Origin of the sequence: Cryobacterium sp. TMT2-18-2 (assembly GCF_004402245.1) — a bacterium.
Lineage (GTDB): Bacteria > Actinomycetota > Actinomycetes > Actinomycetales > Microbacteriaceae > Cryobacterium > Cryobacterium sandaracinum.
Map to the genome: position 1 here is coordinate 115,343 of NZ_SOFU01000010.1, position 56,106 is coordinate 171,448.

A 56,106-nucleotide genomic window follows, 5' to 3' on the forward strand; every position below is an offset into this window, starting at 1 on the left:
TGACCAGGCGGGCCGGGTCGGCCTCGCGCGATTCGGGTGTGAAATCGTAGCCGTTGACGATATCGCCGCGGTAGGCCGGCAGGGTGACGCCACCCCGGGTCTCGAAATCGCTGGAGCGTGGCTTGGCGAACTGGCCGGCCATCCGGCCCATCTTGATCACGGGCATCGACGCGCCGTACGTCAACACGACGGCCATCTGCAGCACGGTCTTGACCCGGTTGCGGATCTGCTCCGCGGTGGCGCCGCTGAACGTCTCGGCGCAGTCGCCGCCCTGCAGCAGGAAGGCATGGCCGCTGGCGGCCTCGGCGAGCCGGTTCCGTAGAATGTCGACCTCGCCGGCGAAGACCAGCGGCGGCTGCGTGGATAGTTCGGCAGATGCCGCGGCAACCGCATCCGCGTCGGGCCAGGTCGGCTGCTGCTTGATCGGGAGGGTGCGCCAATAGTCCAGGCCGGCAACCACAGATCGGTCTGCGAGCACGACTGGTTCGGTGGGGTCTACCACGGGACTATTCCTTTTTTGTCTGGTCCGGCGAAAAAAAAAATTGTGGGCCGGGCTATCGGGTCGGGGTCTCTCGGCCCCTGGGCAACCGTCTGATTCTATCGGGTCAGGCTGGCCCGCTTTTCTTTCACGCTGGTCGCGTAGACGTCCACATACTCCTGCCGGCTGAGGGCCTGCAGCTCGTACATCAGCTCGTCAGTCACGGACCGGAGCACGAACCGGTCGCTTTCCATGCCGTCGAAGCGGCTGAAGTCGAGGGGTTCGCCGATCACGATGCCGATCCGGCGCACCTTCGGGATGCGGGTGCCCGTCGGCATGGCTTTCTCAGTGTCGATCATGGCCACGGGGATGACCGGGACCTCGGCCTCGAGCACCATCCGTGCCACGCCGGTGCGGCCCCGGTACATCTTCGCGTCCGGACTGCGGGTGCCCTCAGGGTAGATGCCGAGTACGCCGCCGGCACCCAGGACGCGCAGGCCGGTGTTGAGGGAATCCTCGGATGCCTTGCCACCCGACCGGTCGATCGGCAGCTGGCCGGTGGCCTTGAAGAACTGTCGTGTCGCCCAGCCCTTGAGCCCCTTACCCGTGAAGTACTCGCTCTTGGCGAGGAAGACGACCCGCCGCGGCACGACCAGCGGCAGAAACACCGAGTCGATGAACGACAGGTGATTGCTCGCGAGGATGACACCGCCCTCCTTGGGGATGTTCTCGAGCCCGACCACCCAGGGCCGGAAGATAGCCAGCAGCAGAGGGCCGATGACAATGTTTTTCATGAGCCAGTAGAACATCGTTGCTCCCTCAGTAACCCGGAAAGCCTACTGCGCGAAAACGTGTTTCCGCGCCAGGTCGGCGGCACCGACGACACCGGCGTCGTTGACGAGCTGCGCGATGGCGAATTCGGCCTCCGGGTGGAAGCCCCTGGCCGGCAGATTTTCGAGGTACGCGGCCCGGATGGGCTCGAGCAACAGTTCACCGGCAGCGGCGACGCCCCCGCCGAAGACGAAGATCTGCGGGTCGAGCACGGCCGCCAGACTTGCGCAGGCCTGCCCGAGCGAGCCGCCCACCTGCCGCAGGGCGGCCAGAGCGCCGTTGTCACCGTCCTGGATCAGCCGGCCGACCTCTTTGCCGGTCAGCTTGCCCTTGCGCTCACGGGCGGCCGCGAGGCCGAGGCCGATTCCGCCGGCATCCGCCAGCTCGGTGGCAATTCGAAGCAGGGCGCGACCCGAACCGTACTGTTCGATGCAGCCGTGGGCGCCGCAGCCGCAGAGGCGACCGCCGGGCACCACGCGCAGATGCCCGAGCTCGGCGGCACAGCCGAAGCCACCGCGGAAGAGACGGTTGTCGGCGACGATAGCTCCGCCCACGCCGGTGCCGATGGTGAGGGTGACCATGTCGGTGTAGCCCCGGCCGGCGCCGAAGGTGAATTCCGCCCAGCCCGCGGCGTTCGCGTCGTTCTCGATCAGGATGGGCAGGTCGAGCCGCGCCTCGAGAGTGGCCCGAAGCGGCTCGTGGCGCCAGTTGACGTTGGGCCCGTAGTAAACGGTGGACTGGGCGGCGTCGATGAAGCCGGCCGCGGCGATCCCGGCGGCGACGACCACCTCGCCCTTCGAGAGCTCCGTGATCATGTCGACGACGGCGTCTTCGATCCCGCGAGGATCGCTCGCGGTGGTCGGGCGTCGATCCGAGCGGATGATCGTTCCGGATTCGTCGACCAGGGCCGCGGCGATTTTGGTGCCGCCGATGTCGATACCAATGGCGTGCACAGCGGACTTCTTTCGTCGATGGATAAAATGGGGCGCTCTGCGAGGCGAGACAACGAAGCCGGTGCGTCCCCCTAGAGTGTAGTGAATCAAGACACGGCCAGGCGAAACGGCTGCTTCCACGAAGTGACGTGGATAGAGTGGGGCAAATCGCCCGCCCGGTACCAGAGGAGTTACCGTGAAACAGTACGATCTGCCCGCCATCGTTCCCGCAGACCCACAAGCCAATGTCACCGATCTCCTGGTCGAACGCCTCACGGCGACGCCCGGCTCCGTGTTGTTCTCACTGCCGAGAAACGGAGCCTGGTCCCCCGTCACCACCACGGAGTTTCATGCCCAGGTCGTCGCCCTGGCCAAGGGGCTCGTCGCGGCAGGAATCCAGCCCGGAGACAAAATCGGCTTGATGTGCAAGACCCGGTATGAGTGGACGCTGATCGACTTCGCCACCTGGTTCGCCGGTGCCGTGCTGGTCCCCGTTTACGAGACCAGCTCCCCGATCCAGATCCAGTGGATCCTGGGCGACTCCGACGCCGCGGCGGTGATCGTCGAGACCGCCGAGCACTTTTCCCGCTTTGACGAGGTGCACCCCGAGCTCGGCAGCGTGCAGAAGGTCTGGCAGATCGACCTCGGTGACCTCGACAAGCTCGCGGCCTCCGGGGTCGACGTGCCGGATGCCGAAATCGAGCGGCGTCGCTCGCTCGCCGTGGGTTCGGACATCGCCACCCTGATCTACACCTCGGGTTCCACCGGCCGTCCCAAGGGCTGCGTGCTCACCCACTCCAACTTCGTCGAGACGTCGCGCAACTCGGCGGTGGCGCTGAAAGAGGTGCTCACCGACGCGAACGGCGCTTCCACGCTGCTGTTCATCACCACCGCGCACGTTTTCGCCCGGTTCATCTCGGTTCTCTGCGTGCACGCCGGTGTGCGCGTCGGACACCAGCCCGATACCCGGAAGCTGCTCGAATCGCTCGGCACCTTCAAACCCACTTTCCTGCTCGCCGTGCCGCGGGTGTTCGAGAAGGTCTACAACTCCGCCGAGCAGAAGGCGCTGACCGCGGGCCGAGGCAAGATCTTCGAGACGGCCGCCCAGGTTGCCGTCGACCACTCGGTGCTGGTCGATCAGGGCAAGAGCGTTCCGCTGATGCTCAAGCTCAAGTTCACGCTCTTCGACCGTCTGGTGTACAGCAAGCTGCGCGCGGCCATGGGTGGCAACGTGAAGTACGCCGTCTCCGGTTCGGCTCCACTCGGCATGCACCTGGGTCACTTCTACCACAGCCTCGGCATCAAGATCCTGGAGGGCTACGGCCTCACCGAGACGACCGCGCCGACCACCGTGGGTCTGGCCACCAAGTTCAAGATCGGCACCGTAGGCCCGCCGCTTCCCGGCGTCTCGGTGCGCGTCCTGGACGACGGCGAAATCGAGGTCAAAGGCGTCAACGTCTTTAAGGAGTACTGGAAGAATCCCGTGGCCACCGCGGCCGCCTTCCACGACGGATGGCTCCGCACCGGTGACATCGGCGCCATGGACGGCGACGGCTTCCTCACCATCACCGGGCGCAAGAAGGAGATCATCGTCACGGCCGGCGGCAAGAACGTCGCTCCGGCTGCGCTGGAAGACCCGATCCGGTCCAACCCGCTGATCGGCCAGGTGGTCGTCGTCGGCGATCGCAAGCCGTTCATCGCCGCCCTGGTCACGCTCGACCCCGACATGCTCGCGGTCTGGTTGAACAACAACGGCGAGGACGCGGGGATGACGCTGGCCGAGGCATCCGTCAACGCGAAGGTTCTCGCCGAGGTGCAGCGCGCCATCGACCACGCCAACGACCACGTGTCGCGGGCGGAGTCGATCCGCAAATTCACGGTGCTGACGACCGAGCTTACCGAAGCCGCCGGGTACCTGACCCCGAAGCTGAGCATCAAACGGGACATCATCCTGCGCGACTACGCGGATCAGATCGAGGCTATGTACCTGGGCGCCCCGGTGACCGGGACGAACCCGATCAGCAGCTAGCAGTCCCCGCGACAATCGAAACAGGTCCCGTCGTCAAAGTGGCGACGGGACCTGTTTCGCGTCGTCCGGCCGCCTGGGTCGGGACCAGCAGCTCAGGGATCCCCGGCACCGTGCCCGGCGTCGAACCAATTCGACGGAGATTCTGCCGCAGAACTGCCTTTTCTGCACGTTGGGGGGCGTTTCCAGCAAAACTTCGTCAAATTCGTGTGGGGCGGAGACCTTTGAAAGCCTCGTACCCGAACGACTGGGGTCAGAACCAGCTCGACTCGCGGACCTCTTTCATGGCGGCCCGCCGGTTCTCCTTATCGAGGCGGTCCAGGTAGAGCAAACCGTCGAGGTGGTCGGTCTCGTGCTGCAGGGCCTGGGCCATGATCCCGGTTCCGGAGAGTTCGACCGCCGTGCCGTCGAGGTCCATGCCGGTCACCCGGGCGAACGGGTACCGCTTCGTGGGATACCAGAGGCCCGGCACCGACAGGCAGCCCTCGTCGACGAGCTCGGGCTCCCCCGAGACCTCCACGAGGACCGGGTTCAGGATGTACCCGATCTCGCCATCGACGTTGAAGCTGAATGCGCGCAGATTCACGCCGATCTGGGAGGCCGCGACGCCGGCCCGGCCGGGCAGTCGCACGCTGTCGACCAGGTCCTCGATCAGGCTCCGCACCCGGGCGTCGATCGTGCCGATCGGGTCGGAGACGGTTTTGAGGACGGGATCTCCGAAGAGACGGATCTGGCGCTCGGGCAAAGGTGACTCCAAGTCATGGATGCGGGGGTACGGGGTACCGGATCGGTTTAGACGCCGCGGTCGGCCGGCAGACCCTCCACGACGACGGCCGCGAGGGTGCGGGCCGCGAGCCGGGTGATGGGCTTCAGATCGTCGAAGGATATGACGCTGCCCGCGGCGAGCTGCGGGTCCCAGGGGATGCGCACGATCTCCCGCACCCGGGAGCGGAAATGCGATTCGATCTCTTCCAGCTTCACCAGATTCGTGCCCTGTGTCGCCGTGTTGAGAGCGACGACCGCGTTGCGAACCAGGTCGCCGTAGCCGTTGGCTTCCAACCAGGTCAACGTTTCGGACGCCAGACGGGCCTCGTCGATGCTGCCCCCGGAGACGATGACGATCGAATCGGCCCGCTGCAGCGTGGCACGCATGACGGAGTGCACGATTCCGGTGCCGCAGTCCGTGAGCATGATCGAGTAGTACCGCGCCGCCAGGTCGGCGACGACGTTGTAGTCGTTCTCGTCGAAGGCCTCGGAGAGGAGCGGGTCGGTATCGGATGCGAGGATGTCGAGCCGGGTCGCGTCGCGGGAGACCAGCGACGAGAAATCGGTATAGCCGCCGATCGACGCGGCCTTCGTGACCACGTCACGCACGGTGGACCGGGTCTGTTTCGTGACCCGCTCAGAGAGGGTGCCCCGGTCGGGGTTCGCGTCGACGGCGATGATGCGGTCTTCGCGGGCATCGGCCAGGGCCATGCCGATCAGTGCGGTGACGGTCGTCTTGCCGACCCCGCCCTTGCGGGTGAGGATCGGCACGAAGCGGGTGCCGCCCTCGAAATCCTTGCGGATGCGCTCGTCGAGTTGTTTGGAAGCGCGCACCGTGGCCGAGTCGCCGAGGTTTACCAGATGCAGGGTCGCCGAGTAGACGAAACTGTTCCAGGCTCCTCGGGGCGGCGGTTTGGTGCGACGGTTGACGGCAAGCAGCCGGTCGGGCGTGAGCATGGCGGCGGACTCGGGCGCCGATCCGCCGGCGGGGCGCAGACTCTCCCGGCGGGTGTGCGGAACGGCGTCGCTCGCGGCCGGGCCGGAGAGGGCGCGGACCGCCCCCGTGACGGCTGTGGACAACCGATCGGCGCGCGCCACGGCCGGGGTGCTGACCTCGATCGTGTGCGTAGCCGGGCGTTTCAGGTTCTCCGGCAGGGCCGCCGCCAGGTTCACGATCGTGTGCGGCAGTAGTTCGCTGTGGTACTCGTCTCCCGGCTCGGCGAGAGGCTCGATGGAGGCGTCCGGACCGGACGCCTCGGCGCCTGTGCGCTTATCTGACAAAAAGATCAGTCCCTTCGTCGATAGATCGCACCAAGCCTAGCGTGGACGCACCACCACCAGCAGATCGCCCGCGTCGACCTGCTGGGTTCGCGGCACGGCCACCCGTTCGATGTTTCCCGCGATGGGCGAGGTGATCGCGGCCTCCATCTTCATGGCCTCGATCGAGGCGACGGCCTGCCCGGCCTCGACGGTGTCGCCCTCCTCGACCTGGAGGGTGACCACCCCGGAGAACGGCGCGGCGATCTGGCCCGGCCGGTTGGCATCCGCTTTTTCGGCGACCTTGGTGCTGACCGTGATGTTGCGGTCCCGCACGAACACGGGTCGGAGCTGACCGTTCAGCGTGGTCATGACGGTGCGCATGCCCTTGTCATCGGCCTCGCCGATGGCCTCGAGCCCGACGTAGAGGCGCACGCCCTTGTCGATCTCCACCGCGTGCTCGATGCCCTGCTGGAGACCGTTGAGATAGTCCACCGTGTCGAGCACGGACAGGTCCCCGAAGAGTTCCCGGATCTGCTCGAATTGGCGCGTGGGCGCCGGGAAGAGCAGCTGGTTCAGCATCATTCGGCAGGTGAGGCCGTCGCTGCTCAAGGCCGCGCGTTCCTCCTGGGTGAGCTCGGTGATTCCGACGCGGACGTTGCGCCCGGCGAGAACCTTGCTGCGGAAGGGCTCGGGCCAGCCGCCGGGCAGGTCGCCCAGCTCCCCCGCCATGAATCCGATCACGGAGTCGGGCACGTCGTAATTGCCCGGGTTCTCGGCGAAGTCGGCCGGGTCGGCACGCACGGCGGCGAGGTAGAGGGCGAGGTCGCCGACCACCTTGGAGGACGGCGTCACCTTCGGCACCCGGCCGAGGATGTCGTTGGCCGCGGCGTACATGTCCTCGATCAGTTCGAAGTCGTCGGCGAGGCCGAGCGCGACCGCTTGCGTGCGCAGGTTGGACAGCTGGCCGCCGGGGATCTCGTGCTTGTAGACCCGGCCGGTGGGCGCGCGCAGACCGGATTCGAAGGGATGGTAGACCCGGCGTACATCTTCCCAATACGGCTCGAGGTCGCAGACGGCCTGTAGGGAAATGCCGGTGTCGCGTTCGGTGTGGGCGAGCGCGGCGACGAGGGACGACGCCGACGGCTGGCTGGTGGTGCCGGCCATCGGAGCGCTGGCCACGTCGACCGCGTCGGCGCCGGCGCGGCTGGCCGCGAGCAGCGTGGCGAGCTGGCCGCCCGGAGTGTCGTGCGTGTGCACGTGCACCGGGAGGTCGAAGCGTGACCGGAGGGCGGAGACGAGCTTCTCGGCCGCGGCGGGGCGCAGCAGGCCGGCCATGTCCTTGATCGCGAGGATGTGCGCGCCGGACTCCACGATCTGTTCCGCGAGCCGGAGGTAATAGTCCAGGGTGTAAAGCTTCTCGGCCGGGTCGAGTAAATCGCCCGTGTAACAGAGTGCGACCTCGGCGATGGAGGAGCCCGTCGCCAGCACGGCGTCGATGGCTGGGCGCATCTGCGAGACGTCGTTGAGTGCGTCGAAGATGCGGAAGATGTCGACGCCTGTCTTGGCGGCCTCGCGCACGAACGCATCGGTCACCTCGGTCGGGTACGGGGTGTAGCCGACCGTGTTGCGGCCGCGAAGCAGCATCTGCACGTTGATGTTCGGCAGGGCCTCTCGCAGCGACGCCAGTCGTTCCCAAGGGTCTTCGCCGAGGAAGCGCAGCGCCACGTCATAGGTGGCGCCGCCCCAGGCCTCGATCGACAGCAACTCCGGGGTCATCCGGGCCACATACGGGGCCACGGCGACGAGGTCGCGGGTGCGCACCCGGGTTGCCAACAGTGATTGGTGGGCGTCGCGGAAGGTGGTGTCCGTCACGGCCAGGGCGGTCTGGGCGCGCAGGTCCGCGGCGAAGCCGGCCGGGCCGAGCAGCTGGAGCCGTTGGCGAGAGCCGGCCGGAGCAGGTTCGGACAGGTCGAGCTTCGGCAGCTTCTCGGCCGGGTTCAGCAGGGTCAGCGGCACCCCGTTGGGCTTGTTGACGGTCACGTCGGCGAGCCAATTCAGGATCTTCGTGCCGCGGTCCTTGGAGGCGCGGCCGCGCAGCAGCTCGGGGCGCTCGTCGATGAAGGAGGTGCTCAGGTTGCCGGACGCGAAGTCGGGGTCGTCGAGCACGGCCTGCAGGAACGAGATGTTCGTGGACACGCCACGGATACGGAACTCGGCCAGGGCGCGCTTGGACCGGGTCACGGCGGACGGGAAGTCCCGGCCCCGGCAGGTGAGCTTGGCGAGCATCGAGTCGAAGTGCGGGCTGATCTGGGCACCGGGGTTGATCGTGCCGCCGTCGAGCCGGATGCCGGCGCCGCCGGGCGAGCGATAAGTGGTGATCTTGCCGGTGTCCGGGCGGAATCCCATGGTCGGGTCCTCGGTGGTGATCCGGCACTGCAGGGCCGCCCCCCGCAACACGATCTTGTCCTGCGTGAGTTCGAGCTCGCGGAGCGTCTGGCCCGCGGCGATGCGGATCTGGGACTGCACGAGGTCGACATCCGTCACCTCTTCGGTCACGGTGTGCTCGACCTGGATGCGCGGATTCATCTCGATGAACACGTGCTCGCCGGCGCGTTCGCCGACCGTGTCAAGCAGGAACTCGACCGTGCCCGCGTTCACGTAGCCGATCGAGCGGGCGAAGGCGACCGCATCGGCGTACAGACGCTGGCGGATCTCGTCGGAGAGGTTCGGCGCCGGGGCGATCTCAATGACCTTCTGATGGCGGCGCTGCACGGAGCAGTCGCGTTCGAACAGGTGCACGGTCTCGCCGGACGCATCGGCCAGGATCTGCACCTCGATGTGACGCGGCCGCAGCACGGCCTGCTCGAGGAACATGGTCGGGTCGCCGAACGCGCTGTTGGCCTCTCGCATGGCTTCCTCAAGGGAGCCGCGGAGATCGCTCAGCTGAGCCACCCGGCGCATGCCGCGGCCGCCGCCGCCGGCGACGGCCTTGGCGAAGATCGGGAAGCCGATATCGTCGGCCGCGGCGATCAGCTCGTCGACGTCGCGTGAGGGCGCGCTGGACCCCAGCACCGGAACGCCCGCCGCGATGGCGTGCTCCTTCGCGGTGACCTTGTTGCCGGCCATCTCGAGCACGTGCTCGCCCGGGCCGATGAAGGTGATGCCCGCCCGGCGGGCCGCCAGGGCCAGCTCGGGGTTTTCCGAAAGGAAACCGTAACCGGGGTAGATGGCGTCGGCGCCGCTCTCCCTGGCCACTCGGATGATCTCGCTCACCGTGAGATAGGCGCGCACCGGGTGTCCCGGTTCGCCGATCTGGTACGCCTCGTCGGCCTTCAGACGGTGCAGCGAGTTGCGGTCCTCGAAGGGGAACACCGCCACGGTTTTGGCACCCAGCTCATAAGCCGCCCGAAAAGCCCGGATCGCGATTTCCCCGCGGTTGGCAACAAGAATTTTCGTGAACATGCAGACCTTTCAAGCGTGACGTCGCGCACAGCTGACGGTTAGGTTCTCCAAGACTAGTGAAGGTAACGTGTCTACTTGTGCACGTACTAAGCGTTAGCTCCCTCAAGGGAGGAGTAGGCAAGACCACGGTGACCCTGGGTCTGGCGTCTGCTGCCTTCGCCCGCGGCGTGCGAACCCTGGTGGTGGACATCGACCCGCAGTCGGATGTGTCAACCGGAATGGACATCGAGGTCACCGGCCACCTCAACATCGCCGATGTGCTCGCCTCGCCCAAGGAGAAGGTCGTTCGTGCCGCCATCGTTCCCAGCGGCTGGACGCGCGGCCGCCCCGGCACCGTCGACGTGATGATCGGCAGCCCGTCGGCCATCAATTTCGACGGGCCGCACCCGAGCATCCGCGACATCTGGAAGCTCGAAGAGGCACTCTCCACGGTCGAAAAGGACTACGACCTGGTACTGATCGACTGTGCTCCGTCGCTGAACGCCCTTACCCGCACCGCGTGGGCGGCCAGCGACCGCGTTGCCGTGGTCACCGAACCCGGCCTATTCTCCGTCGCCGCGGCCGACCGGGCGCTGCGCGCGATCGAAGAGATCCGCCGCGGACTCAGCCCCCGGCTGCAGCCGCTCGGTATCATCGTCAACCGTGCCCGCGTGGCGTCTCTCGAGCACCAGTTCCGGATCAAGGAACTCCGCGACATGTTCGGCCCACTCGTACTCAGCCCGCAACTGCCGGAACGCACCTCGCTACAGCAGGCGCAGGGCGCCGCGAAGCCGCTGCACACCTGGCCCGGCGACAGCGCCCAGGAGATGGCGCGCTACTTCGATCAGTTGCTCGAACGCGTGCTGCGCACGGCCCGCATCGGCGAGTACGCGGAACAGCACTAGCCAGGGAACACCAGCCAGGGAGCGTTAGCCGGACAACGTTCACCGGATGGGCAGCCGCACAGTGTTTGCCGGTCGTGTCGACTGCGTGAAAACGTTCCGCTAGGAGACCTTGCGGCTGCCCCGGCGAACGGACAGCTCGTCCGACGGGTCGATCGGAAGGGTCTCCAGTTCGACCAGGCTCGTCTCGACCTCGCGCAGCACCTTGCCCACGGCGATGCCGAACACGCCCTGACCGCGGCTGACGAGGTCGATGACCTCGTCGTCGGAGGTGCACAGGTAGACGCTGGCGCCGTCGCTCATCAAGGTGGTCTGGGCGAGGTCGCTGACCCCCGACTCGCGCAGTTGGTTCACCGCGGTGCGGATCTGCTGCAGAGAGATGCCGGTGTCGAGGAGTCGCTTGACCAGTTTCAGAACCAGGATGTCCCGGAAGCCGTAGAGACGTTGGGAACCCGAGCCGGCAGCACCGCGCACGGTGGGCTGGACCAGGTCGGTGCGGGCCCAGTAGTCGAGCTGACGGTAGCTGATTCCGGCGGCACGGGCCGCCACGGCGCCACGGTAGCCAAGGTTGTCGTCGAGCTCGGGCATTCCGTCGGTGAAGAGAAGGCCGAGTCCGTAGCGCGAGGCATCGTCACGCTGATTCAGCTCGCTCATACGATGGCCTCTCGGAGGTGGGTCTGCGATACGGATGATCGCTGCATCCACGCTACCGAGGGGGACCGTCCTGATCAACGACATCCGGTCGAGTAAATTGGCGTGTCGGGCTCCACTATTTGGTCAAGCGCCCCAGGGCCGAACGGATCAGACTGCCGCGGATCACTTCGAGCTGGCCGGCGATCTCGACCGCCATTTCGGCGGCCTTAGCCCGGCTCGATGCGTCTTTACGGCGGGAGAGCGGCACGAGGGCACTCTCGATCAGGCCGAGCTCGCGTTCGGCCGCGCCGCGGAATCCGCGCAGGTGGCGGGGCTCGATGCCGCTGCGCTGCAGTTCGACCAGGGCCCGCAGCACGCTGAGCGCGTCGTCGCCGTAGAAGTCGGCCGGCAGGATGATCGATGCGGAAACGGCGTCGTGCAGCAGCATCGCGGAGGCCCCTGCTTCGCGCAGCAGTTCGTCGCGGTCCAGCCGGCGGGCGGTCGACAGCATCGACGGTCCCGGCGTCACCCCGCCGGGCAGGGTCGGCGAGAGGCCCGCGTCGAGGTCGGCCAGGTAGCCCCGGATGACCTTGAGCGGGAGGTAGTGATCGCGCTGCATGGAGAGGACCAGGCGCAGCCGGTCCAGGTCACCGGCACAGAATTTGCGGTAGCCCGACTCCGTACGCGCCGGCGCAACCAGTCTCTGTTCCTCCAGGAACCGAAGTTTGGACGGAGTCAGTTCCGGGAATTCCGGCGTGAGCCGGGCAAGCACCTGTCCGATGCTGAGCAGTGACGTCGCGCCCGGCGCTCTGGCCTGGGCTGCGGACGCGGGCACTACTCGCTCGCCTGAAGCTTGAGGTCGTGCCGCGAGGCGTAGAACGTCAGCCGGAACTTACCGACCTGGACTTCGGCGCCGTCGTGCAACAGCGCGGTGTCGATGCGGACCCCGTCGAAATAGGTGCCGTTGAGGGACACCAGGTCTTTCACGTCGAACTTGGTTTCGTGGCGCAGGAACTCCGCGTGCCGACGGGATACCGTGACGTCGTCGAGGAAGATGTCCGCATTGGGGTGACGGCCCACAGTGGTCACGTCCGCGTCCAACAGGAAACGAGCGCCGGCGTTCGGGCCGCGCCGAACGACGAGCAGCGCCGAGCCGGAGGGCAGAGCCGCGATGGCTTCCTGTTCTTCGGCCGTGACGTCACCGTCGAGCGATGCCAGCTGGGCCGCGAATTCCTGCCCGAACGTCATCGTCGTGTCGGTATTGGAATAGTTATCGGGCGCGGCCTTGCGCTGGGGTTCATTCGTCTTTTTGGAATCAATCACCGTACACCTCCTGGTCCTCCAGCGTATCGGATGGAACGGGCTGAATCGCCCGCGGAATGCGAATCACCCGGACGGTCTCGACGGCGTAGATTATGCCTGCCCACCAGTAAAGAAAAGCTCCCCAGATGCCAAAGGCCCAGCCCACCGGGAGCGACCACCAGGACACCGCGGGGAAGGCCTCTCCCAGCATGATCATCGGCAGGGCGTAGAAGAGGCAGAAGGTGGCGACCTTGCCGAGCTGGTGGACGGGCAGAGGCCCGAATCCGAAATTCGCGAGGATGACGCCGAGTCCGAGCAGGAACACGTCCCGTCCTACGATGACCAGGACGATCCACCAGGGCACCAGGTCGCGCCAGGCCAGTCCGAGAAGGGCTGCGAAGATGTACAGCCGGTCGGCGGCCGGGTCGAGCAGCTGGCCGAGCCGCGTGATCTGGCCGAATCTCCGGGCCAGGTAGCCGTCGAGGAAATCGGTGAGGCTGGCGACCATCAGCACCAGAAGCGCCCAGGCATCCTCTCCCCGCACCAGCACGACCAGAAAGACTGGCACCAGCGCCAGGCGCAGCATGCTGAGCAGATTGGGCAGGGTGATCACCTTCGAGCTGACGCCGGTTCCCTCTGCCCCTGTCACAATCACCGAGTCTACCGACGCGGCGGCCGAACCGGAATGCGGCCTCGTCAGTTTCCCGACACCCGTTTTCGCGCCTTGTCGGCGCGTTTCTCGGATTTATCCGACGCGTCCGGCTTCGCCTGGCCGCGGCTGCGCTCCACGCTACGGCGGAGGGCCTCCATCAGGTCGAGCACCTCTCCCCCGCCTTCCTCGCCCTCTCGGGGTTCCCGGCCGACGGTGAGCTCGGTGTCGACGGCTTCGCCCGCGGCGAGCTTCACTTCGAGCAGTTCGCGGAGCTGGTCCTGATAGTCGTCCCGGAAATCCTGCGGCGAGAACTCGGCGGCGAAGGAGTCGACCAGTGCGGCCGAGAGCTCGAGCTCCTGGGCGGAGATGCGCACCGACTCCTGGAGCACCGGGAATTCAACGGCCCGCACCTCGTCGCCCCACAGCAGCGACTGCAGCAGCAGCACGTCCCCGCGCACCCGGAGGGCACCGAGTCGGGTCTTCTGCCGCAGCGCGAACCGCACGATCGCGGTGCGGTCGGTGGCGTCGAGCGCACGCCGCAGTAGAACGTAGGCCTTGGGCGAGCCGGAGGGTTCGAGAAAATAGCTGCGCTCGAACATGATCGGGTCGAGCTGTTCGCTCGGCACGAACTCGACGACCTCGATCTCGCGGCTTCTCTCGGCCGGCAGCGTGCGCAGGTCCTCGTCGGTGATGACAACCGTCTTGTCGCCGCTGTCCCAGGCCTTGTCGATGTGCGCGTAGTCGACGACCCGTCCGCAGCGCTCGCACCGTCGCTGGTAACGGATGCGCCCGCCATCGGCGTCGTGCACCTGGTGCAGGGCGACGTCGTGGTCCTCGGTGGCGCTGTAGACCTTGACGGGCACATTGACCAGCCCGAAGGTGATCGCGCCCTTCCAGATCGATCTCATCCCTCCAGTACACACCCGGTGCGCCGAGAGGGCTAGGCGCCCTGTGGCCCCGGGAGCATGCTGGAGCCATGAACGAGCGGCCGCCCTCCCCCTATTCCCGCCAGGTCGTCACCGTCGGCGGACACCGGATCACACTCACGCATCTCGACAAGGTGCTCTACGCGGAGTCGGGAACCACGAAGGCCGACGTTCTCGGCTACTACGCGTTCATCGCCGACGTGATGATCCCGCACACCGCGAATCGCCCGGCGACCCGGAAGAGGTGGGTACACGGTGTGGGCACCCGGGACGCACCCGGACACGTGTTCTTCCAGAAGAACCTGGACCAGGCGACGCCGAGCTGGGTGAAACGCCGACCGATCCAGCATTCGAACCACGTGAGCGAGTACCCGCTGGTCAACGACCTCGCGACGCTGACCTGGCTCGGCCAGATCTCGGCGCTGGAGATCCACGTTCCGCAGTGGCAGTTCGGCCGGGGTGGACGCCCACGCAACCCGGACCGGCTGGTGATCGACCTGGACCCCGGCGACGGGGTCACCCTCGCCGAGTGTGCGGAGGTCGCCCGTCTGGCCCGGGCCATCCTGAGGGACATGGGCCTGGACCCCCTGCCGGTCACCAGCGGGTCGAAGGGCATCCACCTCTACGCACCGCTGGACCTCACGCACACCTCGGACCAGGTCTCCCAGGTCGCACACGAGCTGGCTCGGGCGCTCGAGGCCGACCATCCGGACCTCATCGTCAGCGATATGAAGAAGGCACTGCGACCGGGGCGGGTTTTCGTGGACTGGAGCCAGAACAGCGCCCACAAGACGACCATCACCCCGTATTCGTTGCGCGGAACGCTGCATCCGATGGTGGCCATGCCGCGCACCTGGCGGGAACTGGCCTCCCCCGGGCTCGCACAGATCGACTACAAGCAGGCGATGCACCGGGTGCAGCGTAGCGGGGACCCGCTGGCCGCGCTGCTCGAGGCACATTCCGGCCGGGGCACCACGGATGCCGGGGGTGCCGGTGACGAGGCCGATAAAGGCTCCGGGGCGGGGGTCGGTGCGCTGGCCGTCTACCTCGGCAAACGAGACGCTTCCCGCACTTCGGAGCCGATGCCGACGGGTGCGCCTTACGCATCCGCGGGTCGGTCATTCGTCATTCAGGAGCACCACGCCCGCAACCTGCACTATGACTTTCGGCTCGAGCACGACGGGGTGCTGACGTCGTGGGCGCTGCCGCGCGGGGTGCCGACCGATCCGGCGAAGAATCGGCTCGCCGTGCGCACCGAGGACCATCCTCTCGAATACGCCACGTTCGAGGGTGATATCCCGGCCGGCCAATACGGGGCCGGCACCATGAGCATCTGGGACCACGGCAGCTACGAGCTGGAGAAGTGGCGGGATGACGAGGTGATCGCCGTGCTGCACGGCGAACCGGGCGGCAGGCTCGGTGGCACGCGGCGCTTCGCCCTGATCCGCACGAAGGGCACGGACGGGGCCGACCGGAACTGGCTGATCCACCTGATCAAGACACGGCCGGCCCGGCGGGCCGGGGACGTGGGCACCGGGGTGGGCGCGACGGCCAAAACGGGCGGCCGGTCCGCACGCCGCACACGGTACGGGCCCATGCTGGCCACGCCCGGTTCCATCGCCGACCTCTCCGAGGACGACGAGTGGACCTACGAAATGAAGTGGGACGGCATCCGTGCGCTCGCCTATCTCGGAGCCGCCGGCCTTGGCGCGGACGTGCGCTTGGTCACCCGGAACGGCAACGACATCACGCACGCGTACCCGGAGCTGGTGCGCGCGTTGCCGGGGGCGGTTTCGGCCGACTTTGCGGTGCTCGACGGGGAGATCGTCGCGATGGACGCGGGCGGTCGGCCGAACTTCGGGCTGCTGCAGACGCGGCTGGGGCTGACCGGTCGCCGACAGATCGAGGCGGCCGAGGCATCCACCCCGGTGCGGTTTCTGGCTTTCGACGTGCTCGAACGTGACGGGGAGCCGCTACTCGAGCTGACGTACACGGCCCGGCGCCGCGTGCTCGAGGAGATTGTCACCGGGTCCGGTGCGGTGCAGGTGCCGCCGGTCTTCGCGGGCGACTCCGCCCAGGCCGTGGCGACCAGCAGCGAGCTCGGCTTCGAGGGGATCGTCGCCAAGACCCGGGATGGGCGCTACGAGGCCGGTCGGCGGTCCCGATCGTGGATCAAGATCAAGCACCATCACACCCAGGAGGCGGTGATCGGCGGGTGGCGACCGGGCAACGGGCGCCGAGCCGACACCGTGGGCTCCCTGCTGCTGGGGATTCCGGACGGAGACACGCTGACCTATATCGGCCGGGTCGGCACCGGGTTCCGGGACGCAGAGCTCGAGGACCTGCGGGCGCGACTGGATGCCATCGCTGCGGTGGACAACCCCTTCACCGGCATCCCGCCTGCCGGCGCCCGCGATGCGCGGTGGGTGCGCCCGGTGCTGGTGGGCGAGGTGGAATTCTCCGAATGGACCGGCACGGGGCGACTGCGCCACCCGGTCTGGCGCGGCTGGCGGCCGGATAAGTCACCGGGCGAGGTGGTGCGGGTTTCATGACGGTGCGGGTTCAGAGGCGGGCGAGCAGTGCCGGCCAGCTGGTGGCGAAGCCCGGATGCAGCGGCAGCGCGTCGACCTGGTGGGTCGGTACCCAGCGCAGCGCGATGCTCTCCTGGTCGCTGATCACGGGTTCGAAGCGCTCCGTGGCGCGCACCACGACCGTCGTGTACGACCAGAAACCGAGGTCGAGCACGGAGCTGAACTGCACGGAGACCAGGCCCGGTGGCACGCCGGCCTCTTCGCCGGCCTCCCGCAGAGCCGCCTCGAGCGCACTCTCGTGTTCGTGGCGCGCCCCACCGGGCAGCCCCCAGGTGTCACCCTGGTGGCTCCAAAGCGCGCGGTGCTGCAGCAGCACCCCCAGCTCCTCGTGGTGTACGAGCAGGCCGGCCGCCCCGAAAAGCCCCCAAAACTTGCGGCCGTCGGGCCCGTACACCCACCCGTCACCGTTTGCGCTCATGGCTCAAGCATGCGCCACGGTCCCGTGAATCCGCACCGTGTCGAGTCGCGTTCGACTCGCGGCACAGGTTATGGATGGTGGCGAACGGTAGAACGTGCGCCGGCTTCCAGAGGGTGCGCCACGACGAGCGAGCCCCGCCGGCTGGATACCTGGGCGGGCTAGAGGGCGACGATGGCGTGCACGGGGGCGTCGCCGAGGCGCGTTCGGCCGACCAGCTCGGTCAGCTCCAGCACGACGCCGACGCCGGTCAGGCGGTAGCCGGCGCGCTCGATGAGGCGGGCGGTCGCGGCGATCGTGCCGCCGGTGGCCAGCACGTCGTCGACGACCAGCACGCGGGCACCCGGCGCGAGCTGGCCGATCTCGAGCTCGAGGCAGGCCGAGCCGTACTCGAGGTCGTACTCCTCGCTCAGCACCGATCCGGGGAGCTTGCCGCCTTTGCGCACGACGAGCACGGCGACATCCGCCGCGTAGCCGATCGCCGCGGCCAGCAGGAAGCCGCGGGCCTCAATGCCGGCCACCGCGTCGAATTCACCCTGGAACCGGCCGGCGAGCTCGTCGATCAGCGCTCGAAAAGCGGCGGCGTCGGCGAACACCGGGTTGAGGTCGCGGAAGAGGATGCCCACTTGCGGGAAATCCTGGTACGAGGCGAGAAGGGCGTTCACATGGTCTGCAGCGGGGGTGGGCACCCCACGAGTTTAAGCGTTCGGCCGACGGATGCCGTGCGGGCCTCCCGACGCCCCGCAATGGACCGTTCGGACGGGGCCCCGTGCTAGCCTCGAATTTAGCTAATCAGGTTAGGTATTTTTTCCGGTATCGTGACTGAATCACCCGAAGGGATGGCTAATGCGGCCGGTCGAAGTGCTCGAAGAACTCGTGGTCCTGCTGGACGAGTCCGGCCGCGAAATCGGCACGGCCCCGAAGCTCAGTGTGCACGACACGGACACCGCGCTCCACCTCGCTTTCTCCTGTCATGTGCTCAATCCGGCGGGCGAGGTTCTCGTCACCCGACGCGCCCTGTCGAAGAGGACCTGGCCGGGCGTCTGGACCAACTCCTTCTGCGGCCATCCGCTCCCGGGCGAGGAATTTCCCGCTGCCATCGAGCGGCGCGCGCTGTTCGAGCTCGGACTCTCGATTGCGAACCTGACCGTCACCCTGCCTGACTTCCGCTACCGCGCCGTCGACAGCAGCGGCATCGTCGAGAACGAGATCTGCCCCGTCTACCTGGCCCGCACCACCGGCGACCCCGTACCCAACCCGAACGAGGTCATGGAATTTGCCTGGGTGGAGCCGGCCGCCTTGCAGCGCTCGGTGCGGGACGCCCCGTGGGCGTTCAGCCCCTGGTTGGGGCTACAGCTCCAGGAATTGACCAGTTTCGATGCATGAAATCCAGACGCTCGGGGTAGGGATGGAGTTGCAGCGCTTTTTCGCTGCCGCGCGCCTGCGCGCCAGCGACTACGGCGAACACTATGTCGCGCTCTGGGACTCTCTCGAGCAGGCCAGCAGCGGCGGCAAGCGTGTGCGCCCCGCACTGGTGCTGGCCGCGTTCACCGGCCTCGGCGGCACCGACCTCACCCTGGCCACTCCGGTCGCGGTCAGCTTCGAACTGTTGCACACGGCCTTCGTTATCCACGACGACGTGATCGACCACGACCTCGCCCGCCGCGGCGTGGCCAACATCGCCGGGCAGTTCACCGAGCGCGCCCTCGCCCACGGAGCCGGCGACCAGGCCGGGGCGTGGGCCGCGACGGCCGCGATCCTGGCCGGCGATCTGGCGCTGAGCGAGGCCCACCGCGCCCTCGCGATGCTGCCGGTCGAGCTCGAACTGCGCGGCCGCCTGCTCGACCTGCTCGATCGAGCGGTGTTCGTCTCCGCTGCCGGGGAACTGGCGGACGTCACCAACGCCGCGTCGAAGCATCCGCTCACGGTGGCCCAGGTCATCTCCACCCTGGAGCAGAAGACGGCGGTCTACTCGTTCGAGGCTCCCCTGCAGGCCGGCGCCATTCTGGCCGGCGGCTCGGCCGAGGCGATCGACGTGCTCGGCGCCTACGGCCGCCTGATCGGCGTGGCCTTCCAGCTGACCGACGACGTCCTTGGGGTCTTCGGTAACCCGGAGAAGACCGGCAAAAGCGTGCTCACCGACCTGCGGGAAGGCAAGCAGACGACCCTGATCGCCCACGCGGGCACCACCCGCGGCTGGCCAGAGATCGCCCCCTTCATCGGCAAGGCCGACCTCACCGAGGTGGAAGCGGACACCGTGCGCGACCTGCTTCGTGACTGCGGCGCCCTGCAGGCAACGGATGAGCTGGCCACCGACCACTGCAATCGCGCCGTGGCCGCGCTCGACACGGCCGCCGTACCGGCGCCCCTGCGCGAGCTGCTCACCACCCTGGCAGGCACGGCCGTGAATCGCAGCCGATGAAACGTGACAGCCCCGCCGACCATACTGGCATCGCGAAGTACAACGCCGCGGCCCGGGCCAGCTCCGCCACGGTCATCGGCCACTATTCCACCTCGTTCGGCCTCGCGGCCCGTCTCCTCGAGCCGCGCGTGCGCAGCCAGGTGCGCACCATCTACGCCCTGGTACGGGTCGCCGATGAGATCGTGGACGGTGCCGCAAGCCAGGCCGGCGTGAACGTGGACGGCCAGCGCGACCTGCTGGACGCGCTCGAACGGGAGACCAGCCAGGCGATGGGGTCGGGCTTCAGCACCAATTTGGTCGTGCACGCCTTCGCGGCGACCGCCCGGGAAGCCGGAATCGACACCAGCCTGACCACACCCTTCTTCGCCTCGATGCGCCGGGACCTCGACCCGTCGCCGTTCGACGCGGCCGGAGTGGCCGAGTACATCTACGGTTCGGCCGAGGTGATCGGGCTGATGTGTCTGCGCTGCTTCGTGCAGGACACGCCGCGCACGACCGATGAGCTCCAGGTTCTCGAGGCCGGTGCCCGGAGCCTCGGCGCGGCCTTCCAAAAGGTCAACTTCCTGCGCGACCTCGCCGCAGATCGGGACGCCCTCGGCCGCAACTACTTTCCCGGTGTGAACCTGCTGACCATGACCGAAACACAGAAGAACGAACTCCTCGACGACATGGACGCCGACCTCGACGCGGCGGCCCGCGTGTTGCCCATGCTCCCGGTGGGGAGCCGCCGCGCGGTCACCGCTGCACACCACCTCTTCGCCCGCTTGTCGGCGAAGCTGCGAGTCACCCCCGCGCGAGCACTGATGAGCGCCCGGGTACGGGTGCCGGATCCGGAGAAAATCATGATTGCACTCACCGCGTCGTTCGGACCGGGAGCGTGGAAGCGATGAGCGCACCGACCAGGCGCACCGTTGTCATCGGCGGCGGCATCGCCGGACTGGCCAGCGCCGCGCTGCTGGCCCGGGACGGCCACCAGGTCACCCTGCTCGAGGCGCAGGCCACCCTCGGCGGCCGCGCCGGGTTCTGGGACGTCGACGGCTTCCGGTTCGAGACCGGCCCGTCCTGGTACCTGATGCCGCAGGTGTTCGACCACTTCTACCGTCTGTTCGGCACATCCTCCGCGGAACAGCTCGACCTGACCCGCCTCGACCCGGGTTACCGGGTCTTCTTCGAGGGCACGACACAGCCGGTGGATATCGCGGCCGAGCGGGCCGACAACATCCGTCTGTTCGAAAGCCTCGAACCCGGTGCGGGCGCGGCCCTCGACCGCTATCTCGTCTCGGCCAAAGAGACATATGACATGGCAGTCAAACGGTTCCTGTACACGAGCTTCGCCTCCTTCACACCCCTGCTGGTTCCGGATGTCCTGAAGCGGCTCGGTCGGTTGGGCCGATTGCTGCTGCAGCCGTTGGACAAGTTCGTGGCCGGCTATGTTAAGGACCACCGGTTGCGCCAGATCCTCGGCTACCCGGCCGTGTTTCTCGGCTCCTCCCCCGACCAGACCCCGTCGATGTACCACCTGATGAGCCACCTCGACATGGCCGACGGCGTGCTCTACCCGCAGGGTGGGTTCACCCGGCTGATCGACAGCATCGCCGACATCGCGAAAGCTCAGGGCGTGACCGTGATCACCGAGGCGACCGTGACGGCGATCCACACCACCCCGGGCGCCGCGACCGCCGTCGCCGGGGTCAGCTATCGCACGGGTGACGGCACCAGTGTCACCCTCGAGGCCGACACGGTCGTCTCGGCCGCCGACCTGCACCACACGGAAACCGAGCTGCTCCCGGCATCCGCGCAGACTTATCCCGAGCGCTGGTGGCAGAAGCGCGTCTCCGGTCCGGGCGCCGTGCTCGTGATGCTCGGCATCAAGGGAGACCTGCCCGAGCTGAAACATCACAGCCTGTTCTTTACCAGGGACTGGGCCGAGAACTTCGGCCGTATCTTCGGCAAGAAGACCAGCGTGCCCTCGCCGGCCTCCTTCTACGCCTGTATGCCCAGTGCCACCGACCCGGGAGTCGCCCCTGAGGGATACACGAACATGTTCCTGCTGGTGCCGATCCCCGCCGACCCGGGCCTCGGCCACGGCGGGATCAACGGCCAAGGCTCCGCCGCGATCGAGAAGATCGCGGATGACACCGTCAGACAGCTCAGCGACTGGGCCGGAATTCCCGACCTGGCGGAGCGGATCGTGGTGCGCCGCACGGTGGGACCCGGCGACTTCGCCGACGATCTCAACTCCTGGCGTGGCGGGGCCCTCGGCCCGGCGCACACCCTGCGGCAGAGCGCATTCCTGCGCGGCTCCAACGCCTCCGCGAAGGTCGGCGGTCTGTTCTACGCCGGCGGCACCACCATCCCGGGCATCGGACTTCCGATGTGCTTGATCAGCGCTGAAATTCTCCTCAAGCGGATCAACTCGGACACGAGCACGGGACCGCTGCCGGAACCGCTGCCGAACTCCGTGCGGGCGCCGCTGCCGGAAGCCCAGTGACTCCGGCAGCACAGTGAATCCGGTAACGCTGTGACGTTCGGGTATCTGCTGACCCTGCTTCTCAGCCTGGGGGCGATGGTGCTGCTCGACCGTCGCTTCCGGCTGTTCTTCTGGCGGGACCCGGTGCGAGCGGCCATCGTGCTCGGCGCCGGGCTGGTGTACTTCCTCGTCTGGGACCTGTTCGGAATCGGACTGGGCATCTTCTACCGGGGCGAGACGACCCTGATGACCGGTCTGCAGCTGGCCCCGGAGCTGCCCGTGGAGGAGTTCTTCTTCCTCACCTTCCTCTGCTACCTCACCATGAACGCCGTTCAAGGGGCGCGCCTGCTGCTCGCCGCCCGGGCCGAACGGACCGGCGTCGACGAGGGGAGCGACGGATGACCTACCTGCTCCTGAACACCGTCTTCCTACTGCTCGCCGCGGCGGTATTCCTCGCGGCCGCGCGCCGTGGCCGGCTCTCCCGGCACAGGATCCGTGCCGCCGGGATCGCCGTGGCCGCCGTGCTCGTGCTCACGGCCGTTTTCGACAGCATTATGATCGGGGTCGGACTGGTCGACTACGATCCCAGCCGCATCTTCGGAGTGCGGATCGGCCTGGCCCCGATCGAAGACTTCGCCTATCCCGTTGCGGCAGCACTCCTGCTGCCCGCCCTCTGGGCCCTGCTGGAAAGAAAACCGAATGGCTGAAACCCGCACCCCGCCGCTCTGGAAGACCCGGCAGGTGCTGCTCTCGTCGCGGCCGCTGAGCTGGATCAACACGGCGTTCCCGTTTGCCGCCGCGTATGTGGTGGCGACCGGCCGGGTGGACGCCCTACTGCTGGTGGGTACCCTGTTCTTCCTCATTCCGTACAACTTGCTGATGTACGGAATCAACGACGTCTTCGACTACGAGTCCGACCTGCGCAACCCGCGCAAGGGCGGCGTCGAGGGAGCCATGCTGGACCCGGTCCTTCACCGCACGGTGCTCGTCTCCGGGATCGTGACGGCTGTGCCCATTCTGGTGGCGATGCTCGTCTTGGCCGGCGCGGAGCATCCGTGGTCGTGGTTCATTCTGGCCGTGAGCCTGTTCGCGGTCGCCGCGTACTCCGTTCCGGGACTGCGGTTCAAGGAGCGCCCGATCGTGGACTCGATCACCTCGAGCACCCACTTCGTCAGCCCCGCCGTCTACGGTCTCGCGGTGGCCGGCGCCGTCGTGACGCCCGGCCTGGTTGCCCTACTCGCCGCGTTCTTCCTCTGGGGCATGGCCAGCCACGCGTTCGGCGCGGTGCAGGACGTCGTGCCCGACCGGGAAGGCGGCATCGCCTCGGTCGCGACCGCGCTCGGCGCCGCGCGGACCGTGCGCCTCGCGATCGCTTTCTGGGCCCTGGCCGGGCTGCTCATGCTTGTGACAGGCTGGCCCGGGCTGCTGGCCTCGGTGCTCGCGGTGCCCTACATTCTGGCGGCCTGGCCATTCCGGTCGGTGTCGGACGAGCGGTCTGAGACCGCGAACGCCGGTTGGAAGCGTTTTCTCTGGCTCAACTTTTTGACCGGATTCCTGGTGACCATGCTGCTGATCGCCTGGGTGCTGCTCGGGCCTTTCTAGGGTGCGGGCCGTTCGGGCCTGGGGGCCGTAGAGTCGAGGGATGGAGCCTCTGACCACCGCCCGTGTCGACAGCTGGACCTGGGCCGTGCGGATGTTCAAGACCCGTTCCCAGGCCACGGCCGCCTGCCGAGCCGGTCACGTCAAGGTGAACGGTGAGCGGGCCAAGTCCGCGCAGACCGTGCGGATCGGCGACGAGGTGCGGGTGCGCATCAGCGGTTTCGACCGAATCCTGGTCGTGGCGAAGATCATGGTCAAACGGGTCAGCGCGCCAGTCGCGGCGGAGTGCTTCGTCGACCAGACTCCCCCGCCGCCCCCGCGCGAGGAGGTGGCGCTCCTCCCGATGCGGGACCGCGGCGCCGGCCGTCCCACCAAGCGCGAACGCCGCGAGATCGACAAGCTCCGGGCGCCCGAGGTGCTGCCGCCGAGCCCCGACGACGTCAGGCACGGTACCTCCAGGTCAGGGTGATGGGGGCCACGAGCAGGCCGACCTCCGAGCGCACCCACCACTCCCGGGTCTCGCGGCGTTCGTCCGGAGTGGAGTAGCGGTAGCGGTAGACCCGGGCGCGCACGTAGCGCGGCGGGGCCTGCGGGAACGGGTTGACCCGCACCATCCGCAGCGTGGGTCGGTCGCCCTCGAGGAGGCGGGCCAGGAACATCTCGAACCAGCGGGTGCCCGGGTCGCCGAGCGCCAGGAACCACATCAGCCAGTCCAGGCGCAGGTGGTACGGCGCGAACTGGGGGGGCCGGTGTCCGGGGTCGCCGGGCTTGCCGCGGAACTCGTAGGCGCGCCAGCCCGACTCGTCGGTCGGGTCGACGGCGTCGCTGCCCTCGACGACCACCTCGTGGCGCTGCCGGGTGACCGTGCCGAACGCACCGTAGGCGTTCACCAGGTGGTACCGGTTGAAGCTCGCATTCATCAGTTGCCGGCGGGCGAACAGGTTGCGAAGCGGCCAGTAGCTGAGCACCAGAAGCAGGGCCGTGGCCAGGCTGACCACGATCATGAACCAGAGCGGGCCATCCGGTGCGGCCTCCCCGGCCGGCAGCCACGGCAGCACCGCGCGCAGCGTGGCGTCGTCGACGGCAGAGAAGGCCAGCACGATGGTGATCCAGTTCAGCCAGGCGAAGTTGCCGGTGAGCACGAGCCAGAACTGGCTCAGGATCACGATCAGGGCCGCGACGGATGCGACGGGCTGGGGTGCAAAGAGGAAGAACGGCACGACCAGCTGCGCGAAGTGGTTGCCGATCACCTCCCCACGGTGGAACCACGGGGGCAGGTGATGTGCGAACCAACTGAGCGGGTTCGGCATCGGCTGCGTCTCATGGTGGTAATAGAGGGCGGTCAGGTCTCGCCACTCCCGGCCGCCGCGGATCTTAATCAGGCCGGCGCCGAATTCCAGCCGGAAGAGCAGCCAGCGGCAGAACAGGATCACGAAGAGCGGAGGGGCCACCTGCTCGGAGCCGAGGAAAGCCACCACGAAACCGGCCTCCAGCAGCAGGCTCTCCCAGCCGAACGAGTAGAAGGATTGGCCGACGTTGACGATCGACAGGTAGCCCACGAAAAGCAGGAGGAAAGCGACCATCGGCAGCCAGGGCGGCCCGAGCTGCGGCAGGCCGGCCACGAGCGCGGCCGCCACGGCGGCGCCGGACCAGGCCAGGGAACGCAGCATCCGGTCGGAGTAATGCCAGTGGAAGATACTCGGCGACTCGCTGAACCTCACGTGGGCCACAAAACGGGCCACCGGGAGCAGGCCATGGTCGCCGAGCAGCGCGGGGAATTGGTTGACGGCCGAAACGAAGGCGATCAGGTAGCAGGCAGCCACCCCGCGCTGCAGCACCTGCCGCGCGATCTCATATTCTCCGGCACCGAACCAGTCCATTTGCGCACAATCTAGGCCTTCCCCGGCCCGGGTTCAATCGGACCGGCTGTAATCGGAGCCGTCCCCTTGACGGGGGGAACTAAACCGGTCTAGTCTTTCTAAACCGGTTCAGGTTGGGTCGGCTGTCAATGAGGAGGCCCTGAAGCGTGCCTGCGCATACTCCTGCCATCACCACCGCTCAGTCCGCCCCGACGTCGGTCGCGAACTCCCCCAAGGTCACCATCGAGGTGGTCGCCAAGCGGGCCGGCGTCAGCAAGGGCCTCGTCTCCTTCGCCCTCAACAACCGGCCCGGTGTCGCCCCCGAGACCCGGGTGCGCATCCTTCAGGTCGCCAAGGAGCTGGGCTGGAAGCCGTCCCTCCGCGCCCGGTCACTCTCCACGCAGCGGTCCTACGCGCTCGGCCTCGTGATCGCCCGCAACCCGGACGTGATTGCCTCCGACCCGTTCTTCCCCTCCTTCATCGCGGGCGTCGAGAGCATCCTTGCCCCGGAGGGTCGCGCCCTCGTGCTCAGCGTCGTTCCCGACGAGGAGACCGAGTTGAAGACCTACCGCTCGCTCGTGGCGGACGGGCGCGTCGACGGGGTCTTCCTCAGCGACCTCCGCCACGGCGACCCGCGCATCCCGCTCCTCGCCGAGCTGGGTCTGCCGGCGGTCACGCTCGGACGCCCCGACGGGCCCAGCCCCTTCCCCGCGGTGACCGTGGACGACACACCGGGTGTGATGGCATCCGTCGCTCACCTCGCCACCCTCGGCCACCGCCGCATTGCGCACGTCGCGGGCAGCCCGACGCTGCTACACGGCAGCCGCCGGCGCGCGGCCTTTGCCGCCGCTCTGCGCGAGGCGGGCCTGCCGGAGGGGCAGACCGTCGAGACCGATTTCTCCGTGGGCGCCGGGTCAGATGCCACTCGGCGCCTCCTGACCCAGGACACACCCCCGACTGCGATCGTCTACGCCAACGACCCGATGGCCATCGCCGGTCTCGGCATGGCGCACGAGCTGGGCGTGCGGGTCCCCGACGACCTCTCGATCACGGGCTACGACGACATCGACTTCTGCCGTTACGTGTACCCGCCCCTGACCACCGTCAGCGCAGCACCGATGGTGTGGGGCCGTGCGGCGGCGAGCACGCTTTTGGCCCTGATGGAGAACGGCTCGGCGGACGACGTGGATCTCCCGGCGGCCCGGCTCGTGGTGCGCGGGTCGACCGCCCCGCCCCACGGCTGACCCAGAGCCGCCGACCCAGACCGGCCGACCCAGAGCGCTGACACACAGGGCTGACACACAGGGCTGACACAGGTTCACCGCAGCAAGGCTGCTGCGGTTTTTGAGAAATGGAGCACCACATGCACAGCAATGGAATGGCCAGGCGGATTCTCACCGTCACGGCGGCATCCGCCGCAGTGGCCCTGGCACTGAGCGCTTGCGCGTCCGGGGGGACGACGGGTGACGCGGCGACCAACCGCGGGCCGATCACGATCTGGTACTCGAACAACGAAACCGAGATCGCCTGGGGCAAGCAGATGGTGGAGGCCTGGAACGCCGAGAACCCGGATGAAAAGGTGAAGGCGCAGGAAATCCCGGCCGGTAAGAGCAGCGAGGAGGTCATCGGTGCCGCCATCACGGCCGGCAACGCCCCCTGCCTCGTATTCAACACGGCCCCGGTCGCCGTGCCGCAGTTCGAGAAGCAGGGTGGTCTCGTCGACCTCTCCAGCTTCGAGGACGGCGCCGCCTACATCGAGGCACGCAGCGGCGACACGGCCGAGCAATACCAGGGCGCCGACGCGAAGTACTTCCAGATGCCGTGGAAGTCCAACCCCGTCATGATCTTCTACAACAAGGACATGTTCACCGCCGCCGGACTCGACGCCGAGAACCCCCAGTTGGCCACCTACGACGAATTCCTGGCGACCTCGCGCACCCTCGTCGAGAGCGGCGCCGCGCCGAACGCCATCTACCCTGCCCCGACCAGCCAGTTCTTCCAGAGCTGGTTCGACTTCTACCCGCTCTACGCCGCCGAAACCGGTGGCACGCAGCTGATCGAAGACGGTGAGGCCACCTTCAACGACGAGGACGGCGCGAAGGTCGCGGAGTTCTGGAAGACCCTGTACGCCGAGGGTCTCGCCGGCAAAGAGCAGTACCAGGGCGACTCGTTCGCCGATGGCCAGGCCGCGATGTCCATCGTCGGCCCGTGGGCCGTGTCGGTGTACAAGGACGCCGTGAACTGGGGTGCGGTTCCCGTTCCCACCAGCGAGGGCACTCCGGCCGAGGAAACCTACACGTTCAGTGACGCGAAGAACGTCGGAATGTTCACGGCCTGCGAGAACCAGGCCACCGCCTGGGATGTGCTGAAATTCGCCACCAGCGAGGAACAGGACGGACAGCTTCTCGAGCTGACCGGCCAGATGCCGCTCCGCGAGGACCTCCCCACGGTGTACCCGGAGTACTTCGCGGCCAACCCGGCCTACGAGCAGTTCGGCGACCAGGCATCCCGCATGGTCGAGGTTCCCAACGTCTCCAGCTCGGTCGCCGCCTGGCAGGCCTTCCGTGACGCGTACACGAAGTCGGTTATCACCGGCGAGGGTGAGATCCCCGCGGCCCTCGACTCCGCCGCCGAGAAGATCAACACCCTGATCTCCAAGCCGTAACGGATGTCCCAGTCAACCGCGAGTCGGACCGTCGCCGGGAGGAGCACAACTCCTCCCGGCGGGGGCCCCCGCCGGCGCAAACACCCCCTTCTGGGCAAGAACCCATTCGGGCTTTTGCTCAGCGCCCCCTACCTCATCTTCGTTCTGGCCGTCTTCGCCTACCCGCTGGTCTTCGCCTTCTGGATGTCGTTCCACGACTACTTCTTCGCAGCACCCGGCGCCACTGTGGACCGGCCATTCGTCGGCCTGGACAATTTTCGGGAAGTGCTGGCCGACCCGGCCATCATCCGTTCCTTCGGCAACGTGGGAGTCTTCCTGCTGATCAACGTGCCGTTGACGGTCATTCTCTCGCTCATGCTCGCCACCGCCCTGAACAAGGCGGTGCGGTTCCGTACCTTCCTGCGCGTTGCCTACTACGTGCCCTATGTGACCGCGAGCGTCGCCGTTGTCGGCGTCTGGATCTTCCTGTTCAGCGGCAACGGCCTCGTGAACCAGATTCTCGGGCCGCTCGCGCCCGATCCGGCGTGGCTGATCAACGAGGACTGGGCCATGCCCACCATCGCGATCTTCGTGACCTGGAAAGGCCTCGGATTCTTCATCCTGCTCTACCTGGCCGCCCTGCAGAACGTGTCGGAGGAACTGTACGAGGCCGCTTCGACGGATGGCGCGGGCAGGATCCGAAGTTTCTTCTCGGTCACCGTGCCGGGCGTACGCCCGGCGACTGTGCTCGTGCTGCTGCTCTCGACGGTCACCGGCGCCAACCTCTTCACCGAGCCGTACCTGCTCACCGGCGGCGGCGGCCCGAACGGTGCATCCTCGTCACCCGTGCTGATGATGTACCAGCGCGGGATCGAACAGGGGTCGCCCGACACGGCGGCAGCGATCGGCGTCATCCTCGTGATCGGAGTTCTCGTCCTCGCGTTCATCCAGCGCAAGCTTGCAGGCGGTGACGAATCATGAGCCGCGGGCAGAACACCCTGCGGGGTGTGGTGCTCACGATCGGGGCGCTTGTGTTCCTGTTCCCCTTCTACTACATGGTCATCGGCTCGCTCCAGAAGAAACCGGACCCGACTGTCGCCGGCGCGTTCCCGAACCCCGCCAACCTGACGCTCGACAACTACGGTGACATCAACAGCCGGATCAACCTGCTGCAGGGGCTGCTCAACTCGGGGATCTTCACGGGTGGCGTCATTCTCTGCACCGTTGTTTTCGGTGTTCTGGTGGGCTACGCCCTCGCCCAGCTGCAGTGGCGCGGACGCGGAGTCACCTTCGCTCTCGCACTGCTCGTGCAGGTCGTGCCGTTCCAACTGTTGATGATCCCGCTCTACGTGATGATCGCCCGGGACTACGGACTGGCCGACAACTATCTGGGCATGATCCTGCCGTTCGCCATCAACTCGACGGCCGTGATCATCTTCCGGCAGTACTTCCTGCAGATTCCGAAGGATCTGTTCGATGCCGCCCGCATCGACGGCGCCGGCGAACTGCGAATCCTGCGGCGGATCGCCCTGCCACTGGTGCGGCCGGCCCTGCTGACCGTCGTGCTGCTGACCTTCATCGGACCGTGGAACGAATTCCTCTGGCCGTTCCTGATCACTAAGGAGGCATCCCTCCAGCCTCTCGCCGTGTCACTCGCCAACTACCTCAGCAATATCGCCGCCACAGCGGCGAACCCGTTCGGGGCGGTTCTCGCCGGGGCCTGCGTCCTGGCCGCCCCTGCTGTGATCCTGTTCATCCTCTTCCAACGGCACTTCGTGTCGAACAATATCGGCTCCGGCGTGAAAGGTTAGAAATGCCCAACCCCACCGAATTCCCCTACACCCTAACCCGAATGGGCGTCATCATGACGCCTGAAGCGGGCAACGACCTCGAGGCCGAGGGGGTGCTGAACCCCGGCACCGGGCACTCTGCCGACGGAACTCTGTACCTGCTCCCCCGACTGGTCGCCACCGGAAACGTCTCCCGTGTCGGACTCGCAAAGGTCATCATCACCGACGGCATTCCCACGGGCGTCGAACGCGAGGGTGTCGTTCTTGCGCCGGACCGCGGCTGGGAGCGCGGCGCGAACAACGCCGGCGTGGAAGATCCCAGGATCACCTTCGTCCCCCGGCTCGGACTACACGTGATGACCTACGTCGCCTACGGCCCGCTCGGCCCGCGCACGGCCGTTGCCGTGTCCTCGGACCTGCGCGAGTGGCGCCGGCTCGGTCCGGCGCTGTTCGCCTTCGACGACACGCTGGACATGGACCTGAACCTGTTCCACAACAAGGACACCGTGTTCTTCCCGGAGCCGGTCGCCGGCCCGCATGGAGTCGAGTGCTTCGCCGTGCTCCACCGTCCGATGTGGGACCTGGGCGAGGTCAAGCCGGGTGAGGGCATCCGTGTTCCCGCCGGCGTCACCGACACCCGGCAGAGTATCTGGATCAGCTATCTGCCGGTCGCGGATGTGCTCGCCGACATCACGAAGCTCACCTTCTGGAGCGGCCACCGTTTCCTGGCCGGGCCGGAATTCGCGTTCGAAGAGCTGAAGATCGGCGGCGGCCCCGCCCCGTTGCGGGTGCCGGAGGGTTGGCTGCTGATGCACCACGGGGTCACCGGAACCATCAACGGCGCGTTCTCGCAGCAGCAGAAGGTGAACTACTCGGCCGGAGCAATGATTCTCGACGCGGATGACCCGACCATCGTGCTGATGCGCACCTCGGAGCCGCTGCTCAAGGCGGAGACGCCCGACGAGATCAGCGGCATCGTGCCGAACGTGGTGTTCCCGACCGCGATCGAGGAGATCGAGGGGCAGCTGTTCGTGTTCTACGGCATGGCCGACTCGAAGATCGGCGTGGCGCGCCTGGATCGCCTGGGCTCGTCGGCGCGCTCGAGCGCTTGAGCGCTTGTCCGTTGGTGGCGTTCTCGCCGGGGCTCAGCCCCGGGAGGCCGCCTTCGGTTTTCCTGGCGCAGGGTGTGGCAGCAGGCGCACGGTAGGACATGCGCCGAGAACCGGCACCCGCGCGCGTCCGGCCTCCGAGGCGAACTCGCGCCGGTGGCCGAGACCAGGGCTGACCCCCCGGAAACGGACTGGACACGTCTTCGAAGTTCGTACCCAATATAGACCAAAATAAGTGACGGACTCTCGACTACGTGTGCTAATTGAGGTATCCTCGTACCATGAGGAACCTCGCGGAAGACCTCTGGCAGGCGGCCGATGCCGTGGCCCTGCTGGGCTCCTCGAGCGCCGACTATGAGGCCCTGCCCGACGCCGCCGTGCTGGCCGGTCAGAAGAAGATCGCAGCGGCCCGCAGGCTGCTTGACACCCGCGCCGCGTTGATGGCCGCAACCATCGCCCGCCGGTCCCGCCCGGAGCTCGGCCACTCGGGGCTGGCCGCGCAGCAGGGGTTCCTCTCGCCGGAGGCCCTCATCCAGAACTGGACCGGCTCCTCGAAGGGCGATGCGTACAAGCTCGTCGCGGTCGGCACGATGATGGCCGACACCGAGGCGGCCGACAAGCTGGTCGACGCGACGCTCTCGACGCTCTCGACGCCCGACGCGGATGCTGTCGAGGTCGCTGAGTTCGTCGCGAGGGTGCCGTGGCAGGCGCCGATCGCCCGGGCCGTGACCGCCGGCACCCTCTCCGTCGACGCGGCCGAGTCGATCCGGGCCGGACTCGGCCAGATCGACGCCCCGGTCACCGCGGAGAAGCTCGCGGCGGCCCTCGCGGCGCTCCTCACCGAGGCGTCAACGGTGAATGCCGACGAGGTCTTCAAACGGGCCCGCCGGATGCGCGACCGGCTCGACGAGGCCGGCATCGCCGCCCGCGAGAAGCAAACCCACGACGACCGCTACCTGAAGATCTACCGCCTGGGCGAAGAAGATGCAGGACGACCCCCGCAGCACCGACCAGATCGCCGCGGACTCTCTGCTGCAGCTGCTGAAGATCGCCGGCGAGGCCGGCCCCGGCCGGGTCTGCGGTGGTCGCGACCCTCGGTGCGGGTCATCGTGACCGAAAAGGCGCTCACGGCGGTCCCGGGCGAAGAGACGGGAACGACCGAACCCGCCGCTCACGGGCAGATCGAGGGCAACCCGGTGCCGATCTCGCAGGAAACCATCGACCGGCTGCTCTGCGAGACCGGCACCCGCGGCATCAAGTTCGACGCGGAAGCCCAGATCATCGACGTCGGCCGCGACGAACGACTCTTCACCGAGGCACAGCGGACCGCAATGGGGTACGTGACGGCGGATGCCTCTGGGGCGGCTGCGACCGGTCACCGGCCTGGTCCGAGGCCCACCACATCAACGAGTGGCTGAAGGACACCGGGAACACCAACCTCGCCAACGGAGCACTGCTCTGCCACCCGCACCACCTGCTGCTACACAACCAGCACTGGAAGATCACCCGCACCGGAAACCAGTACTGGCTCCGACCACCGGTCGAGAACGACCCGAAGCAGACACTGATCGCACTGCCGAGCAAGCGAGTGGGGCTGCAGGGCGTGGCTCTGGTCCCGGCTCTTGACAGGCTGGACCACCGCGACGGGGGCGGGTGCGGCTGGGTGCGGCGCGCTACTCGGCGGGCGGCGCGGTGGGGAGGAGGGCGAGCGTGGCCTTGAGGCGAGCCTCGCCGTCGGCGTCGCCCTGACTCGCGAGACTCGCCGCGATGTTCGCCTCGGTCACGGCGCGAAGCACCTCGTCCCGCTGGATGCGCACGCCCCGGGGAGCGTCAACGCCGATCCGGATGCTGTCACCGCGCACGTCGAGAACGGTGATGACGATGTCGTCACCAATGAGGATCTTCTCCCCCTGTTTGCGTGTTAGAACCAGCACCCGACCAGCCTAGCTTGACCGGTCGGGCCGGCCCGCGAGTCGTCGCCGCATTCCGGCCACGGTGCTGGCCGCGGCCGGAGTGCCGTCGACCCAGCCGATGGGGATGTGAAGCTCATCGACGGTCTCAGGCGAGACGGTGTCGTCATAGCCCGTCACCGCGATCGCGTCGACGTGGACGCTCTGGGCAACCTCGGCCGCCCACCGGGCGGTGTCTGCGGGCTTGCGGCCGGCATCGACGACCAGCCAGACCTGCTCGGCACCGAGCGCGGCCACCAATGCGGCGTAGTTGTCCGCCGTGGCCGGGTCGGCACCGAGACCGAAGGCCAGAATTCCGGTCTGTCCGAGCTTGACTCCCCTGGCCCGTGCCTCCAGCGCCGTGCGCCGGTCGAGGATCCGCGCGAGCCCGGCCGCGGCAGGCGCTCCGACGTCGATCGTGCCGGCCACGAGGACCTCAGCCGAACCGTGCGCGACGGCCAGCTCCCGCGCAATCCGCAACGCGGCATCCCGCCACCCGACGACGAGAACGAGGTTTCCGACACCCGGCAGCGGCCGCGGCACCGCCGCTTCGGCGGACGCCTGCTCGCTCTCTCTCAGCCGGGCGTCCCTGCGCCTGCCGCCCTCCTGGGCGGCCGCCGGCGCGGGAATGGGCGGCACCGGCGGGTGGGGTTCCTGGGTGGCGAAAGTGAGTTCGTCCATCAGGCGGGCGAAGCCGTCCGTCGCGGTCGACAGGGGCGGGGAGGAGACGGGTGCCGCGGCGCGGTGCAGGCCCGCTTCCACCGCGTCGGCATCGTCAAGAAGCGCGGCGATGCCGAGCCGGGCCTGCACGTCGAGCCGGGAGTGGGCCGCGCGCCGCCGCCGCTGCGGCACCTCGACCGTGACCTCGATGTGCCGGCGGGCGAAGAAGCCCTTGATGCCGCCGACGGTGACCCGTTCGGCGGCCACGATGCGCGCATCCGCCCCGTGCTCGGCAAGGATGCGTGCCTTCAGCTGCTGGAGGGATGAACCCTCAAGCAGAAATCGACTCGGTTCCACGTACCACTCCCACCGTTTCGATGGCCACGTTCGCCGAGGTGACCTCCTGATAGGACAACACGGAGATGCCGCCGGACTGCGCCGACACCAGTCGACGGATGGCCGGGCGCAGCGCCGGCGCGCAGACCAGCACCGCGGAGAGTCCGGCCGCTTCGACGTTGCCCAGCGCCTCCTTCAGCGAGCCGAGAATGGCGTCGACCCGGTTTGGCTCCAACAGGATCTGGGTGCCCTGGTCGGAGGGACGCATCCCCTCCAGCATGGACTGCTCCAGGGCGGGTTCGATCATGATCACCCGGAGCAGCCCGTCGTCGAGATACTGCGCTGTGAGAGCCGGGCCCAGCGCCTGACGGGCCGTCTCGATCAGGCCCTCCGGGTCATTCGACACCTTGGCGCGCAGGGAGAGGGACTCATAGATGCGGGGCAGGTCGTTGATCGGGATCTGCTCCGCGAGCAGACCCTGCAGCACACGCTGCACCTCGGCGAGGGAGAGCAGCCCGGGGATCAGATCCTCCACGGCGGACGGATTGACCAGCCGCACCCCCTCGGTGAGCACCCGCACGTCCTCGCGGGTGAGGAGCCTCGCCGCGTTGCCGGTGATGATCGAGGACAGGTGGGTGATGAGCACCGACACCCGGTCGATGACCGTGGCCCCGGTCATCTCCGCGCTGTGCCGCATCTCGCTGGGCACCCACTTGCCGGTGAGGCCGAACACGGGCTCCACCGTGGCCTGGCCCGGCAGCGAGTCGAGGGCGTCGCCGAGGGCGAGCACCTTGCCGGCCGGGGCGACCCCGCGGCCGGCCTCCACGCCGGCGATCCGGATCGAATAGGTGGAGGAGGGCAGGTCCATGCTGTCGCGGGTGCGCACGGGCGGCACCACCACGCCGAGGTCGATGGCAACCTTGCGGCGCAGGGCACGCACGCGAGCCAGGAGATCGTCCTGGGCTCCGGAGACAAGGTCGACGAGGTCAGGGGCCAACAGGATCTCCAGGGCGTGCACCCGCATGGTTTCAATCAGGTCTTCGGGTGTGTCGGAGCGGGGCGCCATCGCCTCGGCGGCGACACCGGCATCCCGGCCCGCCTGGTCGCGGCTCTCCCCTGCCTTGATCCGGCGGGCGAAGAGGATCAGCCCCAGCCCGATCACCACGAACGGGATGATCGGCATGCCCGGGATCAGGGCCATCAGGAGGGCCGCGCAGCCCGCGATCATCAGTGCGTTGCGGGACTGGGTGAGCTGGCCGGAGGCTGCCTCGCCGATGTCGGACTCCGCGTTGGAGCGGGTCACGATCATGCCTGTCGAGACCGCCATCAGCAGGGCCGGGATCTGCGTCACGAGGCCGTCGCCGATGGTGAGCAGGGAGTAGGTGCTCATGGCTTCGGTGACGGACAGTCCGCGCGAAATCATGCCGATCGCGATGCCGCCGATCAGGTTGATGATGATGATGACGATGCCGGCGATCGCGTCACCCTTGACGAATTTCGACGCGCCATCCATGGCACCGTAGAAGTCCGCCTCGGCGGAGACCTCGGCCCGGCGTTCCCTGGCCTGCACGTCGGTGATCAGGCCGGCATTCAGGTCGGCGTCAATGGCCATCTGCTTGCCGGGCATGGCATCGAGGGTGAACCGCGCACCGACTTCGGCGACGCGTTCGGCACCCTTGGTGACCACCACGAATTGGATCACGACGAGGATCAGGAAGATCACAGCGCCGATGATGAGCGACCCTCCTACGGCGACGTCGCCAAACGCGGCAATCACCTGCCCGGCGTAGCCGTCGCCGAGTACGAGCCGGGTCGAGGCCACGTTCAGGCCCAGCCGGAACAGGGTGGCGACGAGCAACAGCGACGGGAAAACGGAGAAATCGAGGGGCTTTTTGACAAACATTGTGGTCAGCAGAGTGACCAGCGCCAGGAGGATGTTGACGATGATCAGCACGTCGAGCAGCACGGCGGGCACCGGCACGACGAGTAGCAGGATGATCCCGACCACCCCGACCGGCACCGCGAGTTTGGCGAGATTGCTGTTCATCGGTGGCCTCCGGCCGTCAGGACGCGATCGTCGAGGGTGTGCACGCGGGAACCATGGCCGGCGCGTCCGCCGGCTCCAGAGCCGCGGGACTTCAGTGCGAGAACGAAGGCGAGCACCTGCGCGACGGCGTTGTAGAGCTCCACCGGGATCTCGTCACCCAACTGGCAGGCGCTGTGCAGGGCACGGGTGAGCGGGATGTCCCGCACGATGGGGACCCGGTCGGTCTCCGCCTGTTCCCGGATGCGCGCCGCGATCACTCCCGCTCCCGTGGCAACGACCCGGGGGGCGGACTTGCCCGGCTCGTAGCGGAGGGCGACGGCGAAGTGGGTGGGGTTGACCAGCACGACGTCGGACGTGGCGACGGCGGCGATCATGCGGTTGCGACTCATGGCGAGCTGCCGGGCCCGACGCTGCGACTTGACCATCGGGTCACCCTCGGAGCTCTTGTTCTCGTCGGTGACCTCCTTCTTCGTCATGCGGGTGCGCTTGCGATTGCGCTTCATCACGACGAACACGTCCGCGGCGGCGAGTACCAGGCCGGCGATGACCGCCGACTGCACGAGAGCAGTCGCGCCGTCACCGGCCGCTCCGATCAGCACGGAGACGGGCAGTCCCCCGGCCGTCATCAGGATGGGCGCGAGTCCCTGCACCACGAGCACCAGCACGAGACCCACGGCGATGGTCTTGAGCAGCGCCTTGACGCCCTGCCACACGGCCTGGCCGCCGAAGGTGCGGCCGAGGCCGGTCACCAGGTTGAACTGCTCGTATTTTCCGGCGACCTTCTTGAAGTGCACGCCGCCCTGCGCCACAGCGCCCACGAGGACGACGACGAACACCGTCGCGAGCATCGGGGTGAGGATGGTTCCCATCGAGGCCAGCGAGTCCACCAGCATCTGCACGGCGAGGTCCGGCTGCGGGTTGGCGACGAGGCTGCGAATACGGATCATCTGGTCGGTTCCGGCGTCCGCAGCCAGACCGATGGTGACGGGGCTCATGGCGGCGGCCGCGCCGATGCCGATCCACGCGGTCAAGTCCTGGGACTTGGAGAGCTGGCCCTTGGACCGCACCTCGCGCATCCGTTTGTCGGTGGCTTGTTCGGTCTTCTCACCGGAGTCGGACAGCTATCTCACCCCCAGCATGGTGGTGACGGCGTCGTCGGTCAGCGACGCGACGATGCGCGGCAGGGCCACGAACCCGGCGGCGCCCAGCGTGAACGTGATCAAAATCTTGAGCGGGAACCCGAGCGCGAACGCGTTGAGGGCCGGGGCCACCCGGGTGAGCAGGCCCAGTCCGGCGTCGGCGAGAAACAGAACGACGATCAGCGGTCCGGCGATCTGCACGGCGGAGAGCAGCATTTGGCCGACCGCGACTGTCACGGTCTGCATCGGCACCGCGAGGTCGATGCCGCCCCCGATCGGCAGGGCCGAAAACGTGCGCGTGATGCCGCCAAGGATCAGCTGGTAGCCGCCGGAGGCGAACAGGAGCGCCAGCGCGGTCATCTGGTACAGCCGCGTGAACTGGGCACCGTTGACCATGGCCTGCGGGTCGAAACCCTGGGCCAGCTGGAAGCCGCCGAACATATCGATCAGGTTGCCGGCGGACTGGATGGCGGAGAAGACCACGAGCACCAGGAAGCCGAGCACGCCGCCGACCACGATCTCGAGGAGCAGGGCGACGAAGAAACCGCCGGTGTCGGGCGAGACCCAGCCCGGCGTGACCCGCGGCGAGACCGCCAGGGCCAGGCCGAGGGCGAGCATCCCCTTGATCCGCAGGGGGAACGCGTTGTAGGAGAACGGGGGCGCCACGACGAGGAACGCCACCATGCGCACGCCCGCGAGCATGGTGGCTTCGATCCAGGCGAAGTCAAGGGTGATGTTCATCAGCCACCACCGATGAGGCCGGGGATCTTGGCGAAGAGCATCTCGGTGAAGGACACCATCTCGGAGATCATCCAGTGCCCGGAAATGATCAGTGCCACCGCCACGGCGATGGCCTTAGGCACGAACGACAGCGTCACCTCCTGGATCTGGGTGATCGACTGCAGCAGGGAAATGGCGAAACCGACGACTAGGGCGGTAATCAGGATCGGAGCGGACAGCTTGCCGGCGATCAGGATGCCCTGCAGCCCGATATCGAGGACGGCGTTGGTGTCCATCAGCCACCCCGGTAACTGGAGACGAGGGTCGTGATGATCAGACCCCAGCCGTCGACGAGCACGAACAGGAGGATCTTGAACGGCAGCGAGATCATCACCGGCGGCAGCATCATCATGCCCATCGACATCAGCGCGGCGGACACGACGAGGTCGATCACCAGGAACGGCACGAAGATGACGAACCCGATGATGAACGCGGCACGTAGCTCGGAGATCATGAACGCCGGGATCAGCGTGAGCAGCGACACGGCCTCGCGGGTCTCCGGGTTCGGCTGGTCGGCGGCCCGGGTCATCAGGGCGAGGTCCTCCTCCCGGGTGTGAGCGAGCATGAACGTGCGCAGCGGCTTCGAACCGAGTGGGACGGCGTCGTCGAAGGACATGGTGCCGTTCAGGTACGGCTGCAGGGCGCCGTCGTTGATGTCGGTGAGGATCGGCGACATGATGAACAGCGACAGGAACAGGGCCAGGCCGGCCAGTACTTGGTTCGGCGGGATCGACGGCAGCGCGAGCGCGTTGCGGGTCATCGCGAGCACAACGAAGATCTTCGTGAAGCTGGTCATCATCAGCAGCAGGGCCGGCGCGATCGAGAGCAGGGTGATCCCGATCAGGGTCACGATCGCCGAGGACGGCTCGCCGTTCGGGCCGTTGATCTGCACGTTGAGCCCGCCGCCGCCCGGTTCCGTGGGGGTGACCGGGTCGGTCGGCGTGACCGGGTCGGTCGGGGCGGCATGGCCCGCCGGCGCCACGAGCAGCACGAATGCCACGACGATCACGAGCACGAGGGCCGCCATCATCAGGTACCGGGCGATGTCCCGGTTTCGATCCGGGCGCACGATTGCGAGCGTCACCGGCCCTGCCGGAGGGCGGCAGCGGTCTGCTGCCAGGTGGCGGGAGACAGGATCGACCCGCCGATCCGGCCCGGAGTGGCGCGGTCCCGGCGCGGCCGGAGGATGAGCGGCGGCGTGAGTTCCTCGCCGTCGTGAGGGGCGCCGGCGTGCGCGGCGTGCGTTGCCTGGTCGAGCTCGCGCGCGAAGTCGGCCGCGGGGTGGTGCCCTCGACGTCCGGGAAGGGTGGCGGCCAGGGCGGCGGTGAGGGGCGCCGGGAGGGGCGCCGCGGCATCCGTCGGCGCCTGACCGTCGTGCAGCACGCTGACCGACTGCTCGGTCACGCCAAGCACGAACCGGCGGCCCTCGATGTCGACGACGACGACGGATGCCTTCTGGCCGACGCCCTGCCGGCCCACCACGGTGACCAGGTTCGGGGTGCGGCCACCGAGGGTGCCCTTCGTCAGCTTGCGCTGGAGCACCCAGAGCAGCCCCAGCACGGCGGCCAGGGACAGCGCCACCCGGAGCGCGACCAGGATGGTGTCCACCTAGGTCAGGCTTTCGGCCACATCGAGGATCTGGGTGATCCGCACCGCGTAGTCCTGGTCCACGACCACGATCTCGCCGTGCGCGATCAGCCGGCCGTTGAGCAGGATGTCCGCGGGAGCCCCGGCGGACCGGTCGAGTTCGATGACGGCGCCCGGTTCGAGCGAGAGCACGTCGCGCACCGACATGCGGGTACGCCCGATTTCCACGGTCAACGCCATCTGCACGCTGTTGATCCGGCCGAGCTTGCCGGACACGGACTGGTTGGACCTGGCCGCACCGGTGGAGACGCCGTTGTCACGCAGTCGCACGGCGAACCAGCCGGTGATCTGGCCGTCGCCGGTCAGCTCGAAGACGCTGGTGGCGGGATCCGCGAACAGGGCCGTGGCGTCGTCGGACCGGGTGTCCCCCAGGACCCCGATCCCGAAGACGCCGGACGCGCTCTCCAACGCCGGGCGCAGGACGTCCTGACGGGAGATCAGCGAGGAATCGAGGCCCGACGCGGAGTCGAGCGCGGCCGGGTCCGCAAGCACGACGGCGAGATCCGCGGAGGTGACGCCGACGAAGGAGGCGACCGCGGCGGTGCCGAGCCGGCCGGCGAGAGCGGCACCGGAGCAGGGCTCGGCCCGGAGCCGCGTCACGGTGGGGAGCACGTCCAGCAGGGCCTCGACGGCCGCCGTCTGCACGGCGATGGGGATGACGGTCATGGGGTGGACTCCTCGGTGTCGATGACGATGCAGGCCAGCCGGGAGCCGTTGGAACCGACGGCGGCGCGGGCGAGCGTGTGGCCGTCGACGACCACGTCGAGCGGGCGGTGCTGGGGGTGCGGGAGGGGCAGCACATCATTCACGGCGAGACCCAGCACGACGCTGGGCAGAACCAGCGCGGGCGTCAGCTGCAAGGAGACATCCACCGGGACCTGGGCCAGCTGGGCGCGCAGCAGGTCGGCCGGATCGGCACTTCCGGCCTCCGGAGCCGACTCGACGAGTTGAGGCAACAGTGCCTCCGCCGGAAGGGCGACCGTGGCGGCGCAGGACGCGTCGCCGATGCGCATCGTGAAGCTGGCGACGATCATCAGGTCGGCGGTGGCTGCGGCCTGGGCGAACTGGGAGTTGTACTGGATGCCGCCGACGGTGATCGTGTGCACGAGCAGGGAACCCAGCGAGTACCGCAGGTCCTCGAGGGCGTCGTCCATGAGCCGGCGCACCAGGGCCAGCTCGATCTGGGTGAACGCCCGTTCCGGCGGCATGGTGACCGCGGTTCCGCCCAACATGTGGCTCACCCAGGACAGGGCCGCGGAGGTCGGGAACTGCACGACGGCTTTCGCGGAGATGCCACTCACCGGGCAGAGCACCATGGCGGTCGTGGCAGGCAGCGACGACGCGTATTCGTCGTAGGTGCGCATGAGCACGTGGTCGCATTTTACCTGGGACATGACGCGCACCTTGGCGGTGAGCTGGGTGCCCCACTGGCGCGCGAAGGTTTCGAAGGCGAGTTCGAGCACCCGGGAGTGCTCGCGTGCGAGCGTTGTCGGGCGACGAAAGTCGTACACCTCGACCGTGCGCTTCGCCGAAGCGGGCACACCAATCACTGCTTGTTCCTGGACCGTCACGGTGAGGACTATCGGTCAGGGAAAACGGATGGTTAGCAGCTCAGTGTGCTTTTTCCGCGTCTTTGTCGACTTCGGTTCCCGCGGTCTTCGTGGTTTTCGCCTTCTTCGTGGTTCCCACGGTTTCCGTGGTTCCCGTGTCTGCAGCAGGTTCCGTGCCGACGACGGTGAAACCCGAGACGATGTCGGGGATCAGCGTGCGCACCGCCTCCGGCTGGCTGGAGAGGAGCACCACGTCGACCCGTCGGTTCTGCGCCTGGGCCGCCAGATCGGCGCCCTCCGCGGCCGGCCGGGCCGAGCCGTAGCCGACGGCGGAGATCCGTTCCTGACCCACGCCGCCGAACTCGACCAGGCGGCGGAGCACGGCGGTCGCCCGGCCGGCGGACAGCTCCCAGTCGGTGGGGTAGTTGGTGGTGACGCCGTGCCGGTCGGCGTGGCCCTCCACTTTGACCTCGCGGGTGTTGGCGGAGAGGATCGGCGCCACCGCGTCGAGGACCTGCACGGCCTGGCGGCTCAGGTTGGCGAGGTTGGGTTCGAAAAACGCCTCGGAGCCGATCAGTCCGATGACCAGACCGCGCTCGTCAATGGTGAACTGCACCTCCTGGGCCACGCCCTGGGCATCCACTGCGGCCTGCAGGGCGTCCTTTACCGCGGTGAGGTCCGTGACCTCTGCCGCCGCGAGGTCGATGTCGGTGAACCCGGTCACCTCGGACTGGGCGACCTTGTCCGTGGTCACGACCACACCCTTGGCCGTGTCGACCTTGCCGACGTCGGTGGCCCCGAACCCGGTCGCGAGCGAGTTCTTCAGCTGCAGGAACTTCTCCTGGTCGACGGAGGACATCGCGAACAGCACGATGAACATGCACATCAGCACGGTGACCATGTCCATGTACGACGCCATCCACCGCTCGTCGACGTGTTCGACGTGCTCCTCCTCGAGGCCCCGCCGGCGGCTCCGCCCGCGGCCGTGCCCGCTCATGCGGCCTTCGGCAGAGACGTGTCCGCCTTGTCCGCCTTGGGGCCCTTGCCGGGTTTGCCCGGTTTGCCCGCTTTGCCTGGTTTGCCTGCCCTGGCGGAGGCCGGCGCGGGCACCATGGCGCGCAGTCTCTCGCCGAGGAGCCGAGGCTGACTGCCTGCCTGCACGGCCAGCGCACCCTCCAGGAGCAGGGTCATCCGTTCGACTTCGATGTCGCTGAGGCGCTTGAGCCGGCTGCCGATCGGCAGCCAGAGGAAGTTGGCCGTGAGCAGGCCCCACAGGGTCGCGACGAACGCGGCCGCGATCATCGGGCCGAGGGTGGACGGGGTGTCGAGGTTCTCGAGCACGTGCGTGAGCGAGACGACGGTTCCGATGATGCCGACCGTGGGCGCGTAGCCGCCGAGGCTGGTGAAGAACTTGGCAGCGTTGCGGCTCTCCTTGGTGGCGGTCGCGAGCTCGTCTTCCAGCAGGATGCGCAGCTCATCGCCGTCGGTACCGTCGGCGATGTTCTGCAGGGCGCCACGCAGGAACGGGTCGGCGACGTTATCAGCCTCCTGCTCGAGGGCGAGCAGACCGGAACTGCGGGCCTTCTCGGCGAGGCCGACCACCTGGTCGATGACCTGCTGCGGCGGGGTGGTCTTGCCGATGAAGGCTGCGGGCACGGCTTTGAACGCCGAAATTGCGTCCCTGATCGTGCCGCCGGCGATGCCGACAGCGATGGTGGCGCCGAAGACGAGAATCATCGGTGCCGGCAGAAGGATCGAGTGCAAGCTGCTGCCCTCGAGGGTGATCATGGCGAAGAGTGAGCCGAAGGCGATGGCGATGCCGACCAGGGTTGCCGGATCCATCAGAGCCTCCGCGGGCGGGCGGGAACCGTGCTGCCCGGTTCGATGATTTCCTCGATCAAGTGCGGCCCCTCGACGATTTCGAGCGAACGGATGCCCGGCCGATAGTCGGCGTCCGACGTCAGGTAGGCCAGCGAGATCACATGGGCCCGGAACCGGGCGATCTTCTCGATGACGTCGTCGAGGGTCTCCGTGACGATGAACTTGGCGCCGTCGACCATGACCAGGGTCGTGTCGGGGCTCGCGTGGATGCGCTCGATCAGGTCCGGGTTGATCGCGAACTGGCTGTTGTTCAGCCGCGTCACAACGATCATGGTGTCCACCCTGGGTTCAGAACGGTTCCAGCAACCGTTACGCCTCACTGTCGGCCGCCCGCCCGGGCGCGTTAGCTGCCGGCCGCATCGAGCCCATGACCTGACCTGGAAAGCCGGACGACCACATCCGTCGCGGCGCGCGCAGGTGTGGCTTTCCTGACCGTCGTAGTGCACGCGCGGCCTCCGCCTCGAACGAATTCGACGCAGATTGTAGCCACAACGCTGCGAAACCCTGAATATCGCGCTCCACCCCGAAAATCTCCGTCGAATGGGTTCGGGTCGAACGGAACGGGAGGTCGATGTCCGAACCGCACGAGCATTGCGGTACATCCGTCGCCGATTGTGGCCAACTCAGGAGATCCGTCTGGCCGAGCCGGAAATCCGGTCTGCTTCCGCACAGGTCCGCGGCGGACGGTCAACCCGGCCGCCGGATGTCCTGAGTTGACCGCACGCACGGGCTCCGCCGGGACGGCACCGACGGAGGAGTGCGGAGAGCCAGAATCTCCGTCGAATTGGTTACGCCGCGCGCACCAGGATCTCGCCGGGCGCGGCCGTTTCGCTGCCGAAAATCAGGTGCCGGGTGGCGATCTTGTCGGTGAAGAACCGGTCGTGGCTGACCACCACCACGGCCCCCGGAAAGTGGATGAGGGCGCGCTCCATCACCTGGGTGCTGGCCATGTCGAGGTGGTTCGTCGGTTCGTCGAGCAGGAGCACGGCGGCCCCGGACAGCAAGCACTGTGCCATGGCGACGCGGGCCCGCTGCCCGCCGGAGAGGTTGCCGATCTTCTGCTTGAGGTCGGCCTCGGAGAATTGAAACATCGCGAGGAACCGGTTGACCGACTTGCGGGTCGCTGTGAAGGCGAGACTGCCCGGCATCGCGTTCACGGAGTGGCTGACGGTGTCATCGTCGTCAAGGCCGTCGAGCACCTGGTTGTAGGAGACCACGGCGGCGCCGGAGGCCCAGGCCATCTCGCCGGAATCGGCCTTCTCCTCCCCCGCCAGTACCCGGAGCAGGGTGGTCTTGCCGCTGCCGTTGGAGCCCAGGACCACGATGCGGTTGCCGCGCCGGATCTCGAAGGTGAGATCGGTGAACAGCGCCTTCTCGCCGTAGGACTTGCTGAGTGACTCGATGCGGCAGAGTGAGTCCTTCACATGCAGCCCACCGTAGATCTCGGTGATGATCGTGTCGACGGGCCGCGGGCTGCGGGTCTTCTTGATGTGCGCGAGTTGGCTGTCGAGGGTGCGGCTGGCAGCCTTTGCGGCCTCGCGGCGGTCGCTGATCCCCTCCGCCTCGAAAGCGAGCAGTTCCGACTCGTGCAGGAACTGCTGCTCGAGGGTTTTCAGGCGAAACTGCTTCTGCACCACGTAGTCGCCGAAGTTGCCGGGGTACTCGTGCAGGTGGTAGTTCTCGACCTCGATGATGCGGGTGACGACTCCGTCAAGGAACCGGCGGTCGTGCGAGACGATGATGGCCGCACCGCGGAATGAGCGGAACCAGGCCTCGAGCCACTCGACGCCGGCGACGTCCAGGTAGTTGGTTGGTTCGTCCAGGAGCAGCACGTCGGGCCGCTCGAGCAGGATCTTCGCCAGCGCCGCCCGGTTGCGCCAACCGCCAGACAACAAATCGATGGCGCAGACGCGGTGGGCCTCGTCGAACCCGAGGGTGGTCAGCGCGGCATCGATACGCCGCGGGTAGTCCCAACCATCGAGGCGGTCCATGTCTTCGAACAGCGCCGCCTGGCGGTGGATCAGCCGGTCGAGTTCGGCGCTCTGCGCGGAATCCGCCGCGATCTGGGCGTCGATCGACGCGAGCTCGGCCTCGAGGGCCTTGATCGGGGCGAACAGGCCGTCGAGCACCTCGGTGATCGTGGAATCGCCGTTCAGTTCGGAGAACTGGGAGAAATAGCCCACCCGGGTGCCGGCCTCGAGGGTGACGGTGCCGGCATCCGCGCTCACCTGGCCGAGGACCAGCTTGAGAATCGTCGACTTACCTGACCCGTTGCGGCCGATCAGTCCCACCCGGTCGCCTGGTTCCAGTCGGAAGAAGGTCTCACGCAGAATCTGGGTGTTCTCGAAACGGATGCTGACGTCGTTCAGCCTGATCAGGCTCACTGTGGCCGTCCTCTCGGGTTCGGTTCAGCCCCCGGGCGAGGCGGACGGCCAACTTTACCGTGTCGGACAGGCGGTTCAGGGCGTGTGGTCGTCACCCATGGCGGATGCGCCCTTGTGGTCGTCCATGCGACCGAACGTGGTCTCGAGCACGCTGGCCAGCTTGTGCAGCGCACCGCTGACGGCCCCGGCCATCGTGGCGGAATGGTCGGTTGCCGCGAGGGGGTTACCCCCGGCGGGACGCACCTCGAGCAGGCAACGGATGTCGTCGGTCGTCGCCCTGCCTGCGCTCTCGTCGCTGAGGTGGACCTCGACCCGCGTCAACCGGGAGCTGAATCGGGCGAGAACAGTTTCGACCGAGGACTCCACCTCCGCCACGACTGCGTCCGTACCCGCGATGTTGTTGTCGGTGTTGACCAGGATTTGCATCTTTGCTCCTCAGTTGAAACGTCGGTCACTCCAGTATGGCGCGCAAAAATGTGCGGCCTGACGCCCCGCCGACGCTGCTTATCGGCGTAGGTGCTACCGCTTCAGGTTGGTGAGCTCCTGAAGCACCTCGTCGGAGGTGGTGATGATGCGCGCATTCGCCTGGAAGCCGCGCTGGGCGACGATCAGGTTGGTGAACTCCTGCGACAGGTCGACGTTGGACATTTCGAGGGTGCCGCCGCTGAGCGAGCCGAGGCCGCCGTCACCGGGGGCGCCGAGAGCCGCCTGGCCCGAGTTGAAGGTGGCGCGGTAGGCCGAGGAACCGGACTTCTCGAGGCCGCCCGGGTTGGTGAAGGTGGCCAGGGCGATGCGGGCGATGGCTGTCTGGCTGCCGTTGCTGAACAGGCCCACCAGGGTTCCGTCCTTGCCGAGGGTGAAGGACTGGAGGGAACCCGCCGTGGAACCGTCCTGGCTGCTGATCGTGGCCGTGCTCAGGCCCGCCTGCCCGGTCAGGGCGGTCAGATTCACTGTGACGTCGTTCACGATGAACGGACCGGTTGGCGTGAGCACACCTTCTGCGTCGAGGGTCAAGGCCGCGGAGCCGGTACCCACCGCGTCGGTGCCGCTCGCGGTCCAGCCGGTGGTCGTACGCGTGAAGGTGACCGACAGGGTACGGGCGGCACCCAGCGCGTCGTAGACCTTGACGTCGCGCACGATGTCGGAGCCTGCCGCCGCATCCGCCGGCAGGTTTCCGACCATGGTGACGCCACCGGTTGCCTTCGCCGGGATCATGGCCTGCAGCGGCAGGGTGATGTTGCCCACCGGGCCACCCTCGTTGATCTGCCCGTTGGCGCCGTTCCAGCCCTGCACGATCGCACCGTCCGGGGAGACCAGGCGACCCTCGGCGTCGAAGTCGAAGGCTCCCGCACGGCTGTAGAGCGTCTCGCCAGCCAGTTGGGTGACGAAGAACCCGTCGCCGGAGATCGCCATGTCGGTGGCCCGCCCGGTGGACTGCGCGGAGCCCTGGGAGAAGTTCGTGGCGATCCCGGCCACCTGCACGCCGAGCCCGACCTGGGCCGGGTTCGTGCCGCCCACCTGCTCCTGGGGGCCGCCCGCACCCTGCTTCAGCTGCGAAAGGGTGTCCTGGAACTGTACGGCCGACGCCTTGAACGCGGTGGTGTTGACGTTGGCGATGTTGTTGCCGGTGACGTCGAGCATGGTCTGGTGCGAGCGGAGGCCGGAGATGCCGGAGTACAGGGAGCGAAGCATGGGGTGCTGCCTTTCGGTGGGAAACGAGAACGAGAACGGATGTGAGGTGCGGGTCAGGCGGAGAGGCCGGGGGTGGTGCCGGCGGCGCTCGCGCCCGAGGTGACGCCGGTCACCAGGTCGAGGGCGACGAGGGTCCCGTCGACGGTGACCTGGGGAACGGCCCCGGCGTAGGAGACGCTCGAGGCGGTACCGGTGCCCACGGTGCCGTCGGCCCGCGTGAAGGTGACGTCCTGTCCGACCAGGGCCGCTGCGGCAACGCGCATCTGCAGGGAGAAGTTCTCGTCGGCGGTCGTTGAGAGCGCCGCGAGCTTCTCCATCATGGCCAGCTGCGTGGTCTGAGAGATCATCTGGTTGGTGTCCATGGGCGAACTGGGATCCTGGTTACGCAGCTGGGTGACCAGCAACGACATGAACGCCTCGGAATCCAGGGTCTGTTTCGGGGCGCGCACGGGGGCGGTCGAGTACATCCCGGCCGGGGCGGCTACTGCCAACGCGTCGATGGTCAAAGGGTCTCTCTTCTGGGATGGTGGGGTCTGTGTCGGTGGGGTCTGGAGTGGTAGCAGGTCAGGCGAGAACGTCGATGGTGGTGTGTGAGCCGGCGGCGCGCAGGGAAGACAGTCTGAGGTCGGCGGCACGGTCGGCGGCACGGCCGGCCGCACGGTCGCCTCGGGTCGCCCTGTCGTCTTCGGCCGGCCGCTCCTGGCGGGCGTCGGGTCCGCCCTGTCGGGAGGCCGAGGGGTCCGAGGCGCGGGCGTCGGCCGACAGGGTGAGCTGGGCGTTCAGCCCGCCCCCCGACAGGTCCCGGCGCAGGTCGGGCAGGATGGTCCGGAGCGCCTCTCGGGCCAGGTCCGTGGGCGCGAACAGCTCGACCCGGATGTGCTCCCCACGCACGTGGGCCCGCACGGTGACCGGGCCCAGATTGTCGGGTCTCACGCTGATGGTCATCACGTGCTCGCCGTTGGCGGCGCCCACCAGGGTGAACAGGGGTCGGGACACCTGGCCGGCCAGTGGCGCGGGCGGTGCTGCCGGAGCCGGGGCGCCGGGCGGCACAGGGGGGGCGGCGGCCGGGGTTGCCGCCGTGGCCGTGGTGCCGGGAGGCACGAGCAAGGCGGTGGGCGCCGGGGCTTCGGCCTGGTTCGGGTTCACGGTGGCCGCACGGTCACCGGCGCCGGATGTCCCTGCGACCGCGCCGAGGCCGGTGGGCGCCGTGAGGCCCGTGGGCGCCGTGCCGGCGACGGTCGCTCCGGCGGAAGATGCCGTCCCGGCGGCCGGTGGCACCGGCATCGGGGCAGCGAGAGCCTCGGCCGGAAGCGCACTCCCGCCAGCGGCGTTCGCTGCGGTGAACGTGTCGGAGTCTGCGGCGGACGTCTCCGTGGAGTCGGCTTCGGAGTCGGAGTCGGAGTCGGTGGCAGCAATGGTGGAAGCGGCGGCGGCAGTGGCGGCGGTCGGGATGGTCACGGCCTCGGTCCCGACGGAGTCGGCGAGGGCAGCACTGTCGGCTCCGGTGGCTTTCGCCCCGGTGGCTGTCGCACCGGTCGGCAGTGGCGGGAGGCTGATTCCGGCGGGAGGCAGGATAGCACTCGGCTGCTGGTGCTCCGGGGCCGGCGCCGCGCCGCTCAGGGCGTCCCTCAGATCAGTGGCCGGTCCGGGGACCGGTTCGGCGGTGCGCTCCGAGGTCGGCTCGGGAACCCGGGACGAGGTTGGCGCGGATCCCGGCGGAGACGCGGTCGCGGAGGTGTGCGGAGGTGCGAGGGTGCCCTGCAGCACGGACGCGAACGAGCCGGCGCCCGGGCGGGCACCCAGCGGGCCACGCGATCCCGAGGGGGAGGCGGCGGACGAGGCGGATGAGGGCGCGGTGGATGAGGACGCGGATGCCAGCGCCCCGGTGTGGGGCGCCGGCGCCAGTCGGACGGACGTGGCGCTCATCGGGAGGCTCCGTTCATGAATGAGGCTAGTGCGGCGCTGAGCTGGCTGCCGGCGCCTGACGACGCAGAGGCCGTGCTTGAGGACGCCAGGCTCGCGGTGGCGGCCGGGGCATCCGGAATCACACGGCGGATGGTGTCGATCTCAGAGTCGTCCATGTAGGCCTCGACCAGAGAGACCGTGCGGCCCTCGTAGGGCGCGTGGATGACCTTGTTGTCGCCGGCGTAAATCAGGATGTGCTCGCCGCCGCCGGTGACGATCAGGTCACCGGGCTTGGCCTCGGCGAGGGAACCGACCTCGGTTCCGATCGTCATCTGGCCCGACACGAGGCGCGGCACGTCTATGCCCATTTCGGCATACACGGTCTGCACCAACCCGGAACAGTCCATGCCGCTGGCGTCTTCACCGCCGAAGACGTAGGGCACGCCTAGGTACTTCTTCGCGGCGTCGACCACGTCGGTGCCGGTGGCACCACCCGGGTTCGGTGCCACCGGGCGGACCGCGGCGGCGCCCGACGCCGACGCGAGGGCGTCGGCGAACGTGTTCGCCGAGGTGCTCGCGCCCGCACCGGCGGTGGTGCTGCCGGCTGCGGCGGTGGCCTGGGCCTTGTGGGCGTTCGCCCCGGCCGAGAGCTGTACGAGTGTCGCCTGGATCTCGCTGACCCGGCTCATCGCCGCGATCATGGTCATCGCGGGTCACCGCCCGCGCCCCGGTTGCGGTGCCAGCCGGTCGACGCAATCTCGTCGAGAATGGTCTGTTCGCGGTGCAGGTCATCGGCCGCGACCTGGGCTCCGTGCCGGCGCTCGAGCTTCTCCAACCGCACCGTATCGGCACGGGTCGCGTCGAAGGCGACCTGCGCCTCGCCGACGGCAACCTGGTAGTTGCGGGCGAGGGCCTCCATGTCGGCCAACATGCTGTGCGCCGAGGCGCGGGCGGAGGCGATCGCCGACAGCGTGTCAGCCCCGCTGGCCAGACTCGGCGTGTGCTGCAGGGTGGCCCTGGCCGCGGCCCGGCGAGCCGCGTTCGCCTGAACGACGGCGTTGGCCTGGGCCAGGTCGCCGGCGGCCTGGTCCTGCTGCAGGTGCCGCAGCCGGAGGAGCCCGGCCAAAGCGAATGTGCGTTTCATCAGAGGGCCCCCAGCGTTCGAGTCAGTGTCGTGAGTTGGTCCCAAGCGAGCGGGGCCGAGGTCTGGTCGTCCATGCGCTGCTGGAGGAACGCGTTGATGGCACCCTCGTTGTCGACGGCGGCGTCGACCAGCGGGTTCGTGCCCCGCCGGTACGCGCCGACGTCGAGCAGGTCCTGCGCGGTGCGGCGTGCGGCAAGCACCCGGCGCAACAGGCCGGCGACCTGGTTCTGCTCGGGGCTGTTGACCCGGGAGGCGACGCGGGAGATCGAGGAGAGAGCGTCGACAGCGGGGAAATGGCCGAGGACGGCTAGTTTGCGGTCGAGTACGACGTGTCCGTCGAGGATCGAGCGGGCGGCATCCGCAATCGGTTCATTGTGGTCGTCGCCGTCGACGAGCACCGTGTAGACGCCCGTGATCGAGCCGGTTTCGTCGGTGCCGGCCCGCTCGAGCAGGCGGGCGAGCAGGGAGAAGGTCGAGGGCGGATAACCACGGGTGGCGGGGGGTTCGCCGACCGAGAGGCCGATCTCGCGCTGGGCCATCGCCACCCGGGTGAGTGAATCCATCATCAGCATCACGTCGGCTCCGTCGTCACGGAACGACTCGGCGATCCGGGTGGCCAGGAAGGCGGCGCGCAGCCGCATCATGGCCGGTTCGTCGGAGGTGGACACGACCACTATCGAACGGGCGAGCCCCTCGGGGCCGAGGTCGTCTTCAAGGAATTCGCGCACCTCGCGGCCGCGCTCCCCCACCAGGGCGATGACCGAGACCTCCGCGTCGGTGCCGCGGGCGATCATCGAAAGCAGCGAGGACTTGCCGACGCCGGAGCCGGCGAACAGGCCCATCCGCTGCCCCTTCCCGACGGTGGTGAGGGTGTCGAGCACGCGCACACCCAATTGGAGCGGCGTCTGGATGCGGGAGCGGGCCATCGCGGAGGGGCTGTCGTGGTCGAGGCCGACGAACCGGGCACCGGAGATCGGACCCTTGCCGTCGATGGGCCGGCCGAGGCCGTCGATGACGCGCCCGAACAGGCCGGCGCCGGTGGGCACGAGGTGCGGGGTTCCGTCCGAGCGCACGGGCGCGCCAATCCGAATACCGGTCATCCGGCCCAGCGGCATGCACCGGATGCCGCCCTGCGTCGTGGCGACCACCTCGGCGTCGATCTCCCCACCGTCGCCGACCGTGACCAGATCGCCGATCGCGGAATTGAGCCCGCGCACCTCCAGACCGAGACCGACGATCGACGAGACGACGCCCACCCGCTGGGGCCGGGCGGCGTCGAGGGCGGAGCGGATCTTTCCCGCGCGCGGACGCCAGGCGGGGGCCTGCGCCAGGGTCACGACCGGGCTCCGGTGAGCGCGGCCTTCGCGCGGGTCAGCGCGGTGCCGATCCGGGCGTCGAGGAATCCATCGGGGAACTCGGCGATCGCGTCGCCGCGGGAGAGGTCGGCGTCGGCCGTGAAGTCCACGCCCGCATCCGCGCGGGTGATCAGGTCGATCAGAGCAAGGTCGGCGGGGTTCATCCGCACGGAGTGCGGGCGACCGGTCTCGCGTGTGCCGGTCGCTCCGGTCGCTCCGGTCGCGAGGGCGCGGGCCAGTGCGGCCCGCGCCGAGGCGTCGGCGTCGCCGAGTGAGTAGCCGAGGATCGCCTCGGCCAGTTCCAGCGCGGTCGCGACAAGGGTGTCCTCCGCCTCCTGGATCACCGGAACGGTGCGCTCGTGCAGCGCGACGGCGGCGGCACCCAGCAGGGCGACCGCCCGGTCGATCCGCGCCTGGCCGATGGCACCGGCGGCGGCCTGCTCGGCGTCGAGCCGCGCGATCCGGCCGTCCACCTCGGCGGCAGCCGCCCGGAGTCCCGCGGTGTAGCCGGCGGCGTGCCCCCGGGCCCGGGAGGCGTCGTCGCCGGCGTCCCGCTCGCCCTGCAGGCTGGGGAAGGTCACGGCGGAGAAGTTCGACCGGGCGGTCGCTGCGTCAAACAACATAGTCGTCCTCCTCGGCACGCTGCATGGTGATGCTCCCCTGCGCCTCGAGGTCGCGGATGGCCCGCACGATCGTGGCGCGCGCTTCCTCGACCTGCGACACCCGCACGGGCGCCATGGCTTTGACCTCGTCGTCGAGGATCTCCCGATTGCGCTCGGACAGGTTGGTGCGAATGATCGAGACGACAGCGTCCGCGGAGCCCTTCATGGCGATGGCGAGGATGCCCGCGTCGATGCCGCGGAGCACCTGCTGCACGTCTCGGTTTTCGAGTTTGACGATGTCGGCGAAGGTCAGCATCCGTGACCGGACCTCTTCGGCCAGGGCCGGATCGCGCGCATCGAGGGCTTCGAGAAGGGCGCGTTCGGTGGCCACATCGGCCCGATTGATGATCTCGACAAGCGGCTGGATGCCGCCGACGATCTCCACCGAGTCGCGGGAGGAGGCGACGGCGCCAACCCGGGCCTTGAGGGTCTCGGTGACCACGCGCACGGCCTCGGGGGTGGCCGTGCCCATGCCGGCGATACACTGCGCCACCTCCGCGCGCAGGTCGGCGTCGAGGCCGCCGAGAACGGCGGAGGCATGACCGGGGCGCAGGTGCGCGAGCACGAGCGCGATGGTCTGGGGCAGTTCGCCGTCAAGCAGGGTGAGGATCTGCAGCGGCTCGGCGGCGTCGAGAAACTCGAAGGCCTTGCCGGCCATCGACGAGGCCACCTTGACCATGACGCCGGCCGCTCGTTCCGCGCCGAAGGATGCCTCAAGCAGTCCGATCGCGTAGGCGTGACCGCCCCGCCAGGTGCGGGCACCCTTGACCGTGAGTTCGTGGAACTCCAGAACGGTGGTTTCGGTCACTTCCGGGTCGACCCGGCGCAACTGCACCATCTCCGCGGCGATATCGGCCGCCTCGGCCTCGGTGAACTGTTTCATCACTTCGGTTGCGCGCTGGTGCTCCATGCTCATCAACACCACGGCGACCTTCTGGGTGCCGGTCAGGGCCGGCTGGGCGTCGATCATGCGGGCTGCCGGTCATCCATCAGGCCGCGGAGGTATTCCGCGGTCTTCGCGGGGTCACGCTGAGCGAGTGCGTCGATCTCCACCCGCATCCGGTCGGAGGTCGGCGGCAGGTAGGCCACGGTCGGGGTGGGGTCGATCATGATCGGCGCGATCGGGGCACTCAGCGGGAACGGCATCTCCGGCGCGGACAGCGCGGGCCGGACCTCCATCATTTCGTCAAGTTCGATGGACTCGCGGCTCTGGCGGCGCGAACGACGCGCATAAAGGATGAGCCCCAGCACGAAAGTGATGACAATCCCCGCGGTGACGATGGCGATGCGCATGATCTCTGCGAACCGGTCGGCGGCGGCCGCGGCTTCGGCCGCCGCGAGGGCCGCGGCGGCATCCTCTGCCGCGCCGCCGTTGAAGCTGACGACCTCGACGGTGACCGCGTCGCCGCGCTGCGCGTCGATGCCGGCGGCCGAGGCAACCAGTGAGGTGACGTCGGCGACGTTGAGCTGGCCCACGACGTCGGCGTTCACGGCCACCGAGACCGTCTGCCGGTTGATCTCCCCCGCCGGGATGGTGCGGGTCTCGGTGACTTTGTTGACCGCGTTGTTCTTGGTGGTGTCCTCAGAGGTGAAGGTTCCATCGCCCTCGGTGCCCGCCGGGACGGCGATGTTGTCCGGGCCGAGGACGCCGGCCGCGGAGCCGCCGGATCCCGTGTACGACTCGGTTTTGACGGCCTCGTTGAGGGCCGGGGCATCCGTCGGGGTGGTGAACGATTCCTCGACCCGCTGGGCCGACTGGTAGCTCATGTCGGCGGCCACGACGACGGTGGCGTTGCCGGGCCCGACGACCTTGTCCAGCATGGCCTGCACGGCCCCCCGCACGCGGTCCTCGTAGGCGCCGGCCTGCTGGTCGGCGGATCCGGTCGCTCCCACGCCGACCGCCGAGAGCACGACACCCGTGGAGTCGATGACGGCCACGTCGGTGGGTGCCATCCCGGCGATGGAGGCCGAGGTGAGGTGCACGATGGACTGCACCTGGTCGGCGTTCAGGGTGCTACCGGTGGCCGTCTCCACGAAGACGGATGCCGTGGGGTCGCTCTGCTCCGACGCGAACACGGTCTCTTCGGGGATCGCCAGGCGCACTGAGGCGTTCTTGACGCCCTTCATGGCCTTGACGGTGTTGGCGAGTTCGCCCTCGAGCGCCCGCTTGTAGGTGACCGACTGCTGAAACTCGCTGGAGGTGACACCCATGGTGTCGAGCAGCCCGTAGCCGCCCGTGCTGGAGGACGGCAGGCCGGCCGCGGCGGCCTTGAGGCGCTCGTCGTAGACGTTCTGCTGCGGCACCAGGATCGTCGCGCCACCGTCGCTGAGCTCGTAGGCGACGCCGTCGGTGCGCAGCTGCTCGACGATGGTATTCGCGTCGGAACCGCTCAGCCCGGAGAACAGGGGCGTGAAGGCCGGCTTGGTGGCCCACATGCTCAGGGCGGCGATGCCGAGGGCAAGCACGGCGACGCCGATGATGGCGACCGTGCGCTGGGCGACGGAAAAGGACCGGATGCTCTGGCCGAGGCGTGCGAAGGCCGACGTGATCGGGCGCGGCATCAGGCCTGCATCCTCATGATCTCGTTGAACGCGTCGACACCCTTATTGCGCACGGCGGCCACGAGTTCGAGGGTGACCTGGGCGCGGGTCGAGGCCAGGGTGGCCGAGTGGATGTCGGTCAGGTTTCCGGTCACGGCCTGTACCGCAAGGCTGTTGGAGGTGGCCTGCAGCTGCTGCAGATTGTCGACGGCGCCGACCAGGGCGCTGCCGAAGGCCGAACCGTCGGTGCCCTGGCTCCCCGGAGTTCCCTGCACACCCTGCACACCCTGCATGCCCTGCACGCCGGTGAGGTATCCCGTGCCGGTCACGGACTGGATCGGGGTGATCGAACCGATGGTCATCAGGAGCGTCCAATCTGGAGTGCGGCTTCGTAGGTCGTCTTGGCACGGTCGACGACGGCGGCGTTGGCCTGGTAGCCGCGCTGCGCCATGATCAGCGCGCCCATCTGCTCGGCCATGTCGACGTCCGGGCGGCGCACGTAGCCGGCCTCGTCGGCGAGTGGGTTGCTCGGGTCGAAGGTCAGGATTCCCTCGGCGTCGCCGAGTGCCGTCCCGGCCGCATAGGCGCCGGTGGTGCCCTGGCCGGCCTGGGCGACGATGTAGCGCGCCTGGAAGGCGTCACCGTCGGTGGCGGTGACCGTGTTGGCGTTGGCGATGTTGTCCGCAACGGCGTCGAGCCATTTGCGGTGCAGGGTGAGACCGCTGCCGGCAATCCCGATGGCGTCCAGGGTCATCAGCTGGTCCGCATCGCGGAGCGCATGGCCGTGAACGGTCCGTTGACGGCCTGCGCCGCGAACTGGTACCGCAGCACGGTGTCGATGTTGGAGAGGGTCTCGGTGTCGAGGTTGACGTTGTTGCCGTCGAGGCGGGTGGGCTCGAGGGAGCTGGCGGTGGTGGCGACGGTGCTGCCGCTGCCGGCCTGCACAGACTGCGCCAGGGCATCCTCGAACGCCACACGCTTGGCGTGGTAGTTCGGCGTGTTCACGTTCGCGATGTTGTTCGCGATGGTGCGCTGGCGAAGGGCCAGCCCGTCCAGTGCGCTGGAGAGCGCCGTCATGGTCACGGATTCAAGCACGGATACCCGATTCGTCGGCAAAACGAGGGCGGCCGATCCGTGGCCTGTGGTCGAGCAATCCCTGCTCGCTCCTAGCTATCGGCCGGTGGCCGAGGCGCGTAAGGAGTTGTCGCGGAACTTCTTTCCTCACCTTTTCGAGCGGAACCCCGCAACTGTCGTCGAAACGGACAACTGTTGCCCGTGCGCGGGCAACAAATGTCCGCGCGGGCAACAGTTGGCCCGCATCGGCGGTAGCCGGCAACGGGCGCGAGGTGGGCGGGCAGTCAGCCGGCTATGTCGAGGTAGACGGCCT

General features: G+C 68.2%; 59 protein-coding genes (2 of these 59 only partly in view). 17 read left to right on the top strand and 42 right to left on the bottom strand.

What is annotated here, in order from left to right:
- From E3O22_RS03320 to E3O22_RS03330, 3 genes are all read right to left on the bottom strand, one after another.
- On the bottom strand, positions 1–502 hold the beginning of the coding sequence (locus tag E3O22_RS03320) for a class II 3-deoxy-7-phosphoheptulonate synthase (RefSeq protein ID WP_370448424.1). Its footprint begins 869 nt before the window's first position; 502 of the gene's 1,371 nt are visible here — the first part of the coding sequence; it begins with the start codon at positions 500–502; its stop codon lies off the left edge, out of view.
- A gap of 95 nt (positions 503–597) precedes the next feature.
- Complete coding sequence (locus E3O22_RS03325) at positions 598–1,287, bottom strand: 1-acyl-sn-glycerol-3-phosphate acyltransferase (protein ID WP_134395452.1); 690 nt, start codon at positions 1,285–1,287, stop codon at positions 598–600.
- A 27-nt stretch (positions 1,288–1,314) separates the two neighbouring features.
- Positions 1,315–2,262 carry an ROK family glucokinase gene (locus tag E3O22_RS03330; protein WP_134395453.1) on the bottom strand — a complete coding sequence of 316 codons (948 nt, stop codon included), beginning with the start codon at positions 2,260–2,262 and terminating at the stop codon, positions 1,315–1,317.
- Positions 2,263–2,437: 175 nt separating this feature from the next.
- Here E3O22_RS03330 and E3O22_RS03335 point away from each other — a divergent pair, with 175 nt between their 5' ends.
- Entirely contained in the window at positions 2,438–4,270 is a 1,833-nt protein-coding gene (locus tag E3O22_RS03335; protein ID WP_134395454.1) for a long-chain fatty acid--CoA ligase, read from the top strand.
- Between the two features lie 250 nt (positions 4,271–4,520).
- On the opposite strand, the gene def is transcribed toward E3O22_RS03335, so the two are convergent.
- Genes def through E3O22_RS03350 form a run of 3 tightly spaced genes read right to left on the bottom strand, consistent with a single transcriptional unit; the run spans position 4,521 to position 9,754 of the window.
- Complete coding sequence (gene def / locus E3O22_RS03340; RefSeq protein WP_134395455.1) at positions 4,521–5,012, bottom strand: peptide deformylase; 492 nt, start codon at positions 5,010–5,012, stop codon at positions 4,521–4,523.
- A gap of 47 nt (positions 5,013–5,059) precedes the next feature.
- Complete coding sequence (locus E3O22_RS03345) at positions 5,060–6,313, bottom strand: MinD/ParA family protein (RefSeq protein ID WP_241973260.1); 1,254 nt, start codon at positions 6,311–6,313, stop codon at positions 5,060–5,062.
- Between the two features lie 36 nt (positions 6,314–6,349).
- Positions 6,350–9,754: a pyruvate carboxylase gene (locus tag E3O22_RS03350; RefSeq protein ID WP_134395456.1), complete on the bottom strand. Its 3,405-nt coding sequence runs from the start codon at positions 9,752–9,754 to the stop codon at positions 6,350–6,352.
- A 77-nt stretch (positions 9,755–9,831) separates the two neighbouring features.
- Between E3O22_RS03350 and E3O22_RS03355 the strand changes: the two genes are divergently transcribed.
- Positions 9,832–10,638, top strand: coding sequence for a ParA family protein (locus E3O22_RS03355; protein WP_134395457.1), 807 nt, complete (start codon positions 9,832–9,834; stop codon positions 10,636–10,638).
- Positions 10,639–10,737: 99 nt separating this feature from the next.
- Here the strand turns inward: E3O22_RS03355 and E3O22_RS03360 are convergent, their stop codons facing one another.
- The 5 genes from E3O22_RS03360 to E3O22_RS03380 all read right to left on the bottom strand — a co-directional run bounded on the left by E3O22_RS03360 (position 10,738) and on the right by E3O22_RS03380 (position 14,130).
- Positions 10,738–11,289 (bottom strand): MerR family transcriptional regulator, encoded by a 552-nt coding sequence (locus E3O22_RS03360; protein ID WP_134395458.1) that lies wholly within the window; start codon positions 11,287–11,289, stop codon positions 10,738–10,740.
- 115 nt (positions 11,290–11,404) lie between these two features.
- A complete protein-coding gene (locus E3O22_RS03365; RefSeq protein ID WP_104171280.1) occupies positions 11,405–12,103 on the bottom strand; it encodes a MerR family transcriptional regulator in 699 nt (232 codons plus the stop codon).
- Entirely contained in the window at positions 12,103–12,516 is a 414-nt protein-coding gene (locus E3O22_RS03370; RefSeq protein WP_134395511.1) for an FHA domain-containing protein, read from the bottom strand. The genes E3O22_RS03365 and E3O22_RS03370 overlap by 1 nt, the downstream gene beginning before the upstream one ends.
- Before the next feature lie 67 nt (positions 12,517–12,583).
- A complete protein-coding gene (locus tag E3O22_RS03375; RefSeq protein ID WP_255570037.1) occupies positions 12,584–13,219 on the bottom strand; it encodes a CDP-alcohol phosphatidyltransferase family protein in 636 nt (211 codons plus the stop codon).
- A gap of 47 nt (positions 13,220–13,266) precedes the next feature.
- Positions 13,267–14,130 (bottom strand): Ku protein, encoded by an 864-nt coding sequence (locus E3O22_RS03380; RefSeq protein WP_134395459.1) that lies wholly within the window; start codon positions 14,128–14,130, stop codon positions 13,267–13,269.
- A gap of 68 nt (positions 14,131–14,198) precedes the next feature.
- Here E3O22_RS03380 and E3O22_RS03385 point away from each other — a divergent pair, with 68 nt between their 5' ends.
- Positions 14,199–16,700, top strand: coding sequence for an ATP-dependent DNA ligase (locus E3O22_RS03385; RefSeq protein WP_134395460.1), 2,502 nt, complete (start codon positions 14,199–14,201; stop codon positions 16,698–16,700).
- 10 nt (positions 16,701–16,710) lie between these two features.
- Here E3O22_RS03385 and E3O22_RS03390 read toward each other — a convergent pair whose 3' ends face one another.
- Together E3O22_RS03390 and E3O22_RS03395 are read right to left on the bottom strand one after the other, a co-directional pair.
- Complete coding sequence (locus tag E3O22_RS03390; protein ID WP_134395461.1) at positions 16,711–17,157, bottom strand: NUDIX domain-containing protein; 447 nt, start codon at positions 17,155–17,157, stop codon at positions 16,711–16,713.
- A 158-nt stretch (positions 17,158–17,315) separates the two neighbouring features.
- The gene (locus E3O22_RS03395; RefSeq protein ID WP_104171284.1) at positions 17,316–17,843 is read right to left on the bottom strand and encodes an adenine phosphoribosyltransferase; all 528 of its coding nucleotides are present in this window, start codon (positions 17,841–17,843) and stop codon (positions 17,316–17,318) included.
- Positions 17,844–18,000: 157 nt separating this feature from the next.
- Between E3O22_RS03395 and idi the strand changes: the two genes are divergently transcribed.
- From idi to E3O22_RS03435, 8 genes are read left to right on the top strand one after another with little or no spacing between them, the layout of a single operon-like run.
- Complete coding sequence (idi, locus tag E3O22_RS03400; RefSeq protein ID WP_134395462.1) at positions 18,001–18,540, top strand: isopentenyl-diphosphate Delta-isomerase; 540 nt, start codon at positions 18,001–18,003, stop codon at positions 18,538–18,540.
- Complete coding sequence (locus E3O22_RS03405) at positions 18,533–19,576, top strand: polyprenyl synthetase family protein (RefSeq protein WP_134395463.1); 1,044 nt, start codon at positions 18,533–18,535, stop codon at positions 19,574–19,576. The genes idi and E3O22_RS03405 overlap by 8 nt, the downstream gene beginning before the upstream one ends.
- Positions 19,573–20,466: a squalene/phytoene synthase family protein gene (locus E3O22_RS03410; RefSeq protein WP_134395464.1), complete on the top strand. Its 894-nt coding sequence runs from the start codon at positions 19,573–19,575 to the stop codon at positions 20,464–20,466. Before E3O22_RS03405 ends, E3O22_RS03410 begins: the two co-directional genes overlap by 4 nt.
- On the top strand, positions 20,463–22,067 hold the full coding sequence (gene crtI / locus E3O22_RS03415; protein ID WP_134395465.1) for a phytoene desaturase family protein: 1,605 nt from the start codon (positions 20,463–20,465) through the stop codon (positions 22,065–22,067). Before E3O22_RS03410 ends, crtI begins: the two co-directional genes overlap by 4 nt.
- 30 nt (positions 22,068–22,097) lie before the next feature.
- Positions 22,098–22,448 (top strand): lycopene cyclase domain-containing protein, encoded by a 351-nt coding sequence (locus E3O22_RS03420; protein WP_134395466.1) that lies wholly within the window; start codon positions 22,098–22,100, stop codon positions 22,446–22,448.
- Positions 22,445–22,753, top strand: a complete 309-nt coding sequence (locus tag E3O22_RS03425) for a lycopene cyclase domain-containing protein (protein WP_134395467.1) — start codon at positions 22,445–22,447, stop codon at positions 22,751–22,753. The genes E3O22_RS03420 and E3O22_RS03425 overlap by 4 nt, the downstream gene beginning before the upstream one ends.
- Positions 22,746–23,648 carry a prenyltransferase gene (locus tag E3O22_RS03430; protein WP_134395468.1) on the top strand — a complete coding sequence of 301 codons (903 nt, stop codon included), beginning with the start codon at positions 22,746–22,748 and terminating at the stop codon, positions 23,646–23,648. The genes E3O22_RS03425 and E3O22_RS03430 overlap by 8 nt, the downstream gene beginning before the upstream one ends.
- 40 nt (positions 23,649–23,688) lie before the next feature.
- A complete protein-coding gene (locus E3O22_RS03435) occupies positions 23,689–24,114 on the top strand; it encodes an RNA-binding S4 domain-containing protein (RefSeq protein ID WP_134395469.1) in 426 nt (141 codons plus the stop codon).
- Here the strand turns inward: E3O22_RS03435 and E3O22_RS03440 are convergent.
- Positions 24,086–25,525, bottom strand: coding sequence for a lipase maturation factor family protein (locus tag E3O22_RS03440; RefSeq protein WP_134395470.1), 1,440 nt, complete (start codon positions 25,523–25,525; stop codon positions 24,086–24,088). The two genes, E3O22_RS03435 and E3O22_RS03440, sit on opposite strands and share 29 nt — an antisense overlap.
- A gap of 146 nt (positions 25,526–25,671) precedes the next feature.
- Here E3O22_RS03440 and E3O22_RS03445 point away from each other — a divergent pair, with 146 nt between their 5' ends.
- The 6 genes from E3O22_RS03445 (at position 25,672) to E3O22_RS03470 (ending at position 32,465) form a co-directional block, all read left to right on the top strand.
- Positions 25,672–26,748, top strand: coding sequence for a LacI family DNA-binding transcriptional regulator (locus E3O22_RS03445; protein WP_241976497.1), 1,077 nt, complete (start codon positions 25,672–25,674; stop codon positions 26,746–26,748).
- 134 nt (positions 26,749–26,882) lie between these two features.
- On the top strand, positions 26,883–28,169 hold the full coding sequence (locus tag E3O22_RS03450; RefSeq protein ID WP_134395514.1) for an extracellular solute-binding protein: 1,287 nt from the start codon (positions 26,883–26,885) through the stop codon (positions 28,167–28,169).
- A 3-nt stretch (positions 28,170–28,172) separates the two neighbouring features.
- Positions 28,173–29,129 carry a carbohydrate ABC transporter permease gene (locus tag E3O22_RS03455; protein ID WP_134395471.1) on the top strand — a complete coding sequence of 319 codons (957 nt, stop codon included), beginning with the start codon at positions 28,173–28,175 and terminating at the stop codon, positions 29,127–29,129.
- Positions 29,126–29,959 (top strand): carbohydrate ABC transporter permease, encoded by an 834-nt coding sequence (locus E3O22_RS03460; protein ID WP_134395472.1) that lies wholly within the window; start codon positions 29,126–29,128, stop codon positions 29,957–29,959. The genes E3O22_RS03455 and E3O22_RS03460 overlap by 4 nt, the downstream gene beginning before the upstream one ends.
- A 2-nt stretch (positions 29,960–29,961) precedes the next feature.
- The gene (locus E3O22_RS03465) at positions 29,962–31,050 is read left to right on the top strand and encodes a glycosidase (RefSeq protein WP_134395473.1); all 1,089 of its coding nucleotides are present in this window, start codon (positions 29,962–29,964) and stop codon (positions 31,048–31,050) included.
- A gap of 278 nt (positions 31,051–31,328) precedes the next feature.
- The gene (locus E3O22_RS03470) at positions 31,329–32,465 is read left to right on the top strand and encodes a DUF222 domain-containing protein (protein WP_134395474.1); all 1,137 of its coding nucleotides are present in this window, start codon (positions 31,329–31,331) and stop codon (positions 32,463–32,465) included.
- A 255-nt stretch (positions 32,466–32,720) separates the two neighbouring features.
- On the opposite strand, the gene csrA is transcribed toward E3O22_RS03470, so the two are convergent.
- From csrA to E3O22_RS03610, 28 genes are all read right to left on the bottom strand, one after another.
- Positions 32,721–32,981 carry a carbon storage regulator CsrA gene (gene csrA, locus E3O22_RS03475; RefSeq protein ID WP_134395475.1) on the bottom strand — a complete coding sequence of 87 codons (261 nt, stop codon included), beginning with the start codon at positions 32,979–32,981 and terminating at the stop codon, positions 32,721–32,723.
- Between the two features lie 9 nt (positions 32,982–32,990).
- Entirely contained in the window at positions 32,991–34,013 is a 1,023-nt protein-coding gene (locus E3O22_RS03480; protein ID WP_134395476.1) for a hypothetical protein, read from the bottom strand.
- The gene (locus E3O22_RS03485) at positions 33,988–36,039 is read right to left on the bottom strand and encodes a flagellar biosynthesis protein FlhA (protein ID WP_134395477.1); all 2,052 of its coding nucleotides are present in this window, start codon (positions 36,037–36,039) and stop codon (positions 33,988–33,990) included. The genes E3O22_RS03480 and E3O22_RS03485 overlap by 26 nt, the downstream gene beginning before the upstream one ends.
- Complete coding sequence (locus E3O22_RS03490; RefSeq protein WP_134395478.1) at positions 36,036–37,160, bottom strand: flagellar biosynthesis protein FlhB; 1,125 nt, start codon at positions 37,158–37,160, stop codon at positions 36,036–36,038. The genes E3O22_RS03485 and E3O22_RS03490 overlap by 4 nt, the downstream gene beginning before the upstream one ends.
- Positions 37,161–37,919: a flagellar biosynthetic protein FliR gene (locus E3O22_RS03495; RefSeq protein WP_134395479.1), complete on the bottom strand. Its 759-nt coding sequence runs from the start codon at positions 37,917–37,919 to the stop codon at positions 37,161–37,163.
- Positions 37,919–38,194, bottom strand: coding sequence for a flagellar biosynthesis protein FliQ (fliQ, locus tag E3O22_RS03500; protein ID WP_104099307.1), 276 nt, complete (start codon positions 38,192–38,194; stop codon positions 37,919–37,921). Before fliQ ends, E3O22_RS03495 begins: the two co-directional genes overlap by 1 nt.
- On the bottom strand, positions 38,194–38,988 hold the full coding sequence (gene fliP / locus E3O22_RS03505; RefSeq protein WP_134395515.1) for a flagellar type III secretion system pore protein FliP: 795 nt from the start codon (positions 38,986–38,988) through the stop codon (positions 38,194–38,196). Before fliP ends, fliQ begins: the two co-directional genes overlap by 1 nt.
- A 50-nt stretch (positions 38,989–39,038) precedes the next feature.
- Positions 39,039–39,566, bottom strand: coding sequence for a flagellar biosynthetic protein FliO (locus tag E3O22_RS03510; RefSeq protein ID WP_134395480.1), 528 nt, complete (start codon positions 39,564–39,566; stop codon positions 39,039–39,041).
- Complete coding sequence (gene fliN / locus E3O22_RS03515) at positions 39,567–40,271, bottom strand: flagellar motor switch protein FliN (RefSeq protein ID WP_134395481.1); 705 nt, start codon at positions 40,269–40,271, stop codon at positions 39,567–39,569.
- Complete coding sequence (locus E3O22_RS03520) at positions 40,268–41,155, bottom strand: flagellar motor switch protein FliM (protein ID WP_134395482.1); 888 nt, start codon at positions 41,153–41,155, stop codon at positions 40,268–40,270. The genes fliN and E3O22_RS03520 overlap by 4 nt, the downstream gene beginning before the upstream one ends.
- Before the next feature lie 61 nt (positions 41,156–41,216).
- Positions 41,217–42,152: a flagellar motor protein MotB gene (locus tag E3O22_RS03525; protein WP_134395483.1), complete on the bottom strand. Its 936-nt coding sequence runs from the start codon at positions 42,150–42,152 to the stop codon at positions 41,217–41,219.
- Entirely contained in the window at positions 42,149–42,997 is an 849-nt protein-coding gene (locus E3O22_RS03530; RefSeq protein WP_134395484.1) for a motility protein A, read from the bottom strand. The genes E3O22_RS03525 and E3O22_RS03530 overlap by 4 nt, the downstream gene beginning before the upstream one ends.
- On the bottom strand, positions 42,997–43,308 hold the full coding sequence (locus E3O22_RS03535; RefSeq protein WP_134395485.1) for a flagellar FlbD family protein: 312 nt from the start codon (positions 43,306–43,308) through the stop codon (positions 42,997–42,999). The genes E3O22_RS03530 and E3O22_RS03535 overlap by 1 nt, the downstream gene beginning before the upstream one ends.
- A 516-nt stretch (positions 43,309–43,824) precedes the next feature.
- Positions 43,825–45,420: an ABC-F family ATP-binding cassette domain-containing protein gene (locus tag E3O22_RS03540; protein ID WP_134395486.1), complete on the bottom strand. Its 1,596-nt coding sequence runs from the start codon at positions 45,418–45,420 to the stop codon at positions 43,825–43,827.
- A 75-nt stretch (positions 45,421–45,495) separates the two neighbouring features.
- Entirely contained in the window at positions 45,496–45,846 is a 351-nt protein-coding gene (locus tag E3O22_RS03545) for an HPF/RaiA family ribosome-associated protein (protein WP_134395487.1), read from the bottom strand.
- 93 nt (positions 45,847–45,939) lie between these two features.
- Complete coding sequence (locus E3O22_RS03550) at positions 45,940–47,112, bottom strand: flagellar hook protein FlgE (protein ID WP_134395488.1); 1,173 nt, start codon at positions 47,110–47,112, stop codon at positions 45,940–45,942.
- A gap of 53 nt (positions 47,113–47,165) precedes the next feature.
- Positions 47,166–47,618, bottom strand: coding sequence for a flagellar hook assembly protein FlgD (locus tag E3O22_RS03555; RefSeq protein WP_370448426.1), 453 nt, complete (start codon positions 47,616–47,618; stop codon positions 47,166–47,168).
- Between the two features lie 58 nt (positions 47,619–47,676).
- Positions 47,677–49,038, bottom strand: coding sequence for a flagellar hook-length control protein FliK (locus tag E3O22_RS03560; protein ID WP_134395489.1), 1,362 nt, complete (start codon positions 49,036–49,038; stop codon positions 47,677–47,679).
- On the bottom strand, positions 49,035–49,724 hold the full coding sequence (locus E3O22_RS03565; protein WP_134395490.1) for a C40 family peptidase: 690 nt from the start codon (positions 49,722–49,724) through the stop codon (positions 49,035–49,037). The genes E3O22_RS03560 and E3O22_RS03565 overlap by 4 nt, the downstream gene beginning before the upstream one ends.
- Positions 49,721–50,161: a hypothetical protein gene (locus E3O22_RS03570; protein WP_134395491.1), complete on the bottom strand. Its 441-nt coding sequence runs from the start codon at positions 50,159–50,161 to the stop codon at positions 49,721–49,723. The genes E3O22_RS03565 and E3O22_RS03570 overlap by 4 nt, the downstream gene beginning before the upstream one ends.
- Positions 50,161–51,498, bottom strand: coding sequence for a FliI/YscN family ATPase (locus E3O22_RS03575; protein ID WP_370448427.1), 1,338 nt, complete (start codon positions 51,496–51,498; stop codon positions 50,161–50,163). The genes E3O22_RS03570 and E3O22_RS03575 overlap by 1 nt, the downstream gene beginning before the upstream one ends.
- Positions 51,495–52,139: a FliH/SctL family protein gene (locus tag E3O22_RS03580; RefSeq protein WP_134395492.1), complete on the bottom strand. Its 645-nt coding sequence runs from the start codon at positions 52,137–52,139 to the stop codon at positions 51,495–51,497. The genes E3O22_RS03575 and E3O22_RS03580 overlap by 4 nt, the downstream gene beginning before the upstream one ends.
- Complete coding sequence (gene fliG / locus E3O22_RS03585) at positions 52,129–53,148, bottom strand: flagellar motor switch protein FliG (RefSeq protein WP_134395493.1); 1,020 nt, start codon at positions 53,146–53,148, stop codon at positions 52,129–52,131. Before fliG ends, E3O22_RS03580 begins: the two co-directional genes overlap by 11 nt.
- Positions 53,145–54,740, bottom strand: a complete 1,596-nt coding sequence (gene fliF, locus E3O22_RS03590) for a flagellar basal-body MS-ring/collar protein FliF (RefSeq protein WP_134395494.1) — start codon at positions 54,738–54,740, stop codon at positions 53,145–53,147. The genes fliG and fliF overlap by 4 nt, the downstream gene beginning before the upstream one ends.
- On the bottom strand, positions 54,740–55,081 hold the full coding sequence (gene fliE, locus E3O22_RS03595; RefSeq protein WP_174722037.1) for a flagellar hook-basal body complex protein FliE: 342 nt from the start codon (positions 55,079–55,081) through the stop codon (positions 54,740–54,742). Before fliE ends, fliF begins: the two co-directional genes overlap by 1 nt.
- A complete protein-coding gene (locus E3O22_RS03600; RefSeq protein ID WP_104099363.1) occupies positions 55,081–55,473 on the bottom strand; it encodes a flagellar basal body rod protein FlgC in 393 nt (130 codons plus the stop codon). Before E3O22_RS03600 ends, fliE begins: the two co-directional genes overlap by 1 nt.
- Positions 55,473–55,814 carry a flagellar basal body protein gene (locus tag E3O22_RS03605; protein WP_134395495.1) on the bottom strand — a complete coding sequence of 114 codons (342 nt, stop codon included), beginning with the start codon at positions 55,812–55,814 and terminating at the stop codon, positions 55,473–55,475. The genes E3O22_RS03600 and E3O22_RS03605 overlap by 1 nt, the downstream gene beginning before the upstream one ends.
- Positions 55,815–56,077: 263 nt before the next feature.
- Positions 56,078–56,106: the end of a hypothetical protein gene (locus E3O22_RS03610; RefSeq protein WP_134395496.1), read on the bottom strand. It continues 319 nt past the right edge of the window; 29 of the gene's 348 nt are visible here — the last part of the coding sequence; its start codon lies beyond the right edge, outside the window; its stop codon occupies positions 56,078–56,080.

Bases quoted from the DNA above. Each gene is read 5' to 3' on its own strand.
- E3O22_RS03325 (WP_134395452.1), bottom strand. From the start codon at position 1,287: ATGTTCTACTGGCTCATGAAAAACATTGTCATCGGCCCTCTGCTGCTG.
- E3O22_RS03350 (WP_134395456.1), bottom strand. From the start codon at position 9,754: ATGTTCACGAAAATTCTTGTTGCCAACCGCGGGGAAATCGCGATCCGG.
- E3O22_RS03360 (WP_134395458.1), bottom strand. From the start codon at position 11,289: ATGAGCGAGCTGAATCAGCGTGACGATGCCTCGCGCTACGGACTCGGC.
- E3O22_RS03370 (WP_134395511.1), bottom strand. From the start codon at position 12,516: ATGACGTTCGGGCAGGAATTCGCGGCCCAGCTGGCATCGCTCGACGGT.
- E3O22_RS03380 (WP_134395459.1), bottom strand. From the start codon at position 14,130: ATGAGATCGATCTGGAAGGGCGCGATCACCTTCGGGCTGGTCAATGTG.
- E3O22_RS03385 (WP_134395460.1), top strand. From the start codon at position 14,199: ATGAACGAGCGGCCGCCCTCCCCCTATTCCCGCCAGGTCGTCACCGTC.
- E3O22_RS03390 (WP_134395461.1), bottom strand. From the start codon at position 17,157: ATGAGCGCAAACGGTGACGGGTGGGTGTACGGGCCCGACGGCCGCAAG.
- idi (WP_134395462.1), top strand. From the start codon at position 18,001: ATGCGGCCGGTCGAAGTGCTCGAAGAACTCGTGGTCCTGCTGGACGAG.
- E3O22_RS03405 (WP_134395463.1), top strand. From the start codon at position 18,533: ATGCATGAAATCCAGACGCTCGGGGTAGGGATGGAGTTGCAGCGCTTT.
- E3O22_RS03410 (WP_134395464.1), top strand. From the start codon at position 19,573: ATGAAACGTGACAGCCCCGCCGACCATACTGGCATCGCGAAGTACAAC.
- crtI (WP_134395465.1), top strand. From the start codon at position 20,463: ATGAGCGCACCGACCAGGCGCACCGTTGTCATCGGCGGCGGCATCGCC.
- E3O22_RS03425 (WP_134395467.1), top strand. From the start codon at position 22,445: ATGACCTACCTGCTCCTGAACACCGTCTTCCTACTGCTCGCCGCGGCG.
- E3O22_RS03430 (WP_134395468.1), top strand. From the start codon at position 22,746: ATGGCTGAAACCCGCACCCCGCCGCTCTGGAAGACCCGGCAGGTGCTG.
- E3O22_RS03435 (WP_134395469.1), top strand. From the start codon at position 23,689: ATGGAGCCTCTGACCACCGCCCGTGTCGACAGCTGGACCTGGGCCGTG.
- E3O22_RS03440 (WP_134395470.1), bottom strand. From the start codon at position 25,525: ATGGACTGGTTCGGTGCCGGAGAATATGAGATCGCGCGGCAGGTGCTG.
- E3O22_RS03450 (WP_134395514.1), top strand. From the start codon at position 26,883: ATGGCCAGGCGGATTCTCACCGTCACGGCGGCATCCGCCGCAGTGGCC.
- E3O22_RS03455 (WP_134395471.1), top strand. From the start codon at position 28,173: ATGTCCCAGTCAACCGCGAGTCGGACCGTCGCCGGGAGGAGCACAACT.
- E3O22_RS03460 (WP_134395472.1), top strand. From the start codon at position 29,126: ATGAGCCGCGGGCAGAACACCCTGCGGGGTGTGGTGCTCACGATCGGG.
- E3O22_RS03465 (WP_134395473.1), top strand. From the start codon at position 29,962: ATGCCCAACCCCACCGAATTCCCCTACACCCTAACCCGAATGGGCGTC.
- E3O22_RS03470 (WP_134395474.1), top strand. From the start codon at position 31,329: ATGAGGAACCTCGCGGAAGACCTCTGGCAGGCGGCCGATGCCGTGGCC.
- E3O22_RS03485 (WP_134395477.1), bottom strand. From the start codon at position 36,039: ATGAACAGCAATCTCGCCAAACTCGCGGTGCCGGTCGGGGTGGTCGGG.
- E3O22_RS03495 (WP_134395479.1), bottom strand. From the start codon at position 37,919: ATGAACATCACCCTTGACTTCGCCTGGATCGAAGCCACCATGCTCGCG.
- fliQ (WP_104099307.1), bottom strand. From the start codon at position 38,194: ATGGACACCAACGCCGTCCTCGATATCGGGCTGCAGGGCATCCTGATC.
- fliP (WP_134395515.1), bottom strand. From the start codon at position 38,988: ATGATGGCGGCCCTCGTGCTCGTGATCGTCGTGGCATTCGTGCTGCTC.
- fliN (WP_134395481.1), bottom strand. From the start codon at position 40,271: ATGACCGTCATCCCCATCGCCGTGCAGACGGCGGCCGTCGAGGCCCTG.
- E3O22_RS03525 (WP_134395483.1), bottom strand. From the start codon at position 42,152: ATGAGCGGGCACGGCCGCGGGCGGAGCCGCCGGCGGGGCCTCGAGGAG.
- E3O22_RS03530 (WP_134395484.1), bottom strand. From the start codon at position 42,997: ATGGATCCGGCAACCCTGGTCGGCATCGCCATCGCCTTCGGCTCACTC.
- E3O22_RS03535 (WP_134395485.1), bottom strand. From the start codon at position 43,308: ATGATCGTTGTGACGCGGCTGAACAACAGCCAGTTCGCGATCAACCCG.
- E3O22_RS03545 (WP_134395487.1), bottom strand. From the start codon at position 45,846: ATGCAAATCCTGGTCAACACCGACAACAACATCGCGGGTACGGACGCA.
- E3O22_RS03550 (WP_134395488.1), bottom strand. From the start codon at position 47,112: ATGCTTCGCTCCCTGTACTCCGGCATCTCCGGCCTCCGCTCGCACCAG.
- E3O22_RS03560 (WP_134395489.1), bottom strand. From the start codon at position 49,038: ATGAGCGCCACGTCCGTCCGACTGGCGCCGGCGCCCCACACCGGGGCG.
- E3O22_RS03565 (WP_134395490.1), bottom strand. From the start codon at position 49,724: ATGACCATGATCGCGGCGATGAGCCGGGTCAGCGAGATCCAGGCGACA.
- E3O22_RS03570 (WP_134395491.1), bottom strand. From the start codon at position 50,161: ATGAAACGCACATTCGCTTTGGCCGGGCTCCTCCGGCTGCGGCACCTG.
- E3O22_RS03580 (WP_134395492.1), bottom strand. From the start codon at position 52,139: ATGTTGTTTGACGCAGCGACCGCCCGGTCGAACTTCTCCGCCGTGACC.
- fliG (WP_134395493.1), bottom strand. From the start codon at position 53,148: ATGATCGACGCCCAGCCGGCCCTGACCGGCACCCAGAAGGTCGCCGTG.
- fliF (WP_134395494.1), bottom strand. From the start codon at position 54,740: ATGCCGCGCCCGATCACGTCGGCCTTCGCACGCCTCGGCCAGAGCATC.
- fliE (WP_174722037.1), bottom strand. From the start codon at position 55,081: ATGACCATCGGTTCGATCACCCCGATCCAGTCCGTGACCGGCACGGGA.
- E3O22_RS03600 (WP_104099363.1), bottom strand. From the start codon at position 55,473: ATGACCCTGGACGCCATCGGGATTGCCGGCAGCGGTCTCACCCTGCAC.